The 51,840-nt window shown below is 71.1% G+C and carries 38 protein-coding genes and 1 pseudogene; 23 read left to right on the forward strand and 16 right to left on the reverse strand.

The window, feature by feature from the left end:
- Window positions 1-131: 131 nt before the first annotated feature.
- The 4 genes from U9R90_RS33435 to U9R90_RS33450 all read right to left on the reverse strand — a co-directional run bounded on the left by U9R90_RS33435 (window position 132) and on the right by U9R90_RS33450 (window position 3,366).
- Complete coding sequence (locus U9R90_RS33435) at window positions 132-677, reverse strand: DUF6817 domain-containing protein (protein WP_411060893.1); 546 nt, start codon at window positions 675-677, stop codon at window positions 132-134.
- A gap of 51 nt (window positions 678-728) precedes the next feature.
- A complete protein-coding gene (locus U9R90_RS33440) occupies window positions 729-929 on the reverse strand; it encodes a helix-turn-helix transcriptional regulator (RefSeq protein WP_411060895.1) in 201 nt (66 codons plus the stop codon).
- Between the two features lie 488 nt (window positions 930-1,417).
- Window positions 1,418-2,470, reverse strand: coding sequence for a helix-turn-helix domain-containing protein (locus tag U9R90_RS33445; protein WP_411060897.1), 1,053 nt, complete (start codon window positions 2,468-2,470; stop codon window positions 1,418-1,420).
- A complete protein-coding gene (locus U9R90_RS33450) occupies window positions 2,458-3,366 on the reverse strand; it encodes a sugar phosphate isomerase/epimerase family protein (protein ID WP_411060899.1) in 909 nt (302 codons plus the stop codon). The genes U9R90_RS33445 and U9R90_RS33450 overlap by 13 nt, the downstream gene beginning before the upstream one ends.
- Window positions 3,367-3,527: 161 nt before the next feature.
- Here U9R90_RS33450 and iolC point away from each other — a divergent pair, with 161 nt between their 5' ends.
- Genes iolC through mmsA form a run of 4 tightly spaced genes read left to right on the forward strand, consistent with a single transcriptional unit; the run spans window position 3,528 to window position 8,787 of the window.
- Window positions 3,528-4,574, forward strand: a complete 1,047-nt coding sequence (gene iolC, locus U9R90_RS33455) for a 5-dehydro-2-deoxygluconokinase (protein WP_411060901.1) — start codon at window positions 3,528-3,530, stop codon at window positions 4,572-4,574.
- A gap of 37 nt (window positions 4,575-4,611) precedes the next feature.
- The gene (gene iolB, locus U9R90_RS33460; RefSeq protein ID WP_411060903.1) at window positions 4,612-5,412 is read left to right on the forward strand and encodes a 5-deoxy-glucuronate isomerase; all 801 of its coding nucleotides are present in this window, start codon (window positions 4,612-4,614) and stop codon (window positions 5,410-5,412) included.
- Complete coding sequence (gene iolD / locus U9R90_RS33465) at window positions 5,403-7,271, forward strand: 3D-(3,5/4)-trihydroxycyclohexane-1,2-dione acylhydrolase (decyclizing) (protein WP_411061027.1); 1,869 nt, start codon at window positions 5,403-5,405, stop codon at window positions 7,269-7,271. Before iolB ends, iolD begins: the two co-directional genes overlap by 10 nt.
- 10 nt (window positions 7,272-7,281) lie before the next feature.
- A complete protein-coding gene (gene mmsA / locus U9R90_RS33470) occupies window positions 7,282-8,787 on the forward strand; it encodes a CoA-acylating methylmalonate-semialdehyde dehydrogenase (RefSeq protein ID WP_411060905.1) in 1,506 nt (501 codons plus the stop codon).
- A gap of 109 nt (window positions 8,788-8,896) precedes the next feature.
- On the opposite strand, the gene U9R90_RS33475 is transcribed toward mmsA, so the two are convergent.
- Together U9R90_RS33475 and U9R90_RS33480 are read right to left on the reverse strand one after the other, a co-directional pair.
- Window positions 8,897-9,742, reverse strand: a complete 846-nt coding sequence (locus tag U9R90_RS33475; protein ID WP_411060907.1) for a hypothetical protein — start codon at window positions 9,740-9,742, stop codon at window positions 8,897-8,899.
- Between the two features lie 372 nt (window positions 9,743-10,114).
- Window positions 10,115-11,086, reverse strand: a complete 972-nt coding sequence (locus tag U9R90_RS33480; protein WP_411060908.1) for a ScbA/BarX family gamma-butyrolactone biosynthesis protein — start codon at window positions 11,084-11,086, stop codon at window positions 10,115-10,117.
- A gap of 345 nt (window positions 11,087-11,431) precedes the next feature.
- Between U9R90_RS33480 and U9R90_RS33485 the strand changes: the two genes are divergently transcribed.
- The 3 genes from U9R90_RS33485 to U9R90_RS33495 all read left to right on the forward strand — a co-directional run bounded on the left by U9R90_RS33485 (window position 11,432) and on the right by U9R90_RS33495 (window position 13,867).
- On the forward strand, window positions 11,432-12,151 hold the full coding sequence (locus U9R90_RS33485) for an HAD family phosphatase (RefSeq protein ID WP_411060910.1): 720 nt from the start codon (window positions 11,432-11,434) through the stop codon (window positions 12,149-12,151).
- Window positions 12,152-12,189: 38 nt separating this feature from the next.
- The gene (locus U9R90_RS33490; RefSeq protein ID WP_411060912.1) at window positions 12,190-12,990 is read left to right on the forward strand and encodes an SDR family NAD(P)-dependent oxidoreductase; all 801 of its coding nucleotides are present in this window, start codon (window positions 12,190-12,192) and stop codon (window positions 12,988-12,990) included.
- Window positions 12,991-13,117: 127 nt separating this feature from the next.
- A complete protein-coding gene (locus tag U9R90_RS33495; protein WP_411060914.1) occupies window positions 13,118-13,867 on the forward strand; it encodes a ScbR family autoregulator-binding transcription factor in 750 nt (249 codons plus the stop codon).
- 29 nt (window positions 13,868-13,896) lie between these two features.
- Here the strand turns inward: U9R90_RS33495 and U9R90_RS33500 are convergent, their stop codons facing one another.
- Window positions 13,897-14,613: a ScbR family autoregulator-binding transcription factor gene (locus U9R90_RS33500; protein ID WP_411060916.1), complete on the reverse strand. Its 717-nt coding sequence runs from the start codon at window positions 14,611-14,613 to the stop codon at window positions 13,897-13,899.
- Between the two features lie 307 nt (window positions 14,614-14,920).
- Here U9R90_RS33500 and U9R90_RS33505 point away from each other — a divergent pair, with 307 nt between their 5' ends.
- Window positions 14,921-17,188, forward strand: coding sequence for a BTAD domain-containing putative transcriptional regulator (locus tag U9R90_RS33505; protein ID WP_411060918.1), 2,268 nt, complete (start codon window positions 14,921-14,923; stop codon window positions 17,186-17,188).
- Between the two features lie 82 nt (window positions 17,189-17,270).
- Here the strand turns inward: U9R90_RS33505 and U9R90_RS33510 are convergent, their stop codons facing one another.
- The 4 genes from U9R90_RS33510 to U9R90_RS33525 all read right to left on the reverse strand — a co-directional run bounded on the left by U9R90_RS33510 (window position 17,271) and on the right by U9R90_RS33525 (window position 23,972).
- Window positions 17,271-17,756 carry a pyridoxamine 5'-phosphate oxidase family protein gene (locus U9R90_RS33510; protein WP_411060920.1) on the reverse strand — a complete coding sequence of 162 codons (486 nt, stop codon included), beginning with the start codon at window positions 17,754-17,756 and terminating at the stop codon, window positions 17,271-17,273.
- A gap of 16 nt (window positions 17,757-17,772) precedes the next feature.
- The gene (locus U9R90_RS33515) at window positions 17,773-21,618 is read right to left on the reverse strand and encodes an amino acid adenylation domain-containing protein (RefSeq protein WP_411060922.1); all 3,846 of its coding nucleotides are present in this window, start codon (window positions 21,616-21,618) and stop codon (window positions 17,773-17,775) included.
- A gap of 134 nt (window positions 21,619-21,752) precedes the next feature.
- Window positions 21,753-22,661, reverse strand: coding sequence for an EamA family transporter (locus U9R90_RS33520; RefSeq protein WP_411060923.1), 909 nt, complete (start codon window positions 22,659-22,661; stop codon window positions 21,753-21,755).
- A gap of 3 nt (window positions 22,662-22,664) precedes the next feature.
- A complete protein-coding gene (locus tag U9R90_RS33525; protein WP_411060924.1) occupies window positions 22,665-23,972 on the reverse strand; it encodes a flavin monoamine oxidase family protein in 1,308 nt (435 codons plus the stop codon).
- A 275-nt stretch (window positions 23,973-24,247) separates the two neighbouring features.
- On the opposite strand from U9R90_RS33525, the gene U9R90_RS33530 reads away from it, so the two are divergent.
- Entirely contained in the window at window positions 24,248-25,609 is a 1,362-nt protein-coding gene (locus tag U9R90_RS33530; RefSeq protein ID WP_411060925.1) for an FAD-dependent oxidoreductase, read from the forward strand.
- 23 nt (window positions 25,610-25,632) lie between these two features.
- The gene (locus tag U9R90_RS33535) at window positions 25,633-26,079 is read left to right on the forward strand and encodes a nitroreductase family deazaflavin-dependent oxidoreductase (protein ID WP_411060926.1); all 447 of its coding nucleotides are present in this window, start codon (window positions 25,633-25,635) and stop codon (window positions 26,077-26,079) included.
- A gap of 69 nt (window positions 26,080-26,148) precedes the next feature.
- On the opposite strand, the gene U9R90_RS33540 is transcribed toward U9R90_RS33535, so the two are convergent.
- A complete protein-coding gene (locus tag U9R90_RS33540; protein ID WP_411060928.1) occupies window positions 26,149-28,080 on the reverse strand; it encodes a BTAD domain-containing putative transcriptional regulator in 1,932 nt (643 codons plus the stop codon).
- A 209-nt stretch (window positions 28,081-28,289) separates the two neighbouring features.
- On the opposite strand from U9R90_RS33540, the gene U9R90_RS33545 reads away from it, so the two are divergent.
- The 7 genes from U9R90_RS33545 (at window position 28,290) to U9R90_RS33575 (ending at window position 35,365) form a co-directional block, all read left to right on the forward strand.
- Window positions 28,290-29,051, forward strand: a complete 762-nt coding sequence (locus tag U9R90_RS33545) for an SDR family oxidoreductase (protein WP_411060930.1) — start codon at window positions 28,290-28,292, stop codon at window positions 29,049-29,051.
- Window positions 29,052-29,147: 96 nt separating this feature from the next.
- Window positions 29,148-30,782: an MFS transporter gene (locus U9R90_RS33550; protein ID WP_411060931.1), complete on the forward strand. Its 1,635-nt coding sequence runs from the start codon at window positions 29,148-29,150 to the stop codon at window positions 30,780-30,782.
- A gap of 59 nt (window positions 30,783-30,841) precedes the next feature.
- Complete coding sequence (locus U9R90_RS33555) at window positions 30,842-32,023, forward strand: acyl-CoA dehydrogenase family protein (RefSeq protein WP_411060933.1); 1,182 nt, start codon at window positions 30,842-30,844, stop codon at window positions 32,021-32,023.
- 254 nt (window positions 32,024-32,277) lie between these two features.
- Window positions 32,278-32,643, forward strand: a complete 366-nt coding sequence (locus U9R90_RS33560; RefSeq protein ID WP_411060934.1) for an acyl carrier protein — start codon at window positions 32,278-32,280, stop codon at window positions 32,641-32,643.
- Window positions 32,644-32,645: 2 nt separating this feature from the next.
- Window positions 32,646-33,482 (forward strand): 4'-phosphopantetheinyl transferase family protein, encoded by an 837-nt coding sequence (locus U9R90_RS33565; protein ID WP_411060935.1) that lies wholly within the window; start codon window positions 32,646-32,648, stop codon window positions 33,480-33,482.
- Between the two features lie 2 nt (window positions 33,483-33,484).
- Entirely contained in the window at window positions 33,485-35,095 is a 1,611-nt protein-coding gene (locus tag U9R90_RS33570) for an acyl-CoA carboxylase subunit beta (protein ID WP_411060936.1), read from the forward strand.
- Window positions 35,096-35,146: 51 nt separating this feature from the next.
- On the forward strand, window positions 35,147-35,365 hold the full coding sequence (locus U9R90_RS33575) for an acyl-CoA carboxylase epsilon subunit (protein ID WP_411060938.1): 219 nt from the start codon (window positions 35,147-35,149) through the stop codon (window positions 35,363-35,365).
- Window positions 35,366-35,608: 243 nt separating this feature from the next.
- Here U9R90_RS33575 and U9R90_RS33580 read toward each other — a convergent pair whose 3' ends face one another.
- The 4 genes and pseudogenes from U9R90_RS33580 to U9R90_RS33595 all read right to left on the reverse strand — a co-directional run.
- Entirely contained in the window at window positions 35,609-36,421 is an 813-nt protein-coding gene (locus U9R90_RS33580) for a thioesterase II family protein (RefSeq protein ID WP_411060939.1), read from the reverse strand.
- Window positions 36,422-36,521: 100 nt separating this feature from the next.
- Complete coding sequence (locus U9R90_RS33585; protein ID WP_411060941.1) at window positions 36,522-43,139, reverse strand: type I polyketide synthase; 6,618 nt, start codon at window positions 43,137-43,139, stop codon at window positions 36,522-36,524.
- A 55-nt stretch (window positions 43,140-43,194) separates the two neighbouring features.
- On the reverse strand, window positions 43,195-45,867 hold the full coding sequence (locus U9R90_RS33590) for a type I polyketide synthase (protein WP_411060942.1): 2,673 nt from the start codon (window positions 45,865-45,867) through the stop codon (window positions 43,195-43,197).
- 204 nt (window positions 45,868-46,071) lie between these two features.
- A pseudogene (locus tag U9R90_RS33595) lies at window positions 46,072-46,338 on the reverse strand (hypothetical protein); the annotation flags it as partial.
- Between the two features lie 14 nt (window positions 46,339-46,352).
- Here U9R90_RS33595 and U9R90_RS33600 point away from each other — a divergent pair.
- The 6 genes from U9R90_RS33600 (at window position 46,353) to U9R90_RS33625 (ending at window position 51,790) form a co-directional block, all read left to right on the forward strand.
- On the forward strand, window positions 46,353-47,207 hold the full coding sequence (locus tag U9R90_RS33600; RefSeq protein WP_411060944.1) for an MFS transporter: 855 nt from the start codon (window positions 46,353-46,355) through the stop codon (window positions 47,205-47,207).
- A 59-nt stretch (window positions 47,208-47,266) separates the two neighbouring features.
- The gene (locus U9R90_RS33605; protein ID WP_411060933.1) at window positions 47,267-48,448 is read left to right on the forward strand and encodes an acyl-CoA dehydrogenase family protein; all 1,182 of its coding nucleotides are present in this window, start codon (window positions 47,267-47,269) and stop codon (window positions 48,446-48,448) included.
- 254 nt (window positions 48,449-48,702) lie between these two features.
- Complete coding sequence (locus tag U9R90_RS33610; RefSeq protein ID WP_411060934.1) at window positions 48,703-49,068, forward strand: acyl carrier protein; 366 nt, start codon at window positions 48,703-48,705, stop codon at window positions 49,066-49,068.
- Window positions 49,069-49,070: 2 nt separating this feature from the next.
- Complete coding sequence (locus tag U9R90_RS33615) at window positions 49,071-49,907, forward strand: 4'-phosphopantetheinyl transferase family protein (protein WP_411060935.1); 837 nt, start codon at window positions 49,071-49,073, stop codon at window positions 49,905-49,907.
- Window positions 49,908-49,909: 2 nt separating this feature from the next.
- Window positions 49,910-51,520, forward strand: a complete 1,611-nt coding sequence (locus tag U9R90_RS33620; protein WP_411060936.1) for an acyl-CoA carboxylase subunit beta — start codon at window positions 49,910-49,912, stop codon at window positions 51,518-51,520.
- 51 nt (window positions 51,521-51,571) lie between these two features.
- Window positions 51,572-51,790, forward strand: coding sequence for an acyl-CoA carboxylase epsilon subunit (locus tag U9R90_RS33625; protein ID WP_411060938.1), 219 nt, complete (start codon window positions 51,572-51,574; stop codon window positions 51,788-51,790).
- The last annotated feature ends 50 nt before the right edge of the window (window positions 51,791-51,840 follow it).

The following is a 51,840-nucleotide window of genomic DNA, read 5'->3' on the forward strand; positions in this document are numbered from 1 at the left end:
GGGGTGGAGGCTGGAGTGTGGGCCGGGGTGCGGGTGGTGGCGTCGGGCATGCCTCTCACTCAACCGGGTCGGGTGGAGCGAGGGATCGGGGCGCCTGCTTATGTTCGGTGAGTATCGGTGAGTACGCGTGCTCAGGCGAGGGTTGATGTGGTCGCCTGCCAGGCGTTGCCGGTCAGCAGGGGCCTGAAGCGGGTGAGGAGGGCGAGCAGGTCGGGGCCGTGCTCCTCGCGGAAGGCGGGGTTGACACGGGCGAGGTCCAGTTCGTTCGCGGCGGTCAGTTCGGCGAAGTCGCGGCGTTGGGTGAGCGACGGGGTGAGCTCCTCGCCGGTGAAACGGTCGCGGAAGGGCGCGTTGGGCGACGCGAGGGTCGGGTACGAGGTGGCGCGGTCGCAGCTCGCGTAGAAGTAGACGAGGTCCTCCGCCTCTTGGCCGATCGCCGCGGTGAGGCGGGGGCGTTCGGCCAGGTCCAGGAGCGCGGTGGGGAAGCCGTCCGTGCCGTAGAAGGCGTGGCACAGGCCGGCGAGTTGGAGCGCGGGGCGGGCGCCCCAGTCCGCCAGCAGGGCCTGTACGCGGTGGAGGTGGGCGAGGAGTGTTCCGCCGGGGTGCTGGATCGTTTCGGCACCGCAGGTGATGAGGAGAGCCGTGGCCGCTTGGGTCGCGGTGGTGGGGTTCGTCATGGGGGCATTGTGGCGAAGGCCCCGCGCACGGGGTACGCGGGGCCGGGGGTACTACTCCTGCCTGCGGCCCCGGTTGCTGGGGCGGCTGGCTACCCAGGCGCGGACGGTGTCCGCGTACCAGTAGGGCTTGCCGCCCTCGACGTGGTCGGGGGGCGGGAGCAGGCCGTGCTTGCGGTAGGAGCGCACGGTGTCCGGCTGCACCCGGATGTGTGCGGCGATCTCCTTGTACGACCAGAGCCGTCGGTCGGTCATCGGTGGAACCTCCATGTACGCGCCGCAGCGGCGGCCGGGGGAGCCGTCGGGGAGCGATCACTCAGCCTGTGCCCCGTGAACGACAGCCGGTGACTGTGCGAGAGGTTCTGTTGACCAGGTGTGACGGAAAGTCCGCGTGAGTGAGACATGTGTGACGGAGAGGGGATGTTGGTGACGTATGTGGTGCAAGGGATGAGTGTGATGACACGCGGCGCGTGTGATGACACATGACCTGCGTGATGACACGTGGCCTGTGTGATGACACGTGGCCTGTGTGGTGGCACGTGGCCTGTGTGGTGTCTGGGGCGGGCGGCGTCCAGGTCGCCGGTCACGCGCGGGCCGCGTACAGAGAGCGCGGAGACTCCGCGCTCAGGCGAGCGAGAAGTGGGCCGGGCCCGCTGCGTCGGGTCCGGCCCACCGTTGTCCCGCCCACCGTCGTCCCCCGTCAGTCCGGCAGGCAGGCCTGTACTTGCCGGACCAGAGTGCCGTCAGGAGTGACCGCCGGTCTTGGAGAAAGGCGCGGTGGCGTCGGCACCGGGAGGGAGGAGAAGAGAGGTGGCCTCTCCGGCGAGGCGGTCGGGGCCAGGCGGTCCGTACCCGGGCGCGGCGCTGCGGCGGGCCGCCGTGAACTCGCCCGGAGTGCAACCGGTCATGGCCCGGAACTCGCCGCTGAGGTGCGACTGGTCGTAGAAGCCGCAGACCGCGGCGGTCTCGGCCTGGCTGTGGCCGGTGGCGAGCAGGCGGCGGGCGTGCTGCAGCCGCAGGACGCGGGCGGCGGCCTTGGGGCTGAGGCCGATCTGTTCGCGGAAACGGCTCTCCAACTGGCGGACGCTCCAGCCGACTTCCTCGGCCAGCTGGTGCACCGGGAGGGTTCCTCGGGTGCGGACCAGCTCGGACCAGGCGTGGGCGGTCCGCGTGGAGCAGGGTGTTCCGGCGTCGGACCAGCGGATGAGGATCTCGTCGAGCAGCGTGAATCGGGTGTGCCACGAGGGGAGTGCGCTCAGCGCGTCGGAGAGGTCGGAGATCCTGCGGTATCGGTATCGGTACCGATGCCGGTGGCGGTGACGACCGCGGTCGGCGTTGCGGACGGAGGGCGCGTCGGAGGACGTGCCGGAGGGCGCGAGTGGGCCGTACGGGAGGACCTCGTCGGGGTCCGCGACCTGTTCGGCCAACTCGTGCTGGGCGACGCCGAAGAGGGTGAACGCGGCCCAGGGCGCGAGCAGTACCTCGATGCCGGAGAGGCGGCCGTCGTGTTCGCCGAGTACGGGTGTGGTGGTCAGACCGGAAAGGGCCGAGGTGCGGGTGACGGTGGGGCGGGTCGCGTGGTGGACGCGGAGGGGGTGATGGCCGAAGCCGAGCAGGAGCGTGACCGCGCCGATCGGGGTCTCCAGCCTGCGGCGCGGCTGGTCGAGCGCCAGGCGGAAGCCGCGGTACGCGATGACGCCGGGGCGCAGCCGGGGGTGCGGGAGGGCCAGAACCCGCTCCCAGGAACCGGCCGGGCCCCGTTGGGTCCCACCCCGTGGGTGGGTCAGGCCCCGCATGAGCGCAGATAGTGGCGGGTGCGGTGGGCGATCGGGTAGGGCTGGTCAGGGGGACAGGGGTACATGTCCTGTTCGACGATGGCGAAGAGGTCGATGTCCAGAGCCTGGGCCGCCCGGAGTACGGGTTCGAGCGCGGGGATGCCGCCTGGCGGCTCGCACATCACGCCACGGGCCACCGCGGGGCCGAACGGCAGGTCTTCGGCCCGTACGTCCACCAGCACCCGCGGGTCCACCTGCTTGAGGTGCAGATAACCGATGCGCGGTCCGTACGTCTCGATCAGCTTGACGCTGTCGCCGCCGCAGTACGCGTAGTGCCCGGTGTCCAGGCACAGCGAGACCAGGTCCGCGTCCGTGGCGTCGAGGAAGCGGGCGACATGCGGCTCGGTGTCGATGTGGGTGTCCGCGTGCGGGTGGACGACGATGCGCAGTCCGAAGCGCTCGCGCACCTCGCGCCCCAGGCGTTCGGTGCCCGAGGCGAGCCAGTGCCACTGCTGGGGCGTCAGTTCGCGGTCCTCCAGGACCTTTCCGGTCTTGTCGTCCCGCCAGAAGGAGGGGATGACGACCAGATGGCCCGCGCCCATCGCGCGGGTCAGTTCCGCGACCTGTGCGACATGGGCCCAGGTCGTGTCCCAGACGGCGGGCCCGTGGTGCAGCCCCGTGAAGACGGTGCCCGCGGAGACCCGCAGCCCGCGCCGCCCGGTCTCCTCGCGCAGGCGGGCCGGATCGGTGGGCAGATAGCCGTACGGGCCGAGCTCGATCCACTCGTACCCGGAGTCGGTCACCTCGTCGAGGAAGCGCTGCCAGGGGACTTGCCGGGGATCGTCAGGGAACCACACGCCCCAGGAGTCGGGTGCGGAGCCGATGCGGATACGCGACAGGGGTGACGGCGGCGTCATGGGCGTCAGCCTCCAGGTGGCGGGAAACGGGTGTCAAGGTCCGTCACGGTCTATATGTCAGGACAAAAGATTGACAGGGCTCGGGCGGCGGGACTAGACCTGGACCCGTTGGGAGCACCCTGGGGGCACCCGCCGAACCCGAGGCCGAAGGGACGTGCACGGTGACAGAGGATCGCCGAACGGACGAGGACGGTTCCAACGACGTCTCGTACGACTCCTGCGACGTCCCGTACGACGTCGTCACCATGGGGCGGATCGGGGTCGATCTCTACCCCCTGCGCACCGGAGTCCCGCTCGCGCAGGTCGACACCTTCGGCAAGTTCCTCGGCGGCTCCGCCGCCAACGTGGCCGTCGCCGCGGCCCGCCTCGGGCGGCGCACGGCTCTGATCACCCGCACCGGCGAGGACGCGTTCGGCGCGTATCTGCACCAGGCGCTGCGCGAGTTCGGCGTCGACGACCGCTGGGTCTCGGGTGTGCCGGGACTCCCGACGCCGGTCACCTTCTGCGAGATCTTCCCGCCCGACGACTTTCCGCTGTACTTCTACCGACAGCCCAAGGCCCCTGATCTGGAGATCCATGCCGATGAGCTGGACCTGGACGCGATCGCGGCGGCGCGCGTCTTCTGGGTGACCGGGACGGGACTGAGCGAGGAGCCGAGCCGCTCGGCGACGCTCAAGGCGCTCAGGCACCGGACCGACGCCGCCGGGACGGCCACGGTCTTCGACCTGGACTGGCGGCCGGTGTTCTGGAAGGACACAGCCCGGACCGACGCCACCGGGACGGACCTGGAGAGAGCCAGGACCTACTACACCGCCGCCCTCCGCCACGCCACCGTCGCCGTCGGCAACCTGGACGAATGCGAGGTCGCCACCGGTGAGCGCGAACCGCACGCCGCGGCCCGCGCGCTGCTGGACGCGGGCGTCGAACTCGCCGTCGTCAAGCAGGGCCCGAAGGGCGTACTGGCCATGAACCGCGCGGGCGACAGCGCCGAAGTCCCGCCCGTACCCGTCGAGGTCGTCAACGGGCTCGGCGCCGGCGACGCGTTCGGCGGTGCGCTGTGCCACGGGCTGCTGTCCGGCTGGGACCTGGAGCGGACCATGCGGTACGCCAATGCCGCCGGGGCCATCGTCGCGTCCCGCCTGGCCTGCTCGTCCGCCATGCCGTACCCGGACGAGGTGGCCGCGGTACTGGAAGGCGGCCGGGTGTGACAGCCGTCGTCATCGATCGAGATCGAGGAGAGCCCTGATGCACCTACCGGCAGGCAGTACGGCCAGTGGGCCGTACGCGCTGGACATCGACCACAAACGGGCCGGTTGGGGGTACGCGGGCCTGCGGGTCGTCGAGCTGCCGCCAGGCGGTACGCACCAGCTGGCCACCGAGGACAGCGAGTGGATCGTACTGCCGCTGAGTGGTGGCTGTACCGTGCACGTGGCAGGCGAGTCCTTTGAACTCCTGGGCAGGGCAAGTGTGTTCAGTGGGGTCAGCGACTTCGCCTACGTACCACGCGACGCCCACGTATCGATCTCCTCCGGCGCGGGAGGCCGCTTCGCCCTGGCAGGAGCGAAGTGCGAGCGCAGACTCCCCGCCCGCTACGGCCCCGCGCCGGAGGTCCCCGTCGAGCAGCGGGGGAGCGGCGACTGCGCCCGCGAGGTCCACAACTTCGGCGCGGCGAGCGTCTTCGACTGCGATCGGCTGATCGCGGTCGAGGTGCTCACGCCCGGTGGCCACTGGTCCTCGTACCCACCGCACAAACACGACGAGCACCGGCCGGGCGTAGAGGCCGAACTCGAGGAGATCTACTACTTCGAGATCGAGGGCGAGCACGGTCTGGGCTACCAGCGGGTGTCGCCCTCCCGCCCCGGCGGTACGGACGTGCTCGCCGAAGTCCGCAGCGGCGACGCGGTGTTGGTGCCCGACGGCTGGCACGGCCCGTCCATCGCCCAGCCGGGCCACACCATGTACTACCTGAACGTCATGGCGGGCCCGGGCGACGAGCGCGCCTGGCGCATCAGCTTCCACCCCGACCACCCGGAGGGATATCGGTGAGGCTTACCGTCGCCCAGGCGCTGGTGGCGTTCCTGGCACGCCAGTACACCGAGCGGGACGGCATCCGGCAGCGGCTGATCACCGCCACCTGGGGGATCTTCGGGCACGGCAACGTGGCCGGGATCGGCCAGGCGCTGATCGAGAACCGCGATCAGATGCCGTACCACCAGGGCCGCAACGAACAGGCCATGGTGCACGCGGCCGTCGGCTACGCCCGCCATGCGCGCAGGCTCTCCGCGCACGCGGTGACCACCTCGATCGGGCCCGGCGCGACCAACCTGGTCACCGGCGCGGCACTGGCCACCATCAACCACCTCCCGGTGCTGCTGCTGCCCGGCGACACCTTCGCCACCCGGCCCGCCGACCCCGTACTGCAGCAGCTCGAAGTGCCGTACGCGGGCGATGTGTCGGTCAACGACTGCCTGCGGCCGGTCTCGACGTACTTCGACCGGGTGACCCGTCCCGAGGCGCTGATCCCGGCCGCGCTGCAGGCGATGCGGGTGCTGGCCGACCCGGCGCAGACCGGCGCGGTGACGCTCGCGCTGCCGCAGGATGTGCAGGCCGAGGCGTACGACTGGCCCGAGGAGTTCTTCGCCGAGCGGGTCTGGGGCGTACGCCGTCCGGTCCCCGACGCGCGCGAGTTCGCGGCGGCGGTGCGGGCGGTACGGGATTCCCGGCGCCCGCTGATCGTCGCGGGCGGCGGCGTCCGGCACAGCGGGGCTCAGGGCGCGCTCGCGGCGCTGGCCGACACGACCCGTATCCCGGTGGCGTCCACCCAGGCGGGCAAGGGCTCGCTCGCCTTCGACCACCCCGCCGACGTGGGTGGCATCGGGCACACCGGCACCGCGACGGCCGACGCGCTGGCCCGTACCGCTGATCTGGTGATCGGGGTCGGTACGCGGTACACGGACTTCACGACCGCGTCCGGCACGCTGTTCGGCGAGGGGGCGCGGTTCCTGAACCTCAACATCACCGGGTTCGACGCCCACAAGATGGCCGCACTGCCCTTGATCGCCGATGGCCGCACGGGCCTTGAGGCGCTCACCGAAGCGCTGCGTGACCACCGCGTCGACCCCGCCTACGAAGCCGAGTACACCCGGCACAAAACCCGCTGGGAGGCCCAGGTCGACGCCGCCTACGCCACCCCCGACCCGGATGCCCGCCCCACCCAGGCCCAGGTCGTCGGCCTGCTCGACGAGCTGGTCACCGGCGACGACGTGATCATCAACGCGGCCGGTTCGCTCCCCGGCGACCTGCACAAACTCTGGCGGACCCGCTCCCGCGACCAGTACCACGTCGAGTACGGCTACTCCTGCATGGGATACGAGATCCCGGCCGCCATCGGCGTGGGCCTCGCCGATCCGGGGCGGCCGGTCTGGGCGCTGGTCGGCGACGGGACGTATCTGATGATGCCCACCGAGATCGTCACCGCCGTACAGGAGGGGATCGCGATCAAGGTGGTGATCCTGCAGAACCACGGATACGCGTCGATCGGCGGCCTCTCCGAGTCCGTCGGCGGTGAGCGGTTCGGCACCGCCTACCGCTTCCGGGCCGACGACGGTACGTACACAGGGGCGCCGCTGCCCGTCGACCTCGCCGCCAACGCGGCCAGCCTCGGGATGCGCGTGGTCCGCGCGAAAACCGTACGTGACCTGCGCGAAGCCCTCCACGAGGCACGGCAGGCGACGGGCCCCACAGGTGTCTATGTGGAGACCGAAACGGCAGACACAGTGTCGGGCGTGCCGCCCGCACAGGCGTGGTGGGATGTTCCTGTAGCCGAGACCGCGAGCCGTCCGTCGGCGGTCAAGGCGCGGGAAGAGTACGACCGGCACGTCACAACCCGACGCCGTCACCTGTGAGGAGTACGTCATGACGAAGACCGTCAACCACTGGATCGGTGGCAAGACCGTCGAGGGCGCGTCCGGTACCTACGGGCCGGTCACCGATCCCGCGACCGGTGCTGTCACCACTCAGGTCGCTTTCGCGTCCGTGGACGAGGTGGACGCGGCGGTGGCTGCCGCCCGCGAGGCCTACGCGACGGTCTGGGGCAACTCGTCGCTGGCCCAGCGCACCGGCATCCTGTTCAAGTTCCGTGCGCTCCTTGACGCGCACCGCGATGAGATCGCCGAGCTGATCACCGCCGAGCACGGCAAGGTGCACTCGGACGCGCTGGGCGAGGTGGCCCGGGGTCTGGAGATCGTGGACCTGGCCTGCGGGATCACCGTGCAGCTGAAGGGTGAGCTGTCCACCCAGGTGTCCAGCCGGGTGGATGTGGCCTCGATCCGGCAGCCGCTGGGCGTGGTCGCCGGGATCACCCCGTTCAACTTCCCGGCGATGGTGCCGATGTGGATGTTCCCGATGGCCATCGCCTGCGGCAACACCTTCGTCCTCAAGCCGTCCGAGAAGGACCCGTCCGCCGCCATGAAGATCGCCGAACTGCTGGCCGAGGCGGGCCTGCCGGACGGGGTGTTCAATGTGGTGCACGGCGACAAGGTGGCCGTCGACCGGCTCCTTCAACACCCGGACGTGGCGGCCGTCTCCTTCGTCGGCTCCACCCCCATCGCCCGCTACATCCACACCACCGCCGCCACCCACGGCAAGCGGGTACAGGCCCTGGGCGGCGCCAAGAACCACATGCTCGTTTTGCCCGACGCCGACCTGGACGCCGCCGCCGACGCCGCCGTCTCGGCCGCCTACGGCTCGGCCGGTGAGCGCTGCATGGCCATCTCCGCGGTGGTCGCGGTCGGCGCCACCGGTGACGAGCTGGTGGCGAAGATCCGCGAGCGCGCCGAGAAGATCAAGATCGGGCCGGGCAACGACCCCACCTCCGAGATGGGCCCGCTGATCACCGCCGCGCACCGCGACAAGGTCGCCTCCTACGTCCACGGCGCCGCCGCCCAGGGCTGTGAGGTGGTCCTGGACGGCACCGGCTACACCGTCCCCGGCCACGAGGACGGGCACTGGATCGGCCTGTCGCTGCTCGACCGGGTGCCGGTCACCGCCGACGCCTACCGCGACGAAATCTTCGGCCCCGTCCTGTGCGTACTGCGCGCCGAGACGTATGAGGAGGGCCTGGCTCTGATCAACGCGTCGCCGTTCGGCAACGGGACCGCGATCTTCACCCGCGACGGCGGGGCGGCCCGCCGCTTCCAGCTGGAGGTCGAGGCCGGGATGGTCGGCGTGAACGTGCCGATCCCGGTGCCGGTGGGCTACCACTCCTTCGGCGGCTGGAAGGACTCCCTCTTCGGCGACCACCACATCTACGGCAACGACGGCACCCACTTCTACACCCGCGGCAAGGTCGTCACCACCCGCTGGCCCGACCCGGCCGACGCTCCGGCGGGTGTGGACCTGGGCTTCCCCCGCAACCACTGAGACACGTCGCCCCGGTCGGCGGTCACGTACGACCGCCGACCGGGGCGAACGGCTGTCTCAGCCCTGCGATTCAGCCCGGCGATTCAGCCCTGGGTCTCAGCCCTGGGTCTCAGCCCTGGGTCTCGCCCTGCGCGCCGCCCTGCCCCGCGCCCTGCCCGGCCTTGACCTGTTCGGTCAGATCGCCGGTCTCGGCGGCGGGCGGTGCCTCGATCGTCTTGGCGGCACCGAACTTCTCGAAGTCGATGGTCACCGACATGGTGCCCATGTCCTGCTTGATGCGGACCGGCAGGTCCTTGCCGTCCACCCAGATCTCGATGTCGATCTCGCCGCTCCCGGTGAGCTGGCCCATCGCCGAGTCGTTCTCCAGACCCAGGGCGTTCTGCGGGAGCGCCGCCTTGTAGTGCGTCGTCTTCTTGCCGCCGACCGTCTCCTCGCCGAGGTCCTCGACGTCGTTGGCGTGCTTGATGCCGCGCAGACCGGCCGTCGGGTCGGCGTTCTGCGACTGGAGGTTCGCGGAGCCGTTCTCGCCCAGGATCGCCGAAGCGTCGATCCTCAGCCACTGCTTGCCCTGGAGCGGGCCGCTCGGCTGCGGGTTCACCTTGTAGTAGTACGAGCCGTCGACGAACAGCGAGCGGACGGTGTCGCCGGAGACGAGCTGCTGCATGCCCGACGCCTTGGCGTCCATCTCGACATCGAAGCCGAGGCCGTCGCCCCACGTGTAGGTGCCGTCCATGGTGACCGGCTGGCCGTTGCCCAGGTCGGTGGACATCGAGACCTCGGCGGACCCCATCTTGTCCGTCTTGTCCGTGGCACGCAGAAGTGCGGCCGGGACCGCGCCTTCGGCCTTCTCCTTGACGCCTTCGGCCGTCTTCTTGACGTCGTCGGAGCTGCAGGCGGTCGCGCCCGCGGCGATCGTGACGGCGGCCGCGCAGGCCACGAGGGTCCGCATCTTCATGTGTCCACCCCTGAGATGTGTGGGAGCTCGTCGGTGAGCCACGCCTGTGAATCACGTCTGTGAGTCACGTGTGTGGGTTGCAGACGAGCGCTTGGTTGTGAGTCTCCTGTGTCCCGGCACGGGACTCTAGTAGAGGGGTCGGACATCAGATCGAGCTGGGGTTGCCGGGAATCGGCAACCGCGGCGGCGAGGCCCCTGCACGGCACCCCGTCGCTGCGGGCCGCGGCCTGGCGGTGCTGCCCGGCTCACTGGCCGGGCGGATCCCGCATACGGCCGCGGTCCCGCTGTCCGTGCCCCGCCTGGCGCACCGTACTGGGGTCCTGTACGGACGCCTGTCCGCGGGCCCAGCGGGAAAGGTGGTGGCGGCGCCGGTCAGCCGGGCAGCGCCGTCGTCGTGACCGTGGCGGCGAAGACGGTCTCGCCGTCCTGGTGGGCCGTCACCCGCAGGCCGCCGTCCAGCCCTGTGGGGTCGCCCGAGGGGTACTCGGCCTCGATCCAGCAGGGGCTGCCGAACTCGACGTACCGGGAGAAGGTGCTGTGCACGGACGTGGGCAGGAGTACGGTGTCGCCCGGCGCCATCGCGTGCGCCACCTGGCGCGCGGCCTCCAACAGGACCATGCCGGGGACGTGGTCGACGTAGTGGTCGAAGAGCACGGGGTGCCGGGTGTCGACCCGCAGCTGCCAGCACTGTGCCTCGGCGGCCGGCCCGAGGACGACATCGAACCCCGATGAGCGGCCGACTCGCGCGGGCGGAACGGGAGTTCCGGGGATCGGCGGGACGGCGGCGGACTCCAGCTGCCCGGCCCGCAACCTGCGATACGCCTCCGGCGATGTGCAGGTGTAGCTCGCGCCGCCCGTCGCGATGACCTGGCCCTCGTGGCGGATGGCCACCTCGTAGCGCAGCCCCGCGAACTTGCGGCCGCGCCTGCGGATCTCGCTGCAGACGACGTCCAGCTCGAGGTCGGCCGGGCGGGTCCCGATGGTCAGATGCTCCGGCATCACGGTGTAGTCGAGGTCCCACATCAGGAACTTGTGGCTGAGCGGTACGTCGAAGGCCGAGTGGGCCAGCAGCGCGCCCACCTGCCGCATCGTCTCGGCGGCCAGCATCGGGTCGTAGCGTCCGGACACGGGGGCGAAGAAGCTGTGGGCACGCGGCCACTGGGCCGATATCAGGTAGTGGTCATCGGCTAGCTGCCGCCAGCCCGTGAGGAAGACCTCGGCCACGGCCGCACGGTGGACCAGCTGCCGGGGGACCGTCGAGGTGAAGGTGCTCTGCGAAGGACCGACGGGAGCGGTGCCGATGGCGGGTGCCGGAGCGTGTGCGGGAACAAGCGTCTGAATCATGACTCCCCCTGAAGGACTCGACCGATTGGGTACGTGCTGCGTCCTGCCCGTCGAAAGATACGTACTTCTCGGTTTGATTTGCAACAGGTTCAGGGAGTCTGGTTTGGCGGTCGAGTCTGCCTCGCGGCGCGGAAGAATCTGGAAGCCTATCGTCCGATTCCTTCGCTAACGCCCTTGACCAGGCCGGGCGTTGGGGCGTCCAGGTTCGGGTGTCACGATAGGGAAGCGGTAGATGGGCATCAGGCAAGGGGGTATCCGAACGCCCTTGTTTCCCTGGGTTCTCCACGCATAACATCCGTACTCCCCGGTTTTGTTGCGGGGGCAGATCGACGACACGGAGACCTTGTGGACCACCTGAAGCAGCTGCGGCTCGCCGCCGTGAACATCGACGGCGTACTCCTGAACGACACGTTCAGCCCCGTCATCCACCAGTTCATCACCCGCCGCGGCGGTCATTACGACGCGGCGGTGGAGCGTGAGATCTTCTCCCAGCCGCAACGCGTCGCCTGCCGGGCGCTGGGTGTCGCGGCCGGGCTCGACGCGACCGAGGACGAGATCCTGGCGGCCTACTTCGAGGAGCGGGACGCCTACCTCGCGCGCGAGCCGGTCCGCGTCCTGGACGGAGCCGTCGAACTCCTGTACAGGCTGCGATCCCTGGGGCTGCGGACGGTGTGTTACGGCGGCCTGGCGAAGTCCCACTTCGACCGCCACGCGGGCGGGCACGCCGAACTCTTCGACGGCCCGCAGTACGTCTGCACCAACGACTACCGTCCGGGCGTCCGGGAGATCACCACCGAGGTGTTCCGACTCCGCTTCGACCAGGTGCTGTTCATCGACGACGTGGCACGGGTCGCCGAGACCGCCAAGCAGCTCGACGTGCCGTTCATCGGCCACCCCAGCGACTTCGCGCACGGCTTCCAGCGCGCGTTGATGGGCGAGGTGGGAGTGCGGCACGTCGTGGACTCGGCCGCGGATATCGGTGAGGACCTGCTGCGTACCGTGGACGCCGAAGCGGCCGCGGGCGCCGTCTGGAACTCAGAGCCTGTCTTTGAACCCCACCGCTGAACCGCCTGTCGCCGAAGTCCCGTTACGGAGGAGTCACCATGACCGAGGAGAGCCCCGCCATGTCCGCCACGCCGAAGGAACACCGTCTGCTTCCCGGCAAGGTCGCCCTGATCACCGGCGCGAGCAGCGGTATCGGCGCCGCGGCCGCCCGGGTGTTCGCCCGCGAAGGAGCCAGGGTGGTGCTGCTCGCCCGGCGTGCGGAGCGGCTCGAGTCGCTGGCGGCTGAGCTGCGCGCCGATGGCGCGGAGGCCGAGTGCGTGGTCGCGGATGTGACCAGCGCCGCGGACACGGCCCGGGCGACGGCGCGTGCCGTCTCCCGCTTCGGGCGGCTGGACGTGGCCTTCAACAACGCCGGTTACGGCGTGGGGCGTACCCCGCTGCACCTCATGGCGGACGGGCTCTACGACGAGATCATGGAGGTCAACGTGCGCGGGGTCTGGAACTGCCTGCGCGACGAGCTCGCCGCGATGCTGGAGAGCGGCGGTGGCGCAATCGTCAACAACGCCAGCGTGGGCGGACTGTTGGCGACCCCCGTGGCAGCACCCTATGTCGCCTCCAAGCACGCGGTGATCGGCCTGACCAAGGCGGCCGCCGCGGAGTACGCCGCCCAGGGCATCCGGGTCAACGCGGTCGCCCCCGGCACCACACGTACCGAGGTGGTGGGGGAGTGGTTCGCGAACAACCCCGGCATCGAGGAGGCGCTGCACGCGGCGACACCGCAGCCGCGCACCGCGGAACCCGAGGAGATCGCGGAGGCCGCGGCCTTCCTCTGCAGTGACCGCGCCTCGTTCGTCACGGGTGTCACCATGCCTGTCGACGGCGGGTTCACCATGGTGTGACCGGCCGGTAGCTTGGGCGTTGGGTTGATTACATACTGACTCGTCGGTTTTAATGGCGTGTCCCCCATGCGCGCTTGGCGCGTATTGACCGCCCGCCAGCTAGGGCACGCAGAGATAGGACGGCCAGGTGGCGAAACAGGATCGCGGCATCCGTACCCGCAGAGTGATCTTGGAGGCAGCGGCCGAGGTCTTCGAGGAGTACGGCTACGAGGCAGCGAAGATCACCGACATCCTCACCCGCGCGGGGGTGACCAAGGGCGCGCTGTACTTCCACTTCGACTCCAAGAAGGCCCTGGCGCTCGCGGTGCTCGACGCGCAGGTGGCGGAGGCGCCGCAGCAGCTCCCGCAGGCGTCCAAGCTGCAGGAGATCGTGGACCTGGGCATGGTGTTCGCGCACCGCCTCACCCATGACCAGCTGGTCCGCGGCAGCGTCCGCCTCACCCTCGACGACACGGGGCCGCAGCTCGACCGCAGCGGTCCGTACTCCGGCTGGTCCGAGATCCACACGCGGACGCTGCAGGAGGCGAAGGACCGGGGCGAGCTCCTCGCGCATGTCGACCCGGTCGAGAGCGCCACCCTGCTGGTGGGGGCGTACGCGGGGGTCAACATGATGGCCCGCTCGACGAACAAGCGCCACGAGCTGGACCGGCGGGCTTCGGCCCTCTACCGGCACTTCATGCCCAGCATCGCGGTCCCGGCAGTGCTGGCCTCGCTCGACATGTCGCCGGGGCGGGGGGAGCGCGCCCTGGTCGCGGCGGAGGAGATCACGGCCGAGGAGATCGCGGCCGAGGGGAGCGCGTCGGAGGGGGTCACGGCCGACGCGGTCGCCACCGATCACATCCTGGTCGCGGACGGCGCGGAGTCCGTCCCCGGCTGACATGGACAGCAGACCTCCAGGTCTGTTCGTCAGGGTCCGGACAGGTGGTGGGGCCGGCCGCACTGGGCGGGCTCGGCCGCCCAGGTCGCTGTCGCCGGGAGGCTCGGTACGGAACGGGCGGCCGCCAGTGCGGACTCAGAGCCTGCCGGGTCGAGTTGGCCGAGTGCGTACGGTGTCGTCATCCGGGGCAGCTGCAACTGCCAGAAGCCGGTGAGCGAGTACCGGGAGAGCCACTCCTGGTCGTCCTCGCTCAGGACTTCGAACCCGACGGTGGCGGCGACGATCGCCGAGGTCATGTGCTGGCGCGACAGTTCGGGGTTGAGCCACCCCTCGCGTGATGCCTCGGTGAGCAGCCGCTGTACGCAGGCCTGCCACTCCTGGCGCAGATCCAGCGGGGAGCTGGCGTGGCCGTCGCAGTTGAGCCGCAGTCCGGCCTTGGCGACGACGTTCTCGCGCAGCAGCTGGGCGAGCGCGTGCGAGGTGTCGACCAGGCCCTGGAGCGCGGATTCGCGGCGTTGGCCGATGTGCCGGGCGACCGCGTGCAGGGCGCGGGCGGCCTCCGTCTCCACCGCCTCGGCCAGGGCGGCCTTGCTGGGGAAGTGGAAGTACAAGGCGCCCGAACTGACCCCGCTCAGCCGGCTGATGACGGTCATGCCGGCCTCGGCGTAGCCGTGCCGGCAGAAGGTCCTGGCCGCGGACACGATGAGCTGGCTTCGGGTGCGGACGGCGCGTTCCTGCTTGCTCACGATCCGTCCTTGTGGCGCTGAAGACTTGAGAGGGGGGACGTCATGCCGACAATAAAACCAACCACAAGGTATTTAATCCAGTTGTGCGCCCCGTTTGTCTGGAAGAGATTCCCTGAAGTGGGCGGAGTTCACCGGAGGCTGCGGCGTGAAGGCGGCTGAAGTCCCAGACTTATGGGGGGTTTAGTCCGTGTTCGGCGTGGTGGCTGGACTCTTGACTCTTTGACAAACCGACGTCGCGGTTTGTAATCTCCCCCTAGGTCTTGGGTACGTGGCAGCGCTGAGCTGCGCGAATCAAGGGGGAGGGAACATGCGGTTCAAGATGCTGGGCCCGCTGGAAGTGACGTCTGGCGGCCGTCAGGTCGAACTCGGGGGAAGCAAGCAGCGTGCGGCGCTGGGCTTCCTGCTGCTGCAGCCCAATCAGGTCGTGCCCACCAGCCAGCTCCTGAAGGCCCTGTGGAGCATCGAGGAGGCGCCCGCCACGGCGCGCAAGATCCTGCAGAACGCGGTGTGGGGGCTGCGCAGGGCCCTGTCCGAAGAGGACGGCTCCGACACGCCGGCGGCCCTGCGCACCCAGGCTCCCGGATACCTGCTCGAGGTCGCCCCGGAGGATGTCGACCTGCATCTGTTCCACCAGTGGGTGGCCGAAGGGCGGGCCCGGCTGACCGCGGGAGCGCCCGCCGAGGCCGCACCGCTGCTGCGGGACGCGCTGGACCTGTGGCGCGGTGACGTGCTCTCCGATCTGGTGGAAGTCGGCTTCTTCTGGACCGAGTTGACCACCGTGCAGAACGCGCGCCTGGACGTCCTGGAGGACTTCTTCGACGCGCAGCTGGCGTGCGGGCACCACTACGCGATGCTCGGCGAACTGGAGGCGATGGTCGAGAGCGAGCCGCTCCGGGAGCGCTCCTGCGGCCAGCTGATGCGCGCCCTGTACCGCTGTGGCCGCCAGGCCGACGCACTGGGCGTCTACAGCCGCCTGCGGACGGTACTGGTCGAGGACCTGGGCCTGGAGCCCAGCCGGGAACTGCAGATGCTCCAGCAGGCCATCCTGCTGCACGATCCGGCGCTCCAACTCCCCGAACCCGCGGAGGCGGTGACCGCGAGCCCGCGGCCGCGGCCCACCGAGCCGGAGCGCCACAGCGCGCCGCCCGCGCCTGCCCAGCCGTCCACGCCCTCCGCCCCGCCCGTCCCGGCGGCCCCGGACGCCCCCCGCGCGGAACCGCTCCCCGCCCGCGCGGAACCGCTCCCCGCGGCCGTGGCCCCCGCGGCCGTGGCGCCCGTACGCAGGGAGGTCACCGTCCTCCTGGTCCGCGCCGAACTCGGCCCCGACTCCGGGGTGCCGGGAGGCGAGGAGGTGGACACGGTCCTCGACCGGATGGGCGGCCTGATCCGGCAGAAGGTCGAAGGCCTCGGCGGCACCGTCGCGGCGTCCATGGGCACCGTCAGCCTCGGCCTGTTCCCGGTGGAGGCCCACCGGGGAGACCACGCCGAACGCGCCGTACGGGCGGCGATGGAGCTGCGCAGGGCGTTCGCGTGCGGACCCGACGGCGGCGGCCGTATGGCCCCGTTGGCCGGGAGCGCGGCGGTCGGCGCCGCGGTCGCCACCGGCGAGGCGCTGGTGCGGCAGGGGCCGGACGGCGGCGCCGCGCCCCTCTCGGTCAGCGGCGCGCTGCTCCAGGAGTGCCAGATCCTGCTGTCGCTCGTACCGGAAGGCGAGATCCAGGTCGGGCCCGAGACCCGCGCGGCCACCGGATCCCTGTTCTCGTACATCCAGGTGCAGGGCACACCGGCCAGGTGGAAGGTGGAGCGCGCCATCCCGGTGGAGGGGACATACGGCGATCCGCAGGTGGACCAGGGCGTCGCGGCCGCGAGCGAACTCGACCTGCTCCAGGGGCTGATGGCACACAGCAGCCGCTGGGCGCAGCCACACCTGGTCACCGTGCGGGGCGGCTCCGACGCCGAACGCACCCGGATGCTGACGGAGTTCCGGCGGGTGGCCGCCGAGGACCCGCAGGCCGTGCAGGTCCTGTACTGGTGCACGCCGTCAGCGGCCGAGAGCGGCCCCTTCGAGCTGCACCGGATGATCCTGTCCGCCTACTGCGGGCTCACGGGCACCGACTCACTCCCGACGATCCGGGACAAGGTCGAGGCGACGGTCCGCCGTCTCGTCGGCGACCAGGGGCGGGCGAACTGGCTGGTGGCGCGACTCATCCCGTTCGTCGACCCGGCGAGCCGCCCCACGCGGGGGTTCGGCGACGGCGAGTGGCGCGAGGGGTGGCACCAGTTCCTCGAAGTGGCCACCCAGGAACGGCCGCTGGTCCTGATCATCGACGACGTCCAGCTGGCCGACGAGACACGCGAACTCGTCGAGTCCACGGCACGGCTGTCCCGGCGCGTGCCGCTGCTCGTCATCGCCGGGGTGCGCGACGACGCCCTCGGTCTGCCGGGCGACTTGGCGGTCGGCAGGCGGTACGCGACCACCATCATGCTCGACCCGTTGCGCGCCCCGGAACCCGGCCGCCCCGCGGAGACCCCGTCGCTGACCCGCGACATGGTCTCGGGCAGCGTCACCCGCTGAGCCCGCTGAGCCCACACAGACGAGAGCGGCGACCGGAGATCCCGGCCGCCGCTCTCGCGCTCCCGCACCGCCCTGAGGCGGCTCAGCGCTCGGCCGGCTGCCAGATCCTGCTGCGCATGTCCCGGCCCCTGAGCACCTGGACACGGAAGGGGTCCATCCGCAGCAGCCCGTACTCCGGGTCGGTCGGGCCACCCTTCCAGTAGTGGATCGGGTCGTATCCCACGCCGCGTGGGCTGCCCTTGCGGTAGAGCTCCCAGGCCTCCCGCTTCACGGTCTCGTCCTCGATCCACTCCGACACGCTGTCGACGTACGCGGCGTTCTGCCGCGGGTTCCAGTACGAGCACGTGACATGCGGGTTGTTGTTGATGTGCGCGGTCTTCACCGGCGTCTTGTACGCGGCGATCCAGCCCACCGGGCGGCCGTCCACGACCTCCCAGACGGGCAGCAGGACACGCGCCCGAGGGCGGTTCCGCTTGTCCACGGTGATCAGGGAGCAGTACACGATGTCCCTGACGTACTGATGGAACTCGTCCGCCAGATCGGCGAAGTCCTCCACACGGGTTGCCACAGTCTTTCGGTCCTTTCTAGGGCAGTTGGAGGCGGTAGCGGATGTGCTTGACCAGTTCGCCGATGTCAGGCTCCCTGAGCAGGCTGTAGTGATCCGCGTCCAGCTCGATCACGGTGGGGGGCTCGGCCGAGTAGCCGCTGCTGTTCTCCAGGAACGAGTAGTCGTCGCCCCGCGCCTTGAAGACCGTCAGGGGTGCGCTGAGCCGCCGCTCGGCCAACTCCCTGAAGCTGTAGGTGAATTCGTAGGTACGGGCCACCACGTCAGTGATCCGCCGCACCAGGTCCCGGTCGAGTCCCCTGAGTTCGCTGACGAACGAGGTGAAGCTCTCCCGGTCCCGGGTGGCGTCCAGGCACCGCTCCAGCTCGGGCCCGCTGACGGTGCCCGCGAACACCGAGAAGAGAATCGCCACGAACGCCCTGTTGGTGTACGAGGCTTCGCGGCCGTACCGGGCGCCGTCCTCGGCCCGTACCCTGGGTGAGCCCGGCGCGATCAGGAAGAGGTGCTCCACCCGCTCTCCGGCCCGCTCCAGCTGGTGGGCCGCCTCGAAGGCCACCCGCGCGCCGAAGGAGTACCCCCACAAGGTGTAGGGCCCGGACGGCTGCAGCCGCCTGATGGCCTCGATGTCCGCCGCGGCCATCTCCCTGATGGTGGGGTACGGGGTCTCGCCCTCGTTGATCCCCTGCGCCTGCACACCGTAGAACGGGCGGTCGATGTCGATCTGTACGCCCAGGCCGCGCAGGTTCATCGGGTATCCGCCGAGCCCCGGCCAGCAGAAGACCGGGCTCAGCCGCCCCGCGGAGTGCAGCCGCACCAGGCGCGAGTACGCGCCCGAGCCGCCCTCGACCCGGCGCGCGAGCTCCTCGACCGTCGGGCACTCGAACAGGACCTGCAGCGGCAGCGCCGTCCCGAACCGTGTGTTGAGCTGCCTGACGATGCCGATCGCGATCAGCGAGTTGCCCCCGGACGCGAAGAAGTCGCTGTGCACAGAGGTGTCTTCGCGCCTCAGCGCCCGGCTCCAGAGGTCGGCGATCACCCGCTCGGTCGCTGTACGCGGCGCGACATGGGGCCGCTCCGCCACCTCCGCGTTGACCTCCGCCGAGTCGGCCAGCGCCCGGACGTCGACCTTCCCGTTGGCCGACAGCGGCAGCCGGTCCAGGATCACCACCCGGTTCGGGATCATGTAGTCCGGCAGCTGGTTGACCAGGTCGTCCCTGATCATCTCCGCCGGGCCGCGCATATGGACGGTGTCCTCGCGCATGCCCTCGCTGCGCAGCTGCTCCTCGCTGACCGGGCCGCCGACGAAGAAGTACGAGGGCCCGCCCGCCAGCCCGACCGCTTCCAGTACGGCGTCCATCCTGCGGGCCGCCGGCAGGGCGTGGCCGGTCTTGGAGCTGTATCCGGAGGACATGAACCCGAGGCCGGTAGGGTTCATCTGCAGCCGCTGCAGCTTCCTGCCGAGGTCGATGTACCGCAGCCAGGCATCGGGCGCCCTGCTCACCACCGTGACGCCGAAGGCGGCGCGCTCGTACACCTGCTGGTTGATGGCGATCACATGCTGCCGCAGGACGAGTTCGTCCGAGATCCGCTCCAGCCGTCCGTCCGTGTACCGGTACTGCCCCTCGGGGACACCGGCGACCCGGTCGCCGTGCGTCTGCACATACACCTCGGTGGTGTCGTCCGGCCGCTGTCCGGTGTGCGGGACCAGGGCGAACGTGCCCAGGTAGCAGTCCTCCCCGGCGGGCTCCAGGCGGTCGCGTATCTCCGGTGCGTACGCCAGGTCCCGGATGTCGAGGCCGTACCGCGGCAGGATCTCCTCGAACAGGCCCACCATGTGCCCGGTCTCGATCTCCAGGACCTCCTGGATGTTGTTCCGGTAGACCGGCTCGATCGCGCGCTTGCGGCCCAGGAAGTGGACCCTGGCGCGGACTTCGCCCGCGGCGGCCCGCTCGCTGATCAGGACCAGCTGGTGGCGCGCCGGGTGGTAGTAGTAGTAACCCGGCGCCAGGCCGCCGACGCCCTCCAGCTCGACGTACAGCTGCGTGGCGTACAGGGCCCCCGGTGAGGCGTAGCCGTACTTCGGGAGCAGCCGCTCCTCGCTGAGGTACTGGCCGAAGTACCGCAGGATCTCCCCGAACTCGGCGGGCGTCAGCTCGCCCGGGTCCCGCGGCAAGGCGCCGGAGACCTGCCTGCCGAACAGCTTGAGCAGGTCTGCCTCGGTGACGTCCGCGCCCTCGAAGAACCGGTAGGTCTTGCGGGCGAAGACCCGTCTGCGCTGCTCCGGGGTCGGCTCGCGCCCTGCCAGGTCGTACGCCGGCCTGCCGTCGAGCTCCTCGGCGTCCCGCAGGCCCGGGTCCGACAGCTGGGCCCTGACCTGGAGCTTGCTCTTCTTCGACTGGTGGTGCGAGCCGTGGGTGCCCTGGTCCATCAGGGCGGCTTCCTTGGGGCTCAGCTCGACGCAGGCGATGAGGTTCTGGAAGCCGGTACGGGAGTCGTCCTTCACGACGACGGCCGCGTTCCTGACCCAGTCGTGGTTCTCGATGGCCAGCGAGATCTCGTCCAGTTCCACGCGGTACCCGCGCAGCTTCACCTGGTTGTCGGCCCGCCCGGCGAACTGCACGGTGCCGTCCGGGTTCCAGTGCGCCAGGTCGCCCGTACGGTACAGGCGCACCGGAGGGCGGCCGTCGTCCAGCGGGATCTCGGGGAAGCGCTCCGCGGTGAGGTCGGGCCGGTGCAGATAGCCGCGCGCCAGCTGGGCCCCGCCGATGTACAGCTCGCCGATCTCCCCCGCGGGGACCGGAGACAGCCGCTGGTCGAGGATGTGGAACTCGGTGTTCTGCACCGGCCTGCCGATGGAGACGGACTGCGGCCCCGCCCCGATGGTGGCGCGGTCGACCGTGAACGACGAGGCGTTGATGGTGCATTCGGTCGGCCCGTACAGGTTGACCAGGTCGCACCAGGGCAGCGCGTCGGCGCAGCGCAGCGCGAGGTTGCGGTGCAGCGCCTCGCCGCCGCTGAAGATCTGCCGCAGCGAGCCGCACGCGTCGAGCCGCTCGGTGTCCAGGAGCGCCTGGAGCAGGGTCGGCACACACTGCAGGGTGGTCACCCCGTACATCTCGATGGTCTCGATCAGCCCGTCGGGGTCCGCGTACACGCCGGGGCAGCCCATGACCACCGTGGCGCCGAAGGCCGGGGCCAGGATCTCCCACTGGGCCGCGTCGAAGCTCATGGGGGTCTTCTGCAGGATGGTCGTACGGCGGCCGAGGCCGTAGGCGCGGGCCAGCCACTGGAGTTGGTTGACGACGCTGTGGTGTTCGATCATCACCCCCTTCGGCCGGCCCGTGCTGCCGGAGGTGTAGATGACGTACGCCAGGTCGTTCGGGCCCGGCTGGGGTGCCACGCCCGCGGGGACCTGGGGGGCGAAGTCGGCGGCCTCCCGCACGGTGACGACCGTGGTGCCGCGCGGTGCCAGCTCGCGCAGGCGGGCCCGCAGGCTCTCCTGGGTGACGATGATCTTCGTCTGGCTGTCCTCGATCATGTAGCGCAGCCGGTCCTCGGGGTAGTCCGGGGACAGCGGCAGATAGGCGCCACCGGAGGACAGGATGCCCCAGGCACCCACCATCAGGTCGACCGACGGCTCCACGAACAGGCCGACGCCGGCATCAGGGCCCACCCCGAGATGACGCAGATAGGCCCCGAGAGCCGAGCTGCGGGCGGCCAGGTCGCGGAAGGTGAGGCGCTCCTGCTCGTACAGGACCGCGAGCTCGTCGGGGTGCTCGGCCACTCGCAGCGCGAGCAGGTCGGGCAGCCGTCGCGTGCCACGCACGCCGTACTCCAGCACGCTGGATTCCTGAGTGAAGATCATCTCTCTTCTCCGTCGTTGAGCCGTAGAGCCGTTAGGCCGTTGAGCCGTGGGACCGTTGAGCCGTTGGACCGGTCAGTTGATGAGTCACCGAGGCAGCGGCACACCGGGTGTGCCGCTGCCGAAGGGGTACGCGCTCACGAGGCGACGGGTGTCTCGGATCTCTCCTCGGACGGCGCCGCCGCGCGCCGCGTGGGTCTGGGCTGGGACAGGACGACCGCGGCGACCACCGTCAGGGCGCCGACGACCTGGAGCGGCGACAGGGCCTGGTCCAGGACGAAGTAGCCGAGCAGCGTCGCGGCCAGCGGAGACCCGAAGCCCAGGAACGAGACGGCGAGCGCGGGCAGCCGTTGTACGCCGCGGAACCAGATGCTGTACGCGAACAGCGCCCCGACCAGGCCCAGATAGGCGAACCCGGCGAGATTGTCGGCCGTGACACTGCCCGGCAGCCCCTCGCCGAGCAGCGTGAACGGCAGCAGCACGAGACCGCCGACCGTCAGCTGCCATCCGGTGAAGGTCAGCAGCCCCACCCGCGCCGGGCGCTGCCAGTGTTTGGTGAGCACGATCCCGGACGCCATGCTCACCGCGGCCAGCAACCCGGCCGCCAGGCCCACCGCGTCCAGACCGGCGTCCGGTTGCAGCACCAGCAGCGCGACCCCGGCCGCGCCGAGCACACAGGCGGCCACATGGACGGGCCTGATCCGGTCCTTCAGCAGCAGTGCCGAAAGGACCAGCACGATCATCGGCTGGACCGTTGTCATCAGCGCCGCGACCCCGCCGGGCAGGTGGTAGGCGGCGACGAACAGCAGGTAGAAGAAGGCCCCGATGTTCAGCACGCCGAGCACCAGGGACCGCCACCACCACACGCCCCGCGGCAGCGTCCGGCCGATCGCCAGCAGGATCAGCCCCGCGGGCAGCGCCCGCATCGTCGACGCGAGCAACGGCCGGTCCGGCGGCAGGAGTTCGGTGGTCACCAGATAGGTGGAGCCCCAGATCACGGGCGCGAGCGCGGTCAGGGCCGAGTCGGAGAGGCGGCTGCCACTCATCGGCTAGGAGGCGATCTCGGCCGCCTGCGCGGCGGCGCGGGCACCACTCTCGATGGCCCCGTCGATAAAGCCGCTCCAGCCGCTCGCGAGACCGTCGCTGGCGAAGGCCACCCGGCCGTGCGGCTGCTGGAGCTCGGGCAGCAGCGGGAGTTGACCCGGCCGCCGCAGCGCCCAGCCGCCGAGCGAGAACGGGTCGTGCCCCCAGTCGTGCGCCTTGTAGCTGATCAGCTCGGCGGTCGGGAGCAGTCGGCTCAGCACCTCCCGTACCTGCTCGGGACGGGACACGTCGAAGCTCGGGTCCTGGCTGTACCCGGTCAGCAGCTGCTCGCCGTCGCCGAGCATGGTGTGCGTGAACAGCGGGGTGAGCGGGGCGCCTTCGTCGTCCCGTACGTGCACCGGGCCGAAGTCGCCGCGCACCCGCAGCCACAGTCGGCTGCTGTGCGGCACGCTGATGCCCTGCTCGGCGACCTTGGCGTGCACGGCGGGCAGGACCGGGTCGAAGTCGATGGTCTTCCACACGTTCGCCGGTACGGCCAGTACCGCGACCGGCGCCGAGAACTGCCGGCCCGACTGGGTGGTGACCCGGACGAGTTCACCGTCGTCCGCGATGGCGGCGACGGGGGAGTTGAGGTGCAGCCGCGCCCGCGCGTCGTTGAGGATCTCCTGGGCGAGCGCGTTCATGCCCGTCGCCGGGGCCTGCCCCTCGATGGTGACCCAGCTCTCCAGGGCGCCACCGGCCAGCTCCCACCACTGGGCGAGCGCCTCGTACGCGCCGTTCTTGCTGTACCCGCCGGAGAAGCCCGCCACCAGCGTGTTGACCCAGGAGTCGTCGCGCGGCGAGAGGTTCAGTTGGTCGAGGTGCTCCCGTAGCGACGTGTCCGCGACGGCCCTGATCCGGTCTCCGGTGGAGAGCGGGTCGTGCGGGTCGGGGAGCAGCTTGTCGGATCCTTCGAAGATGCGGGTCAGCAGCTCGCCGAGACGGCCGAGCGACTCCGGTCCGTCGAACGACTCGAGCTTGCCGTCCGCCACCGGGAAGACCGCCCACTCGGGAAACGGCAGGACGCCCTCGACCAGCGGGATGCCGTACCGGTCGAGTTCTTTCATGGCGAGCTTCTGGAGCGGCGAGAACCAGCCGCCGCCGTACTCGATCATCACCCCGTCGTAGGTTCCGGTCCAGGTGCGTCCACCGATCCGGTGACGCGCCTCCAGCACCAGCGGCCGCAGCCCCCGGGCACGGAGCTCTCGGGCGGCGGTGACCCCGGCAAAGCCGGCGCCGATGACTATCGCGTCAAACTCGTGAACGCCTGTCATGAGGCCTCTCCTCAGCGATAAGAGCCTGTCTTTGAACCCCCGTCGTCCGCGCGGAGCGCGGGCGTCGGGGCGCAGCGTCCGCGCGGAGCGCGGGCGTCGGGGCGCAGGCGGGGGTTCAAAGACAGGCTCGATGGGCGGAAAACAGTGGGTGCCGTGGCGGAAAACCTAGCCGGAGTCACTTTGCGTACGGTCATAGGCCAGTAATTCGCGCCGGTAATTCCCAGGCGGGGACGGGCGATTACCGGACGGTGTGCGCGGACTGCGATGCTGCCGCAATGTCAATCCAGAAGAAAAACCGTGCAATTGTGCTCGGCGGGAGCATGGCCGGGCTGTTCGCCGCCCGCGTTCTCGCGGACTCTTATGCGGAAGTCATCGTGATCGACCGCGATGCGCTCACTGGTGTGACCGAGCCCCGGCGCGGGGTGCCGCAGGGGCGTCAGGTGCATGGATTGCAGGCCCGTGGACAGCAGATCATCGAAGACCTCTTTCCGGGAATCACCAAGCAGATCGTGGCCGACGGCGGAGCCATCGGCGACATGGCCGGGAACATCCGCTGGTATCTCAACGGCAAGCGGGTGGCGCAGGCGCACTCGGGCCTGACCTCGCTGACCGTCACCCGCCCCTTCCTGGAGACCCAGGTACGGGACAGGGTGCTGGAGCTCTCCCAGGTCTCCTTCCTGGAGCAGCACGACATCGTCGGCCTGCAGGCCACTGAGGACCGCGGCCGGATCACCGGCGTACGGGTGTCGCCGCACTCCGAAGCCGACGGCACGGAGACCACCCTGCACGCCGACCTGGTGGTCGACGCGTCGGGCCGCGGCTCACGCACCCCCGTATGGCTGGAGGAGCTCGGCTACCCGCGGGTCGAGGAGGAGCGCCGGAAGATCGGGCTCGGCTACACCTCGCGCCTCTACGAGATCCGCGACGACCCGTACGAGAAGGACGAGATCTCCATCGGCGTGGTCTCCTCGCCCGCCACCCCGCGCGGCGCGATCGCCGCGAAGCAGGAGGGCGGCCGGGTCATCGTCACCGCCTACGGCATACTCGGCGACCACCCGCCGGCCGACCCGGAGGGCTTCGACGCCTTCATACAGTCGCTCCAGGTGCCGGACATCCACCAGGCGATCCAGGGCCTGGAACCCGTCGGCGACCCCGTCCCGTACCGCTTCCCGGCCAACCAGCGGCGCCGCTACGAGCATCTGACCAGGTTCCCGGACGGCCTGCTGGTCACCGGCGACGGCGTGTGCAGCTTCAACCCCGCCTACGCGCAGGGGATGACCGTGGCCGCGCTGGCGGCGCTCACCATCCGCCGGCACGTCGAGAGCGACGCGCCGCTGGACCCGCTGCGCTACCTGAAGGACCTGGCCGCCGAAGCCGTCGACGGGCCGTGGGAGCTGATGGTCGGCGGCGACCTGGCGTTCCCCGGTGTCGAGGGGGAGCGCCCGCCCATGACCCGGCTCACCCTGGCCTATATGAAGCTGGTGCAGGAAGCCGCCGTGCACGACGAGGAGGTGGCCATCGCCTTCATGCGGGTGTTCGGCCTCGTCGACGCCCCGCACGCGCTCCTGGAGCCCGGCCTGGTGCTCCGCGTCCTGAAAGCCTCCGGTGCCGCGGCAAGCGCCGGCATCGAGTTGTAGACATCCGAGAGGGAGAACATTCCATGGCAGTGTGGGACGCGCAGACAGCGGGCGCGGACAGCCCGGACGGGTCCGTGGCGGAGCATGTGCGCCGCTATATCGCGACCAACGGCCAGAGCGGGTACATGGAGGGCGGGTGCACCAACCTCGTCCTGACCTACCAGGGCCGCAAGTCCGGGAAGCTCTACCGCACCGGCCTGTTCTTCGGAGAGGACGGCGACCGCTACGTCCTGGTCGCCTCCGGCTCGGCCATCACACACACCCACCCCAACTGGTACCTCAACGTGATGGCCAACCCCGAGGTCCAGGTGCAGATCCTCGCGGAGAAGTTCGCGGTACGCGCCTACACCGCCGAAGGGGAGGAGCGTGAGCGGCTCTGGAAGCTGATGACCGAACGGGCCCCGATCTACCACCAGTACGAGGCCAGGACCCGCCGCACCATTCCGGTGGTCGTCCTGGAACGCGTCTGACGGCGTTCGCACCAACCCAGTGCTCCCGTGGCCGGTTCCGGCCACGGGAGCACTGTGCTGTCACCGCCGCTACGCCGACAGCCGGGCCGCACCGCGCAGGAACGGGTCGGCCCGCTCGGCGAACGAGGCGTAGTAGCGGGCGTGCGCGCGCCGCACCCGCTGGTACTCGGTGGCGCTCAGATGCTCCAGGCAGTACGCCGCCACCGACTCCAGGAGCCGGTAGCGGGGCCCGTCAGAGCCGTGCGTGACCAGGACCAGGGAGCGGTCCACGAGCCGGGCCAGCAGGTCCACGACCTGCGCGGGCTTCACCCCGTCCCCGGAACAGATCGCCTCGGCGGCCTCCAGCGTGCAGCCGTCGGAGTGGACCGCGAGCCGGCGCAGCACGATCTGCTCGGCCGCGGTCAGCAGCTCCCAACTCCAGTCCATCATCGCCCGCAGGGTCTGCTGCCGCGCCGGGGCGCCCCGGTGGCCGCCGGTGAGCAGCCGGAACCGGTCGTCCAGGCGCTCGGCGAGCTCTCGTACGCCAAGGACCCGGACTCGGCTCGAAGCCAGCTCAAGGGCGAGCGGAATCCCGTCCAGACGGCGGCAGATCGCCGCCACCGCCCGGGCGTTGTCGTCGCGGAGCGCGAAGCCGGGCGACGCCGCCATGGCCCTGGCCACGAACAGCCGCACCGCGCTCGACCGCCACAGCGCCGACGGGTCACCGGCCAGGCCCGGCAGGTCCAACGGCGGCACCGACCACAGGTGTTCGCCGCAGATGTCCAGCGGCTCCTGGCTGGTGGCCAGAACGCGTACGCCCGGCGCGTGGTGGAGCAGGGCCTCGGTCAGCATCGCCGTGGGAGCGGTGAGGTGCTCGCAGTTGTCGAGGACCAGCAGCAGCCGCTGGGTGCGCAGGGCGTCGATCAGCCGCCCGGACGCGGACCCGGTGCCCTGGGTGGTGTCGACCCGGATACCGAGGGGCGCAGCCACCACCTCGGCCACGTCGTCCGCCGAACCGGCACGCGCCGGCCGCGCGGGCCCGGTCTGGGCGGCCAGCTCCACCAGCCAGGCGCCGTCGGCGAAGGACTCGGCCGCCTGGGCCGCGACCTCCACGGCGAGCCTGGTCTTGCCGACCCCGCCGGGGCCGGTCAGGGTCACCAGACGGCCCGTCTCCAGCAGGGCCCGCACCTTCGCCACCGAGTCCGACCGCCCGACCAGACCCGTGACCGGCGTGGGCAGGTTCGTACGGGGACGGGGCGGGGCGAGCGTCGGCTCGGCCCGCAGTCCGGGGGCGTGCTGAAGGATCTCCTGGTGCAGGGCGACCAGCTCGGCCCCCGGTTCCAGGCCGAGTTCGTCGTCCAGGCGGCGGCGCAGCGCGTGATAGCTGTCCAGGGCCTCGCTCGGCCGGCCGGCCCCGTACAGCGCGCGCATATGGGCCGCCCGCAGCTGCTCCCGCAGCGGATGGCGCTCGGTCAGGTCGGCGAGTTCCCCCGCCAGGACGCTGTGCTCGCCGAGCTCCAGGCGGGCCTCGGCCTGCTCCTCCAGGGCCAGCAGCCGCTGCTCCTGGAGCCGGGCGACGGCCGCGCGGGTGAACGGCTCGTCCGCGAAGTCCGCGAACGCCGGACCCCGCCACAGCCCCAGCGCCTCGGCCAGCATCCGGGCGCGCTCGCGCGGGCCGGTAGACCGGCGGGCCCGCGCGGTGAGCGCGACGAACCGTTCCGCGTCCACGGCCTCGACCGGCACCCGCAGCAGGTACCCGGGGGCGCGGTGCACCACCAGATCGTGGCCCCCGTCCCGCGCCAGCAGCCGTCGCAGCCGCGACACCAGGGTCTGCAGAGCACCCGAGGGGTTGCTCGGCGGCCTGCCACCCCACAGGTCCTCGACGATCCGGTCGGACGACACCACTTGCCCGGGATCGACCAGCAAGGCGGCGAGCAGGGTACGGACTTTCGACTCCGGCACCACCAAAGGCTCACCGTCCGCCGTCCAGACGGCCAACGGCCCCAGTATTCCGAAACGCATGACGTCGACGCTAGGCGCAGGCGGTCATCGCACGGTGTGCCGACGGAATGCCACCGGACTTGCGGCGGCCTTTCATCCCACTGACCGCCACTGGCCGCCGCTGTCAGTGAACTGAAAGCGGACCGCAAGAGCGCACCGGCAGAGTCGTACTCACCGGCGCGGACCAGCGTCGGAAATCCAAGCGCCGTGTTTTGAGCGGGGAGGTCACCGTGGGCAGGTTCACAGGCAAGAAGGCAGTCGTCACCGGCGGTACGCACGGAATGGGCCTGGCCATCGTCAAGGCGCTGCTCGCCGACGGGGCCGAGGTCGTTTTCACCGGACGCAACGAAAAGAAGATCGAAGAGGCCAGGTCCGAGCTGACGTCACCGCACGCCCATGTGGTGCGCTCCGACGCGGCGAGCATGGCCGATATCTCGGCACTCGCCGATATCGCGCAGCAGCGGCTCGGACGTGTCGACTGGCTCTTCATCAACCACGGCATCGCCGAGCTGGAGCCACTCGCCGAGGTGACCGAGGCCTCGTGGGACCGGCACTTCGACATCAACACCAAGGGCGCCTTCTTCACCGTGCAGAGCCTGTCGCCCCTCATCAACGACGGCGGGGCGATCGTCTTCACCACGGTCGCCAACGACCTCGTACTGCCCGGCATGAGCGCCTACTCCGGATCGAAGGACGCGGTACGCGCGGTCGCCCACGTGCTGGCGGCCGAAATGCTGCCCCGCAAGATCCGGGTGAACTCCGTAGCCCCCGGCTTCATCAAGACCCCGACGATGGGCGTCGCCGGAATGACCGAGGAAGAGCGCCGCGCGTTCGAGAAGCACGGCGACGACACCACCCCGCTGAAGCGCAACGGCACGGTCGACGAGGTCGCCGCGGCCGCGCTGTTCCTGGCCGCCGACGCCACCTTCACCACCAACGTCGAGCTGCCGGTCGACGGCGGCTTCGCCCAGGGCCTCGTCGGCGCGCACTGAGCACCCGCCACACCCCGGAAGAAGGCGGACCCGGCCTGTACCGCGGACCGCCCCCTGGACGGACAGACAGACGCACAGACGGAAAGGACCACCACCATGTCTTCGAGTGTTGTCGCGGGCAGCACACGAGCCGGACGGCGGGAGTGGGCGGGGCTGGCGATGCTGGCACTGCCCAGCATCCTGCTCTCGCTCGACGTGACACTGCTGCACCTGGCAGTACCGCACCTGGGAGCGGCGCTTGAGCCGAGCAGCTCCCAGATGCTCTGGATCATCGACATCTACGCCTTCATGATCGCCGGGTTCCTGGTGACCATGGGCACCCTGGGCGACCGCATCGGTCGCCGCAAGCTGCTGCTGACCGGCGCCGTGGCCTTCGGCGCCGCGTCCGCGCTCGCCGCCTACGCGACCAGCCCCGAGATGCTCATCGCCGCCCGTGCCCTGCTGGGCATCGCGGGCGCGACCCTGATGCCCTCGACGCTGGCCCTGATCACCAACATGTTCCACGACCCCAAGCAGCGGGGCACCGCACTCGGCATCTGGGCCGCCAGCTTCTCGGTGGGCATCGCGCTCGGCCCGGTGGTCGGCGGGGCCATGCTGGAGGTGTTCTGGTGGGGTTCGGTCTTCCTGCTCGCCGTCCCGGTGATGGTCCTGCTGCTGATCCTGGGCCCGATCCTGCTGCCTGAGCACAAGGACGAGAACGCCGGCCGGATCGACGTGGCGAGCGTCCTGCTGTCGCTGGCCGCCATCCTGCCGATCGTCTACGGCATCAAAGAGATCGCCAAGTCCGGTGTTCAGACCCCGTCGGTGGCCGCCGTCCTCGTCGGTGCCGTCTTCGGCTATGTCTTCGCCCGCCGCCAACTGCGGCTCGACGACCCGATGCTGGACCTGAGCCTGTTCCGGTCCCGCGCCTTCAGCGTCGCCCTGGGCATGCTGCTGCTCGCCGCCTTCGCTATCGGCGGTGTCTACCTCTTCGTCGCCCAGTACCTGCAGATGGTCGCCGGGCTCTCCCCGCTGCGCGCCGGGCTCTGGCTGCTGCCGGCCGCCGCGCTGCTCATCACCTCGTCGATGCTCGCCCCTGTGGCGGCCCGCCACATCCGGCCCGGCAACGTCGCCGGCATCGGCCTGATCCTGTCCGCCATCGGCTACTTCATCCTCATCCTGACCGACCCGAACAACGGCGGCCTGGCGTACGTCGTCGTCGGCTTCAGCTTCATCTACGCCGGCATGGGCCCGATCATGGCGCTGAGCATCTCCCTCATCGTCGGCTCGGCTCCCGCCGAGAAGGCGGGCGCCGCCTCCGCGCTGCAGCAGACCAGCAGTGACTTCGGCGTCGCCCTCGGCATCGCCGCGCTGGGCAGCGTCGGCACCACCGTCTACCGCAACGGCGTCGCCGACAACCTGCCCGCCGACACCCCGCCGGCCACCGCGGACGCCACCCGCGACACCCTCGCGCGCGCCCTGGAGTCGACCGAGAACCTGCCGGGCACGCTGGCCGACCAGATCCTCACCCCGGCTCGCGAGGCCTTCGCAAGCGGCCTCAACACCGTGGCGATCATCAACACCGTCCTGGTCATCGGCCTCACGGTCCTCGTGGTCACCATGCTGCGCCATGTGCCGCCCACCGGCAGCGCCCCGGAGCCCGCCGAGCAGGGCCCGGGCGCCGAACCCGCCACCGACACCGCCGAGCCGGTAGCCGCTTCCGATGAGCAGCCCGTCGGCGCCAACAGGTAGCACCCGGGCGGTATCTGACGCCCCATCTGAGCTGGATCCGATCTGGAGGAACGGAATTCATGAGCACCGAAACCGACACCGAGGTCGCGGCCGTACTGGAAGCCGTACGGGACATTGTTCCGACGCTGCGTGAGAACGGTCAGCGCGCCGAGGAGAACCGCTGGATTCCCGAGGACAACATCGCCCTGCTGGAAAAGGCCGACGTGTTCCGCACGGCGATGCCCCGCCGTTTCGGCGGGCTGGACTTCTCGGTCCAGGACCAGGCCAGGGTTCTCAGTGAAATCGGCCGTGGCTGCGGCTCCACCGCCTGGCTGGCGATGGTCTGGGTCTCGTCCGCCGGGCTGGCCGCGCTCTTCCCCGACCAGGCGCAGGAGGAGGTGTTCGGCTCGGGTCCGGTCCGTATCTCCGGTGGCTTCACCCCCAGCGGGCAGCTCAAGCCGGCCGACGGCGGATACGTACTCGACGGCAGCTGGCGCTTCAACTCCGGGTGCCGGGGCGCGGACTGGAACATCGCCGCGGCCGTCCTGGAGCGCCCGGACGGCACCCATGACGAGGTCGTCGCCATCGTGCCGATGGCGGAGTTCACCATCGCCGACGACTGGCACACCTCGTCGGCGTCGGCCACCGGCAGCTCCACCACCACCGCCAAGGGCGTCTTCGTCCCGGAGCACCGGGTCATCACCTTCGGGGACGCGATCCTCAACACCACCCCCGGCCGGGACGCCGCCGTGACGGAAGGCCGCAAGTACGGCCTCTTCTCCTACATCATGGCGGTGTGCGCGGCCGCTTACCTCGGTATCGCGCGCGGGGCCTACGAGCTCTTCCTGGAGCGGGTCCCCGGCCGCGGCATCACCTACACCGACTGGTCGGACCAGGCCAAGCACCCGCTGACCCAGATCCAGACGGCCACCGCGGCCAACAAGATCGCCGCCGCCGACGCCCTGCAGAGCGAGGTCCTCGACCTGCTGCAGCGGCGCGCCGACGCCGGTGAGCAGCCGACGGACGCGGAGAAGGCCGACGTCCGGGGCCGGAGCGCGTACGCCATCCAACTGGCCAAGGAAGCGGTGGAGATCGTCTACAACGCCGCCGGCGCCTCGGTCATCCAGCGCAACGTCCCGCTGCAGCGCTTCCACCGTGACGCCCAGGGCCTCGCGCTGCACGGGCTGCTGCTGCTGAGCACCAACCTGGAGGTCCAGGGGCGGGTACTCCTCGGGCTCGACCCGGAGACCCCGTTCCTCTGAGCCGCACGAGTCGCACCGAATTCCACTGAGAACCACGCGAAGGATTCCGCTCAGAACCACACGAGGAATTCCGCTGAGAACCGCACGAGGGCCGCTGCCGGCAAAGGGCAGCGGCCCTCTTGGTTCGCGTAATCGTGGGCGCGCTCCCCACTTACTCGTCATTTGATTGCCAATTGCCGCTCTCTGGTTAGCTCGACGGAGGAATTCATCCGCTGAGTAAAGGGGCGAAAGCCCCCGCAGAGAGGGATGTGACCATGTCCGAACAAGCCGTATCCGCCGCCTATCTCGAACGACTGCCAGACGAACTCGCCCTGCGCGCCGCGGACTTCGAGCTGCGCACCCGCACCATCGCGGACTACATCTGCCAGGAGCTGGGGCGCTTCCTGGAGATACCACCGGCGCATCGAGTCAGCGCGAGCCGCTCGCTGCGCAGCCAGGGCGTGGGCTCGATCACGGCACTCAAGCTCCGGCGCACCCTGGAGGACGCCCTGCATGTCGAGGTGTCGGCGGTGGATCTGCTGCGGGAGATCACCGTGGCGGAGGTGGCGGCCATGCTGGCCGGCCGGCTGGACGGCCCGACGGCCGAGCAGCTCGCCGCCGCGGGCGGTCGCAGGCCGTGACCATGACCGCGACAGGAACCGCCATCGGCGCACCCCGACCCTCACCCACCATCATCGCCAAGGACGGCGACCTGCACCTGTGGGCACTGTGCCAGCCATGGACCGACGAGGGATCCACCGTCATGGTCAAGTCCGAGCTGGACGACGCCGAGCTGGAGCGCGCGGCGTCGTTCGTGCAGCCGCACGACCGGCTGCTCTACCTGTCGGCGCACATCGCCCTGCGGCGCCTGCTGGCCGCGTACGTCGGCGTCCCGCCAGGGGAGCTGCGCCTGGGCCGCGCACCCTGCCCTGGCTGCGGCGGCCCGCACGGCCGACCGGTGGTCCTGGACACGGACCTGCCGCTGCACTTCTCGCTGTCGCACAGCCACGGGCTGGCCATCTTCGGCGTGGCCACCTCGCCTGTCGGCGTCGATGTGGAGCGGGTGCCGTCGCTGGAGACCGCCGAGCTGTGCCTGCCCGCGCTGCACCCCGCCGAACAGGCGGAGCTGGCCGAGCTGCCCGAGGACGAGCTGCCGATCAGCTTCGGCCGGCTGTGGACACGTAAGGAGGCGTATCTCAAGGGCATCGGCACCGGGCTCAGCCGCGACCTGGCCGCCGACTACCTGGGCGAACGGGAGGACGGCGTACCGGACCGGCCGAGCGGCTGGGTGGTGCGGAGCGTCCCCGGATACCCCAGCCATGTCACCGCGGCGGCGCTGCTCACGGACGACGACCACTGCACCACCGCCCGCAGGCTGCCCACGGAAGTCCTGTACACCGACGACGCGTCGGAACTGATCGCCGTCGCCAGGCAGCAGCTGTGCACCGAACTGCCCGCGAACGGCTCGGGGAGCGAGTGAAGATGACACCAGCACCAGCACCAGCATCGGCAGCAGCAGCACCGGTACAAGCGCCCGCATGCGAACCGGGACTCGACCGGCTGCGGGAACTGATCGATCTCAAGGAGCGGGCCCGCCAGGGCCCCGACCCCAAGGCCACCGAACGGCAACACGCCAAGGGCAAACTGACCGCCCACGAACGGATCGCGCTGCTGCTCGACAAGGGCAGCTTCACCGAGGTCGAGGCGCTGCGCAGGCACCGCGCCACCGGCTTCGGCCTGGAGGACAAGAAGCCGTACTCGGACGGTGTCGTCACCGGCTGGGGCACGGTGGAGGGCCGCACGGTCTTCGTGTACGCCCATGACTTCCGGATCTTCGGCGGCGCGCTCGGCGAGGCCCACGCACAGAAGATCCACAAGCTGATGGATCTGGCCATCGCGGCCGGCGCACCCCTGGTGTCGCTCAACGACGGGGCCGGGGCCCGCATCCAGGAGGGCGTCTCGGCCCTCGCCGGATACGGCGGGATCTTCCAGCGCAACACCAAGGCGTCGGGCGTGATCCCGCAGATCAGCGTGATGCTCGGCCCGTGCGCCGGTGGCGCGGCCTACTCTCCGGCACTCACCGACTTCGTCTTCGCGGTCCGGGACATCTCGCAGATGTTCATCACCGGACCCGACGTGGTCCAGGCCGTCACCGGCGAGCAGGTCACCCAGAACGGTCTGGGCGGCGCCGATGTACACGCCGGGACCTCGGGCGTGGCGCACTTTGCGTACGACGACGAGGAGACCTGCCTCGCCGAGGTGCGGTATCTGCTGTCGCTGCTGCCGTCCAACAACCGCGAGCTGCCGCCGACGGAGATCAGTGCTGACCCGGCGGACCGGACGGGTGACGCGCTGTTGGACCTCGTACCAGCCGACGGCAACCGCTCCTACGACATCCGCGGCGTCATCGAGGAACTCGTCGACGACGGCGACTACATGGAGGTCCACGCCGCCTGGGCACCCAACATCGTCTGCGCGCTGTCCCGGATCAACGGCCAGGTGGTGGGCATCGTCGCCAACCAGCCCAGCGCCATGGCCGGTGTCCTTGACATCAAGGCCAGCGAGAAGGGCGCGCGGTTCGTGCAGTTCTGCGACTCCTTCAACATCCCGCTGGTCACGCTGGTCGACGTGCCGGGCTTCCTGCCGGGCGTCGACCAGGAGCACGAGGGCATCATCCGGCGCGGCGCCAAGCTGCTGTACGCGTACTGCAACGCCACCGTGCCGCGGATCTCCGTGGTGCTGCGCAAGGCGTACGGCGGCGCGTACATCGTGATGGATTCGCGGTCGATCGGCGCGGACATCGCGCTGGCCTGGCCGTCCAACGAGATCGCCGTGATGGGCGCCGAGGGCGCCGCGAACGTGGTCTTCCGCCGGGAGATCGCCGCCGCCGACGACCCGGAGGCGATGCGCCAGCAGAAGATCAAGGAGTACAAGGAGGAGCTGGTCCACCCCTACTATGCGGCCGAGCGCGGCCTGGTCGACGATGTGATCGACCCACGTGACACGCGCTCGGTGCTGGCTCGTTCGCTGGCCATGCTGAGCTCCAAGGACGCCGAGCTGCCGTGCCGGAAGCACGGCAACCCGCCGCAGTGAGCACCGGGCCAGCCGGGAGATCTGTCGAGATCAGCGTGAGAGGGGCGGGACATGGACGACCACGCGGTGGACGCACACCTGATCCGGGTCGCGAAGGGGAATCCGAGCGAGGCTGAACTGGCGGCGCTCACAGCGGTGTTGCTGGCCCGCGCGGCGCACACCGGCGCCGAGCCGGACGACGTGTCGCGCGGCCAGCGGGCGGTGGCCCGCTGGCGCAGGCCGGAGCGGGTACGCGGCTTCGCCGGCCCGCGCACCTGGCGGACAGCCTGACAAGCGCCCAGGCCGGGGTACAGAGCGGTGGGCGGGAACCGGAGATCCGGNCGCCCTGGCACGCGCATCTGCGGCGTTGTCGTCAATCACCATCCTCCCCAAGCTCTCGGCTTCGCTCGAGCAGGGGAGACCCCATTCGCGATGCCTCAATCCTCCGCCTTGCAGCTGCACGCACCAGACCACCGCTCACCAGCAGCGAGAACGCACCCATCGCCAAAGTCGGCCTGATCCGCCGGACAGGCCCTAGGCGAGGGCTCCGCTGAGGGCGCCCCTGACCACATCGGCGACCTCGGTCGTACTGGCGTCCAGGTAGAAGTGTCCGCCGGGGAAGGTCCTGAAGTCCCCGTGCACCGCGGACTGCTGGAGCCAGTCGGCCGCGTCGGGCACCGCGACGACCGGGTCCGTGTCACCGACCAGCACCGTGAAGGGGATGTCCAGCGGCGGCCCCGGCACCCAGTGGTAGCCGCTGAGCGCCCGGTAGTCGGCGCGCAGCGCGGGCAGGATCATCTCCAGCAGCTCCGGGTCCTCCAGGAACCGGCCCCCCGTACCGCCGAGACGGCGGATCGCCGCGACCAGCGACGCGTCGTCGTGCAGCTGGTCGGTGCGGGGCGGGGTCGGCGTGGGGGCGCCGCGCCCGGACAGGAACAGCCGGACCGGCGCGGGCGCCGTACGCCCGACCAGCTGGCGGGCCGTCTCGTACGCCACGGCCGCGCCCATGCTGTGGCCGAAGAACGCGTACGGGCGGCCGGGGTCGGGTCGGGCCGCCAGCTCGGCCGCGAGGGGCTCGGCGAGCGCGACGATCGAGGTGGCCGGCGCCTCCAGGCGGCGGTCCTGCCGCCCCGGGTACTGCACCGCGTGGACGTCGATGTCGGGGGCCAGGGCGCGGGACAGCGGCACATAGGCGCTGGCCGCGCCACCGGCATGCGGGAAGCAGAACAGCTGGAGTCCGCCGCTGTCGGCCGCGGGCCCGAACTGCCGGAACCAGGGGCTCTCCGTCACTCCCGTGCCTGCCGCGCCTGCCGTATTCGTGCCTGCCGTGCTTTTGCTGCTTGCCATGTTCGCTCCATTCCAGCGGCCGTCCGCCGCCCCGTGGGGCAGCGGACGGCCGGGTGTCGTGGGTGTGCGTCTGGTGTGCTTCCGGTGTGGTGCGTGAGGGTCAGGAGGCTTGGAGCTCAGGCAGCGTGGTCCGCTCCAGGTCGGCGTCGGCGTCGGCCTCCGGGAAGAAGCCGACCTGGACGAAGAAGTCGACATACCGCTCGAAGAGCTCGACGGTCATCGGCGGGCACGCCACGCCGGTGCCCTCCAGTGCCCGCTCGGCCACGCTGGTGTCGACCGGCGGATAGAAGGCCTCGTTGTTGGAGGCCATCATCTCGAAGGCCTCAAGCAGCGGCAGCATCACGTTGTCGGGGTCCGACTTCACCAGTGTGCTCCAGGAGTTCCAGTCCAGCTCCGACAACCGGTGTCCGGCGGAACGGAGTTCGGTGACGAACTCGGCGAAGCTCAGATGGCTCTGGTTGTAGAGGTGGAAGGTCCCACCCGCCGTGGCGGCCTTCTTGGACAGTGCGACCACCGCCGCGCTGACGTAGTCCACCGGGGTCAGGTGCACCTTCCCGACCAGGCCCGCGGGCACCGCCCCGGCCTGGACGAGGCCGCGCAGGCTCAGCCAGACGAAGTCACGGGTCTGGCAGGCGCCGTTCACCTGGTCGCCGGAGATCACGTCGACCCGGTAGACCGACACCGGCAGCCCGCGCTCCCTGGCCACGCCGATCACCTGCTCGGCCACCCACTTGCTCTGCAGATAGCCGCTGGGCAGCGCCTCGACGGGTCCGGTGGTGTCGTCCACCTTGAGGGGCTCGCCCTGCGCGAGCTCGCCCGCGAAGACGCCGGTGGTCGACAGGTAGTGCACGGGCACCGTGCGGTGCCGGGCGGCCAGCCGCAGCACCTCCTCGGTGCCCGCGACGTTGGCCGCCTTCAGGCTGGTGAAGGGGTGCAGCCAGTGCACCGTCGCGCCCGCGTGGTAGACGGCGTCGGCACGGCGGGCCAGGGCGTCGAAGGTCTCGTCCGAGAGCCCGAGCCCGGGCTGGGCGAGATCGCCGACGACGATCCGCAGCCGGTTTTCGTCGACCTCGTCCCAGACGCGGAACCAGCGCAGGTTGTCGCGCAGCCGCCGCAGCCCCTCCTCCTCGTCCGCCGCGCGGACCAGGCAGTGCACCGTCGCCCTCGTCTCCCGCATCAGGTCCCGCAGCAGGAAGGCGCCGAGGAAGCCGGTCGCCCCGGTCAGGAAGACCTCGGCCGGGTTGTCGGCGAACCGTACGGTCTCGGCGGCGGGCTGGATGTCGTCCGCCAGCCGGATCTCCGCCTGGAAGTCCACCGCGCCGCGCGGGGCCTGGCCCACGCCCGCCTGGTCGAGCAGGGCGTCACGCAGGTATCCGGCCATGGCGTCGGGCGTCGGGTGATCGAAGACCAGCGTCGACGGCAGCCGCAGGCCCAGGCTCGCGCCCAGCAGGTTGCGGAGCTCGACCGAGGTCAGCGAGTCGAAGCCCAACTTGGCGAAGGTCTGGGCGGTGTTGAGAGATGACGCGTCGGCGTGTCCGAGCACCGTCGCCATGTCGGCGACCACGAACTCCCGTACCAACTGGAGCTGTTCCTCCTCGTCGAGCCCGGCCAGCCGTGCCGTCAGGTCGCTCACCGACAGCTCGGAGTTGTTGGCGGTGCGCCGTATTGGCCTGCGGACCAGGGAGGTGAGCAGCAGCGGCGTACGGTCCGGCTGCTCACGCATCGCGGCGAGGTCGAGCCCGGTGATCACCGGGGCCGGGTGCGCCAGGGTGAGCGCGAGGTCGAGCAGGCCAGGACCCTGCTGGGACGCGATCGGCTGGAACCCGGCCCGTGCGATCCGGGCGAGGTCGGCCTCGTCCAGGTCACCGGTGATGCCGGAGGCCTGCGCCCACAGCCCCCAGGCCGCGGCGGTCGCCGGGAGCCCGTGGGCCGCGCGGTGGGCGGCCAGGCCGTCCAGGAACGCGTTCGCCGCGGCGTAGTTGGCCTGTCCCGCGCCGCCGATCACTCCGGCGATGGAGGAGAAGAGTACGAAGGCGGACAGGTCCAGGTCCTTCGTCAGCTCGTGCAGGTTCCACGCCGCGTCGACCTTGGGCCGCAGTACGGCCGCCAGGCGCTCGGGAGTCAGATCGGTGACCAGCCCGTCGTCGATGATGCCCGCGGTGTGGACGACTCCGGTGAGCGGGTGCTCGGCGGGGATCGAGCGCAGCGCGGTGTCCAGCGCGGCGCGGTCGGCGGCGTCGTAGGCGGCGATCGTCACCCGTGCGCCGAGCGCGGTCAGTCCGGCTGTCAGCTCGGTGGCGCCCGGGGCGTCCGGGCCGCGGCGGCTGAGCAGCAGCAGATGGCGTATGCCGTGCTCGGTCACCAGGTGGCGGGCGAACAGCGCGCCCAGACTGCCGGTACCGCCGGTGATCAGTACGGTGCCGTCCGGGTTCCAGGCGCCGGAGCCAGGAGGCGCACCGGCGTCGGGCGCGGCCGGGGCGGTCGCGCGGCGGACGCGGGGGATCAGGACACGGCCGCCGCGGATGGCGGTCTGCGGCTCGCCAGAAACGAGGATCGTGGCCAGCAGGTCCGCCGAGGTGTCGCTGCCGTCGGTGTCGACGAGCAGGATGCGGCCCGGAGCCTCCGACTGCGCCGAGCGCACCAGACCCCAGGCGGCCGACGCCGCGAGATCCGGCACGTCCTCGCCGTCGGTCGCGACACCGCCACGGGTGACCAGCACCAGCCGGGCGCCGGCGGAACGTTCGTCGGCGAGCCACTCGCGCACCAGGCTCAGGGCATGCTCGGCGTGCTCGTGGACCGCGGCGACCACGTTGTCCGCACCGGCCGCCGAGGGCAGCCAGGCGACCAGCGCGTCCAGCTCGGTCCCGGCGGCCAGCGCGGCGCACGCGGCGGGCACGGTGTCGTACCGCTGGGCGTCCGGGGCATCCAGGGCATCCGGGGCGTCAGGGACGCGCGCGTCGCCGAGCACACCCAGCGCGACCGGCCGGTCGGGCGCGGGCAGCTCGACCGGCTGCCACGCCACCTGGAACAGCGCGTCCTCCTTACGCGCCAGCACGGCGTCGACCTCGTCCACGCCCACCGCCCGGGAGGCCACGGACCGCACCGTGGCCACCGGCTGCCCGGCCCGGTCACACATCTCAAGCTCCACGGCACCTTCGCCTACGGGCACCACCCGCGCCCGCACAGCGGTGGCCCCCGTCGCGTGCAGCCGGACGTCGCGCCAGCGCGCGGCGACACGCTGCGCGCCGCCGTCCGCGGTGCTGAACGTGCCATCGCCCGCGCTGCCGTCCGCGAACCCGTCCGCCGTCACCAGACCCGCCGCGCGTACCGCCGCATCGAGAAGCAGCGGATGGAGGCCGAACTCGGCGGCCTCGGCCTGGCGTTCCTCGGGCAGGGCGATCTCCGCGAGGATCTCGTCGCCCTGCCGCCAGGCACCCGTCACGCCCAGCGCGGCGGCCGCGTCGCCCACGGCGAGCGGCTCCGCGTCGACGGGCGGCCAGGCGAGCGGCTCGCCGGGCGCGGGGTGCGCACCGATGCCCAACTGCCCACTGGCGTACGTCGTCCACGGCACATCCGCGCCGTCCGGCCGGGCGTGCAGGGTGACGGCACGCCGGTGCTCGGAGTCGGGGGCGCCCACGGTGAGCTGCAGCTGGAGGGGCGTGTCCGACGGCAGCGCCAGCGGGGTGTGCAGGGTGAAGGCGTCCAGAGCTGTCGTGCCGAGCTCGTCGCCCGCGCGGATGACCAGGTCGACCAGCGCGGCGGGCGGCAGCGCCGGAACGCCGAGCACGGTGTGGTCCGCCAGCCACGGATGGCTGCGCAGCGAGACCCGACCCGTGAACAACGCACCCTCACCATCGGCGAGTTCGACCTTCGCTCCAAGGAGCGGGTGGGCGCCCGGGTGCAGCCCGAGGCCGGACGCGTCCGTGGTCGCGGCGGTGGCGCTCAGCCAGTAGCGCTCGTGCTGGAAGGCGTACGTCGGCAGCTGGGTGCGCCGGGCGCCCGTGTCGGCGAAGTACGCCGCCCAGTCCACCCGTACACCCCGGTTGTGCAGCTCACCCACGGCGTGGGTCAGCGTCTGGGCCTCGTCCTGCCCCGGACGCAGGGTGTGCGCGCTCAGTACCGCGTCCGGCTCCCGCACACACGCGGCGGCCAGCGCGGACAGCGTGGCGTCGGGGCCGAGTTCGAGGAACGTGGTGACCCCGTCGGACTCCAGGGTGCGCACCGCGCGCAGGAACTGGACGGCACCCCGCACTTGGGTGACCCAGTACTCCGGCGAGGTCAGCTGGACCGGCGACGCGGTGCGGCCGGTCACCGTGGACACGACCGGGATACGCGGCTGGTGGTAGGTGAGTTGGGCGGCGACGGCCCGGTAGGCGTCGAGCATCGCGTCCATGTGCGCCGAGTGGAACGCGTGCGACACCGTGAGCCGCTTGGTCCTGGTGCCCTGCCCGCGCCAGTGCGCGCAGACCGCGTCCACCGCGTCCTCGTCCCCGGAGACGACGACCGCCCGCGGCCCGTTCACGGCGGCGACGGAGACGGCGCCCCCGTGCTCCGAGAGCGAGGCGACGACGTCGCTCTCGGCGGCCTGGATCGCGGCCATGGCGCCCCCTTCGGGCAGCGCCTGCATCAGGCGGCCACGGGCCGCGACCAGCCGCGCCGCGTCGGCGAGCGACAGCACGCCCGCCACATGCGCGGCGGCGAGTTCCCCGATGGAGTGCCCGGCGACCTGGTCGGGCGCGATGCCCCAGGACTCCACCAGGCGGTACAGGGCCACCTCCACAGCGAACAGCGCGGGCTGGGTGTACTCGGTGCGGTCAAGCCCCTCACCCGAGGCGATCACGTCCCGCAGCGGCCGTTCCAGATGCGGGTCGAGCGCGGCGGTCACCGCGTCGAAGGCCTCCGCGAACACCGGATACGCGGCGTACAGCTCCTGGCCCATGCCGACGCGCTGCGCACCCTGCCCGGTGAACAGGAAGGCCGTCCCGCCCGTGCCGCGGGCCGCGGTGCCGACACCGGGGTGCGGCTCATCGGCGGCCAGCGCGCGCACACCGTCCAGCAGTACGTCCCGGTCGCGGCCGGTGACCACGGCCCGGTGCTCGAACCCGGTCCGCTCCGTGGCCAGCGAGAACGCCACGTCCAGCGGGTCAAGTCCGGCGCGCTCGCCGACGTACGAGACCAGCCGCCGTGCCTGGTCCCGCAGGGCGCCCGGAGTCTTGCCGGAGAGCACCCACGGCAGTACGGGGAGGGCCCGCCGCTGCTGAGGCGCCTCGGGTTCGGCCTCGACCGGGGCCTGCTCGACGATCACATGCGCGTTGGTGCCGCTCACGCCGAACGCGGAGACCCCCGCGCGCCGCGGCCGGTCGACGCGCGGCCAGTCGCGTGCCTCGCTGAGCAGCTCGACCGCGCCGGATGCCCAGTCGACATGCCCGGTGGGCTCGTCCACATGCAGGGTCCTGGGCAGCACACCGTGCCGCATGGCCTCGATCATCTTGATCACCCCGCCGACGCCGGCGGCCGCGACGGAGTGCCCGATGTTGGACTTGAGCGAGCCCAGATACAGCGGGCGGTCCGCGGGCCGCCCCTGCCCGTACGTGGCCAGGAGCGCCTGCGCCTCGATCGGGTCGCCGAGCCGGGTGCCGGTCCCATGCGCCTCCACCGCGTCCACATCGGCGGTCGTCAGGCCCGCGCCGGCCAGGGCCTGGCGGATCACCCGCTCCTGCGAGGGGCCGTTGGGGGCGGTCAGACCGTTCGACGCGCCGTCCTGGTTGACGGCCGTGCCCCGGATCACCGCCAGCACCTGATGCCCGTTGCGCTGCGCGTCCGACAGCTTCTCGACCAGCAGCAGGCCGACACCCTCGCTCCAGCCGGTCCCGTCGGCGGCCGCCGCGAACGACTTGCAGCGGCCGTCCGGGGCAAGCCCCCGCTGCCGCGAGAAGTCGACGAAGCCGCTGGGCGACCCGGAGACCGTGGCACCGCCCGCCAGCGCCAGCGCCGACTCACCCGACCGCAGCGACTGCACCGCCAGGTGCAGCGCCACCAGCGACGACGAACACGCCGTGTCCATGGACACGGCAGGCCCCTCGAACCCGAAGGTGTACGCGATACGCCCCGACGCGACACTGCTGAGCTTGCTGGTCATCAGATAGCCCTCAAGGTCCTCGGGGCCCTCGCGGTCGAGATAGCTCTGCTCCACCACCCCGGCGAACACACCGGTCCTGCTGCCCCGCAGCGCCCCCGGATCAATGCCCGCGCTCTCGAACGCCTCCCACGCGGTCTCAAGCAGGACCCGCTGCTGCGGGTCCATGCCCAGGGCCTCGCGCGGCGAGATCCCGAAGAACGGCGCGTCGAACTCCGTCGCCCCGTCCAGGAACCCCCCTTCACGGGTGTACGACTTCCCGGCCACGCCCGGCTCCGGGTCGTACAGCCCCTCGATGTCCCAACCCCGGTCGGTGGGCCACTCGGAGATCCCGTCGACCTCGTCGCGGACCAGCCGCCACAGGTCCTCCGGCGAGCGCACCCCGCCGGGGTAGCGGCAGGCCATGCCGACGACCGCGATGGGCTCGTCCTGGACCGACTCCAGGTCGGTGATCCGCTGACGCGCCTTGTGCAGGTCGGCGGTCACCCACTTCAGGTACTCGACCAGCTTCTCCTCGTTGGACTGCGTCGCGGATGGGGACGCGGCCTGCTTCGTGGGCTGGTCGTTGGACTGGTTCGACATACCGGTTCCGTCTCTCCTCGGTACGGGGCGGGCGCACCGGGGCGCCCGCACGGGGTCAGCTCGCGCTACGGCCGAGCTGGGTGTCGATGAAGTCGAAGATCTCCGCCGCCGAGGCAGATTCGAGCGAATCGGTCACGTCAGGGGCTTCGTCAGCGGCGCCGCTGTCCGCACCGAGGCGCGACACGAGCGCCTGGAGACGCACCGAGACCGCCGTCCGGGTCTCCACATCGGCTGCCAGGTCGGACAGGCCCGACAGGGCCGCCTCCAGACGGTCCAGTTCCGCGAGCGCCGGGGACAGCCCCTGCGCCCCGCCCAGCTCCATCCGGTCCAGCAGATGGGCGCCGAGCGCCGCGGGGTTCGGGTGGTCGAAGACCAGCGTGGCCGGGAGCCGCACCCCGGTCTGCGCGGTCAGCCGGTTGCTGAGGTCGACGGCGGTCATCGAGTCGAACCCGAGCTTCTGGAAGGGCCGTTCGGGCTCGATGGTGTGCCCGCCCGAGTGGCCCAGGACGACCGCGATCTCGGAGCACACCAAGTCCAGTACGGCCTGCTGCCGCTCCGCGGGCTCCAGCGCGGCCAGCCGCCCGCTCAGCGACGGTGCGGCCCCGCCGCCCGAGGTGGCGCTGCGCCGCTCGGCACCCTTGACCAGACCGTGGAACACCGACGGAACCCGGCCGTGCGCCCGCATCGCCGACAGGTCGACCGGCAGCGCGACCAGCTGGGCCTCGCCGTCGACCAGGGCCGAGTGCAGCAACTCCGTACCCTCCCGCGTCGGGATCGGCCGGAACCCCTCACGGGCGTACCGCTTGACCCCGGCCTCGCCCAGGCCCGCGTTCAGCCCGACGGTCAGGTCCCACACACCCCAGGCGATCGACGTCGCCGCGAGGCCCAGGGCCGCGCGATGACCGGCGAGACCGTCCAGGAAGGCGTTGGCGGCCGCGTACCCGGCCTGCCCGGGCCCGCCGATCACGCCCGTACTGGAGGCGAATACCACGAACGCGGACAGGTCCATCCGCCGGGTGAGGTCGTGCAGATGCCAGGCGGCGTCCGCCTTGGGACGCAGTACGGCATCGAGGCGGTCCGGGGTGAGATCGGTGAGCAGCCCGTTGTCGAGCACCCCCGCGGTGTGGATGACACCGGACAGCGGATGCGCGGCGGGGATGGCATCCAGCACCGCGGCCAGCGCCGTACGGTCCGACACATCACAGGCGGCGACGGTCACCTGCGCGCCGAGCGCGGTCAGTTCGGCCGTCAGCTCGGCGGCGCCCGGCGCGTCCGGGCCGCGACGGCCGACCAGCAGCAGCCGCCGCACCCCGTGCGTGGTCACCAGGTGGCGGGCGGCCAGCGCGCCCAGGGCGCCGGTGCCGCCGGTGATCAGGACGGTGCCCTCGGGGTCCCAGGAGATGGCCGAGGCCCCGTTGGTCGCCGACGTCGACGCCGAACTGCGCTGCAGCCGAGGCAGCCGGACCTTGCCGCCACGGATCGCCGCCTGCGGCTCACCGGAGGCGACCACCGCGCCCAAAGCGCCCTCGGGCAACGCCTCTTCGGCCGCCGCCGCACCGAGCGGCTGCTCCAGGTCAATCAGCGCGAACCGTCCCGGTGCCTCGGCCTGCGCGGAACGCAGCAGCCCCCACACGGTGGACGCTCCGAGATCCGACACATCGTCGATACCGGTCGTCACCGCGCCACGGGTGACCACCACCAGCGGCGTCTCGGCGAGCCGGTCGTCGGCCAGCCAGTCCTGCACCAGCGCCAGCGTGTCGTGGGCGCGCCCGTGCAGCGCCGCCACCACATCGGTCTCGTCGGGTCCGGAGCCGGCCCACACCCGTACGGCGTCGACCGGTGCGCCCGCCTCGACGGCCTTGGCCACCGCCGCGGCATCCGCGAACGGCACGCTGTCCCCGGTGGACATCACGTCGGGCGCGGCGCCCCGGCCCAGTACGCCCCACCGCACCGGCACATCCGGCTCGGTCAGCGCGGCCGCACCCCAATCCAGGCGGTACAGCGGCTGCACCGCCCCACTGGCCACCGCGAACTCCGTGTCCGCGACGTCCCGGAACTCCAGCCGCCCGACCGACAGCACCGGTTGCCCGGCAGCGTCGGCGAGCAGCAGCGACAGCGTGCCGTCCCCGAGGTCCACGGCGCTGACCCGGACCGCGCTCGCACCGACCGCGTGCAGCCGTACGTCGTGCCAGTCGGCCGGGACCCGGATGGCCCCCGCCTGACCGGTGCCGACGATGTCCAACACCGCCGAGGTACGGACCGCGGCGTCGAGCAGCGCCGGGTGCAGCCCGTACCGAGCGGCGTCCGCACCGAGCTCCTCGGGCAGCTCGGCCTCGGCGACCTGGCCCTCCGTCGCCTCGGGGAGGTCGGGCCCGGTCCCGGCCAGCAGGGTGCCCGAGGCGTGCGTGGTCCATCGGTTGCCCTCGCCCACGGGCCGGGCGTGCAGGGTGAACGCCTGCCGCCGGTCGCGGTCCGGCGGGGACACCGTCAGCTGGACCTCGGCGGCGTGCCGGGGCAGCACCAACGGCGTGTGCAGCGTGAGCCGTTCGACGGTGCCCGCGCCGAGTTCGTCGCCCGCGCGGACGGCGAGGTCGAGCAGCGCGGCGGGCGGCACCACCGGGGCGTCCAGGACGGCATGGTCCTCCAGCCACGCGTGACTACGCGCCGAGAGCTGCCCGCTGAACACCGTGCCCGCCCCCTCGGCCAGCTCCACCTTCGACGCCAGCACGGGATGGCCCAGACTCCCCGCCCCCGCATCGGCCGGATCGGACACGCGTCCGGTCAGCCAGTAGCGCTCGTGCTGGAAGGCGTAGGTGGGCAGGGGGACGTGCTGGGCGTGGGTGTCGGCGAAGTAGGCCTGCCAGTCGATGGGGACTCCGGTGGCGTGGGCCTGGCCGATGGCGTTGATGAGGGTGTCGGGCTCGTCGCGGTCACGTCGCTGGAGGGGGATGGCCGTACGGGTGTCGCCTTCGAGCGTGCTCTGGGTGAGGGGGGTGAGGACCGCGTCCGGGCCGATTTCGATGAACGTGCGGACGCCGTTCGTGTGGAGGGTGGTGAGGGCGTCGGTGAAGCGGACGGTGCCGCGGATCTGGTCGGTCCAGTAGCGGGGGGAGGTGAGTTGTTCGGTGGTGGCGTGGGTGCCGGTGAGGGTGGAGACGAGGGGGATGGTCGGTTCGTGGAAGGTGAGGCTGGTGGCGATGTCGTGGAANCCCGATGCTGGACCTGAGCCTGTTCCGGTCCCGCGCCTTCAGCGTCGCCCTGGGCATGCTGCTGCTCGCCGCCTTCGCTATCGGCGGTGTCTACCTCTTCGTCGCCCAGTACCTGCAGATGGTCGCCGGGCTCTCCCCGCTGCGCGCCGGGCTCTGGCTGCTGCCGGCCGCCGCGCTGCTCATCACCTCGTCGATGCTCGCCCCTGTGGCGGCCCGCCACATCCGGCCCGGCAACGTCGCCGGCATCGGCCTGATCCTGTCCGCCATCGGCTACTTCATCCTCATCCTGACCGACCCGAACAACGGCGGCCTGGCGTACGTCGTCGTCGGCTTCAGCTTCATCTACGCCGGCATGGGCCCGATCATGGCGCTGAGCATCTCCCTCATCGTCGGCTCGGCTCCCGCCGAGAAGGCGGGCGCCGCCTCCGCGCTGCAGCAGACCAGCAGTGACTTCGGCGTCGCCCTCGGCATCGCCGCGCTGGGCAGCGTCGGCACCACCGTCTACCGCAACGGCGTCGCCGACAACCTGCCCGCCGACACCCCGCCGGCCACCGCGGACGCCACCCGCGACACCCTCGCGCGCGCCCTGGAGTCGACCGAGAACCTGCCGGGCACGCTGGCCGACCAGATCCTCACCCCGGCTCGCGAGGCCTTCGCAAGCGGCCTCAACACCGTGGCGATCATCAACACCGTCCTGGTCATCGGCCTCACGGTCCTCGTGGTCACCATGCTGCGCCATGTGCCGCCCACCGGCAGCGCCCCGGAGCCCGCCGAGCAGGGCCCGGGCGCCGAACCCGCCACCGACACCGCCGAGCCGGTAGCCGCTTCCGATGAGCAGCCCGTCGGCGCCAACAGGTAGCACCCGGGCGGTATCTGACGCCCCATCTGAGCTGGATCCGATCTGGAGGAACGGAATTCATGAGCACCGAAACCGACACCGAGGTCGCGGCCGTACTGGAAGCCGTACGGGACATTGTTCCGACGCTGCGTGAGAACGGTCAGCGCGCCGAGGAGAACCGCTGGATTCCCGAGGACAACATCGCCCTGCTGGAAAAGGCCGACGTGTTCCGCACGGCGATGCCCCGCCGTTTCGGCGGGCTGGACTTCTCGGTCCAGGACCAGGCCAGGGTTCTCAGTGAAATCGGCCGTGGCTGCGGCTCCACCGCCTGGCTGGCGATGGTCTGGGTCTCGTCCGCCGGGCTGGCCGCGCTCTTCCCCGACCAGGCGCAGGAGGAGGTGTTCGGCTCGGGTCCGGTCCGTATCTCCGGTGGCTTCACCCCCAGCGGGCAGCTCAAGCCGGCCGACGGCGGATACGTACTCGACGGCAGCTGGCGCTTCAACTCCGGGTGCCGGGGCGCGGACTGGAACATCGCCGCGGCCGTCCTGGAGCGCCCGGACGGCACCCATGACGAGGTCGTCGCCATCGTGCCGATGGCGGAGTTCACCATCGCCGACGACTGGCACACCTCGTCGGCGTCGGCCACCGGCAGCTCCACCACCACCGCCAAGGGCGTCTTCGTCCCGGAGCACCGGGTCATCACCTTCGGGGACGCGATCCTCAACACCACCCCCGGCCGGGACGCCGCCGTGACGGAAGGCCGCAAGTACGGCCTCTTCTCCTACATCATGGCGGTGTGCGCGGCCGCTTACCTCGGTATCGCGCGCGGGGCCTACGAGCTCTTCCTGGAGCGGGTCCCCGGCCGCGGCATCACCTACACCGACTGGTCGGACCAGGCCAAGCACCCGCTGACCCAGATCCAGACGGCCACCGCGGCCAACAAGATCGCCGCCGCCGACGCCCTGCAGAGCGAGGTCCTCGACCTGCTGCAGCGGCGCGCCGACGCCGGTGAGCAGCCGACGGACGCGGAGAAGGCCGACGTCCGGGGCCGGAGCGCGTACGCCATCCAACTGGCCAAGGAAGCGGTGGAGATCGTCTACAACGCCGCCGGCGCCTCGGTCATCCAGCGCAACGTCCCGCTGCAGCGCTTCCACCGTGACGCCCAGGGCCTCGCGCTGCACGGGCTGCTGCTGCTGAGCACCAACCTGGAGGTCCAGGGGCGGGTACTCCTCGGGCTCGACCCGGAGACCCCGTTCCTCTGAGCCGCACGAGTCGCACCGAATTCCACTGAGAACCACGCGAAGGATTCCGCTCAGAACCACACGAGGAATTCCGCTGAGAACCGCACGAGGGCCGCTGCCGGCAAAGGGCAGCGGCCCTCTTGGTTCGCGTAATCGTGGGCGCGCTCCCCACTTACTCGTCATTTGATTGCCAATTGCCGCTCTCTGGTTAGCTCGACGGAGGAATTCATCCGCTGAGTAAAGGGGCGAAAGCCCCCGCAGAGAGGGATGTGACCATGTCCGAACAAGCCGTATCCGCCGCCTATCTCGAACGACTGCCAGACGAACTCGCCCTGCGCGCCGCGGACTTCGAGCTGCGCACCCGCACCATCGCGGACTACATCTGCCAGGAGCTGGGGCGCTTCCTGGAGATACCACCGGCGCATCGAGTCAGCGCGAGCCGCTCGCTGCGCAGCCAGGGCGTGGGCTCGATCACGGCACTCAAGCTCCGGCGCACCCTGGAGGACGCCCTGCATGTCGAGGTGTCGGCGGTGGATCTGCTGCGGGAGATCACCGTGGCGGAGGTGGCGGCCATGCTGGCCGGCCGGCTGGACGGCCCGACGGCCGAGCAGCTCGCCGCCGCGGGCGGTCGCAGGCCGTGACCATGACCGCGACAGGAACCGCCATCGGCGCACCCCGACCCTCACCCACCATCATCGCCAAGGACGGCGACCTGCACCTGTGGGCACTGTGCCAGCCATGGACCGACGAGGGATCCACCGTCATGGTCAAGTCCGAGCTGGACGACGCCGAGCTGGAGCGCGCGGCGTCGTTCGTGCAGCCGCACGACCGGCTGCTCTACCTGTCGGCGCACATCGCCCTGCGGCGCCTGCTGGCCGCGTACGTCGGCGTCCCGCCAGGGGAGCTGCGCCTGGGCCGCGCACCCTGCCCTGGCTGCGGCGGCCCGCACGGCCGACCGGTGGTCCTGGACACGGACCTGCCGCTGCACTTCTCGCTGTCGCACAGCCACGGGCTGGCCATCTTCGGCGTGGCCACCTCGCCTGTCGGCGTCGATGTGGAGCGGGTGCCGTCGCTGGAGACCGCCGAGCTGTGCCTGCCCGCGCTGCACCCCGCCGAACAGGCGGAGCTGGCCGAGCTGCCCGAGGACGAGCTGCCGATCAGCTTCGGCCGGCTGTGGACACGTAAGGAGGCGTATCTCAAGGGCATCGGCACCGGGCTCAGCCGCGACCTGGCCGCCGACTACCTGGGCGAACGGGAGGACGGCGTACCGGACCGGCCGAGCGGCTGGGTGGTGCGGAGCGTCCCCGGATACCCCAGCCATGTCACCGCGGCGGCGCTGCTCACGGACGACGACCACTGCACCACCGCCCGCAGGCTGCCCACGGAAGTCCTGTACACCGACGACGCGTCGGAACTGATCGCCGTCGCCAGGCAGCAGCTGTGCACCGAACTGCCCGCGAACGGCTCGGGGAGCGAGTGAAGATGACACCAGCACCAGCACCAGCATCGGCAGCAGCAGCACCGGTACAAGCGCCCGCATGCGAACCGGGACTCGACCGGCTGCGGGAACTGATCGATCTCAAGGAGCGGGCCCGCCAGGGCCCCGACCCCAAGGCCACCGAACGGCAACACGCCAAGGGCAAACTGACCGCCCACGAACGGATCGCGCTGCTGCTCGACAAGGGCAGCTTCACCGAGGTCGAGGCGCTGCGCAGGCACCGCGCCACCGGCTTCGGCCTGGAGGACAAGAAGCCGTACTCGGACGGTGTCGTCACCGGCTGGGGCACGGTGGAGGGCCGCACGGTCTTCGTGTACGCCCATGACTTCCGGATCTTCGGCGGCGCGCTCGGCGAGGCCCACGCACAGAAGATCCACAAGCTGATGGATCTGGCCATCGCGGCCGGCGCACCCCTGGTGTCGCTCAACGACGGGGCCGGGGCCCGCATCCAGGAGGGCGTCTCGGCCCTCGCCGGATACGGCGGGATCTTCCAGCGCAACACCAAGGCGTCGGGCGTGATCCCGCAGATCAGCGTGATGCTCGGCCCGTGCGCCGGTGGCGCGGCCTACTCTCCGGCACTCACCGACTTCGTCTTCGCGGTCCGGGACATCTCGCAGATGTTCATCACCGGACCCGACGTGGTCCAGGCCGTCACCGGCGAGCAGGTCACCCAGAACGGTCTGGGCGGCGCCGATGTACACGCCGGGACCTCGGGCGTGGCGCACTTTGCGTACGACGACGAGGAGACCTGCCTCGCCGAGGTGCGGTATCTGCTGTCGCTGCTGCCGTCCAACAACCGCGAGCTGCCGCCGACGGAGATCAGTGCTGACCCGGCGGACCGGACGGGTGACGCGCTGTTGGACCTCGTACCAGCCGACGGCAACCGCTCCTACGACATCCGCGGCGTCATCGAGGAACTCGTCGACGACGGCGACTACATGGAGGTCCACGCCGCCTGGGCACCCAACATCGTCTGCGCGCTGTCCCGGATCAACGGCCAGGTGGTGGGCATCGTCGCCAACCAGCCCAGCGCCATGGCCGGTGTCCTTGACATCAAGGCCAGCGAGAAGGGCGCGCGGTTCGTGCAGTTCTGCGACTCCTTCAACATCCCGCTGGTCACGCTGGTCGACGTGCCGGGCTTCCTGCCGGGCGTCGACCAGGAGCACGAGGGCATCATCCGGCGCGGCGCCAAGCTGCTGTACGCGTACTGCAACGCCACCGTGCCGCGGATCTCCGTGGTGCTGCGCAAGGCGTACGGCGGCGCGTACATCGTGATGGATTCGCGGTCGATCGGCGCGGACATCGCGCTGGCCTGGCCGTCCAACGAGATCGCCGTGATGGGCGCCGAGGGCGCCGCGAACGTGGTCTTCCGCCGGGAGATCGCCGCCGCCGACGACCCGGAGGCGATGCGCCAGCAGAAGATCAAGGAGTACAAGGAGGAGCTGGTCCACCCCTACTATGCGGCCGAGCGCGGCCTGGTCGACGATGTGATCGACCCACGTGACACGCGCTCGGTGCTGGCTCGTTCGCTGGCCATGCTGAGCTCCAAGGACGCCGAGCTGCCGTGCCGGAAGCACGGCAACCCGCCGCAGTGAGCACCGGGCCAGCCGGGAGATCTGTCGAGATCAGCGTGAGAGGGGCGGGACATGGACGACCACGCGGTGGACGCACACCTGATCCGGGTCGCGAAGGGGAATCCGAGCGAGGCTGAACTGGCGGCGCTCACAGCGGTGTTGCTGGCCCGCGCGGCGCACACCGGCGCCGAGCCGGACGACGTGTCGCGCGGCCAGCGGGCGGTGGCCCGCTGGCGCAGGCCGGAGCGGGTACGCGGCTTCGCCGGCCCGCGCACCTGGCGGACAGCCTGACAAGCGCCCAGGCCGGGGTACAGAGCGGTGGGCGGGAACCGGAGATCCGG

It is taken from the genome of Streptomyces sp. E11-3 (assembly GCF_046540415.1).
Classification (GTDB): domain Bacteria; phylum Actinomycetota; class Actinomycetes; order Streptomycetales; family Streptomycetaceae; genus Streptomyces.

Excerpts from the sequence above, each read along its gene's own strand:
- U9R90_RS33435 (WP_411060893.1), bottom strand. The coding sequence starts at position 677 with ATGACGAACCCCACCACCGCGACCCAAGCGGCCACGGCTCTCCTCATC.
- U9R90_RS33440 (WP_411060895.1), bottom strand. The coding sequence starts at position 929 with ATGACCGACCGACGGCTCTGGTCGTACAAGGAGATCGCCGCACACATC.
- U9R90_RS33445 (WP_411060897.1), bottom strand. The coding sequence starts at position 2,470 with ATGCGGGGCCTGACCCACCCACGGGGTGGGACCCAACGGGGCCCGGCC.
- U9R90_RS33450 (WP_411060899.1), bottom strand. The coding sequence starts at position 3,366 with ATGACGCCGCCGTCACCCCTGTCGCGTATCCGCATCGGCTCCGCACCC.
- iolB (WP_411060903.1), top strand. The coding sequence starts at position 4,612 with ATGCACCTACCGGCAGGCAGTACGGCCAGTGGGCCGTACGCGCTGGAC.
- mmsA (WP_411060905.1), top strand. The coding sequence starts at position 7,282 with ATGACGAAGACCGTCAACCACTGGATCGGTGGCAAGACCGTCGAGGGC.
- U9R90_RS33475 (WP_411060907.1), bottom strand. The coding sequence starts at position 9,742 with ATGAAGATGCGGACCCTCGTGGCCTGCGCGGCCGCCGTCACGATCGCC.
- U9R90_RS33480 (WP_411060908.1), bottom strand. The coding sequence starts at position 11,086 with ATGATTCAGACGCTTGTTCCCGCACACGCTCCGGCACCCGCCATCGGC.
- U9R90_RS33490 (WP_411060912.1), top strand. The coding sequence starts at position 12,190 with ATGACCGAGGAGAGCCCCGCCATGTCCGCCACGCCGAAGGAACACCGT.
- U9R90_RS33505 (WP_411060918.1), top strand. The coding sequence starts at position 14,921 with ATGCGGTTCAAGATGCTGGGCCCGCTGGAAGTGACGTCTGGCGGCCGT.
- U9R90_RS33515 (WP_411060922.1), bottom strand. The coding sequence starts at position 21,618 with ATGATCTTCACTCAGGAATCCAGCGTGCTGGAGTACGGCGTGCGTGGC.
- U9R90_RS33520 (WP_411060923.1), bottom strand. The coding sequence starts at position 22,661 with ATGAGTGGCAGCCGCCTCTCCGACTCGGCCCTGACCGCGCTCGCGCCC.
- U9R90_RS33525 (WP_411060924.1), bottom strand. The coding sequence starts at position 23,972 with ATGACAGGCGTTCACGAGTTTGACGCGATAGTCATCGGCGCCGGCTTT.
- U9R90_RS33530 (WP_411060925.1), top strand. The coding sequence starts at position 24,248 with ATGTCAATCCAGAAGAAAAACCGTGCAATTGTGCTCGGCGGGAGCATG.
- U9R90_RS33535 (WP_411060926.1), top strand. The coding sequence starts at position 25,633 with ATGGCAGTGTGGGACGCGCAGACAGCGGGCGCGGACAGCCCGGACGGG.
- U9R90_RS33540 (WP_411060928.1), bottom strand. The coding sequence starts at position 28,080 with ATGCGTTTCGGAATACTGGGGCCGTTGGCCGTCTGGACGGCGGACGGT.
- U9R90_RS33550 (WP_411060931.1), top strand. The coding sequence starts at position 29,148 with ATGTCTTCGAGTGTTGTCGCGGGCAGCACACGAGCCGGACGGCGGGAG.
- U9R90_RS33555 (WP_411060933.1), top strand. The coding sequence starts at position 30,842 with ATGAGCACCGAAACCGACACCGAGGTCGCGGCCGTACTGGAAGCCGTA.
- U9R90_RS33560 (WP_411060934.1), top strand. The coding sequence starts at position 32,278 with ATGTCCGAACAAGCCGTATCCGCCGCCTATCTCGAACGACTGCCAGAC.
- U9R90_RS33565 (WP_411060935.1), top strand. The coding sequence starts at position 32,646 with ATGACCGCGACAGGAACCGCCATCGGCGCACCCCGACCCTCACCCACC.
- U9R90_RS33570 (WP_411060936.1), top strand. The coding sequence starts at position 33,485 with ATGACACCAGCACCAGCACCAGCATCGGCAGCAGCAGCACCGGTACAA.
- U9R90_RS33575 (WP_411060938.1), top strand. The coding sequence starts at position 35,147 with ATGGACGACCACGCGGTGGACGCACACCTGATCCGGGTCGCGAAGGGG.
- U9R90_RS33580 (WP_411060939.1), bottom strand. The coding sequence starts at position 36,421 with ATGGCAAGCAGCAAAAGCACGGCAGGCACGAATACGGCAGGCGCGGCA.
- U9R90_RS33585 (WP_411060941.1), bottom strand. The coding sequence starts at position 43,139 with ATGTCGAACCAGTCCAACGACCAGCCCACGAAGCAGGCCGCGTCCCCA.
- U9R90_RS33600 (WP_411060944.1), top strand. The coding sequence starts at position 46,353 with ATGCTGGACCTGAGCCTGTTCCGGTCCCGCGCCTTCAGCGTCGCCCTG.
- U9R90_RS33605 (WP_411060933.1), top strand. The coding sequence starts at position 47,267 with ATGAGCACCGAAACCGACACCGAGGTCGCGGCCGTACTGGAAGCCGTA.
- U9R90_RS33610 (WP_411060934.1), top strand. The coding sequence starts at position 48,703 with ATGTCCGAACAAGCCGTATCCGCCGCCTATCTCGAACGACTGCCAGAC.
- U9R90_RS33615 (WP_411060935.1), top strand. The coding sequence starts at position 49,071 with ATGACCGCGACAGGAACCGCCATCGGCGCACCCCGACCCTCACCCACC.
- U9R90_RS33620 (WP_411060936.1), top strand. The coding sequence starts at position 49,910 with ATGACACCAGCACCAGCACCAGCATCGGCAGCAGCAGCACCGGTACAA.
- U9R90_RS33625 (WP_411060938.1), top strand. The coding sequence starts at position 51,572 with ATGGACGACCACGCGGTGGACGCACACCTGATCCGGGTCGCGAAGGGG.